Origin of the sequence: Streptomyces sp. NPDC057136 (genome assembly GCF_042670885.1) — a bacterium.
GTDB lineage: Bacteria > Actinomycetota > Actinomycetes > Streptomycetales > Streptomycetaceae > Streptomyces.
In genome coordinates, this window is the sequence record NZ_JBHUUV010000044.1 from 1 (window position 1) to 50,722 (window position 50,722).

Annotated in this window: 53 protein-coding genes and 1 pseudogene; 17 read left to right on the forward strand and 37 right to left on the reverse strand. The window is 70.0% G+C overall.

Features of this window, described 5'->3' with window-relative positions:
* Positions 1-60: 60 nt before the first annotated feature.
* From ACFT7S_RS33500 to ACFT7S_RS33515, 4 genes are all read right to left on the reverse strand, one after another.
* The gene (locus tag ACFT7S_RS33500) at positions 61-1,185 is read right to left on the reverse strand and encodes a GuaB3 family IMP dehydrogenase-related protein (protein WP_173315126.1); all 1,125 of its coding nucleotides are present in this window, start codon (positions 1,183-1,185) and stop codon (positions 61-63) included.
* A 106-nt stretch (positions 1,186-1,291) separates the two neighbouring features.
* Positions 1,292-2,794, reverse strand: coding sequence for an IMP dehydrogenase (gene guaB / locus ACFT7S_RS33505; RefSeq protein ID WP_382738566.1), 1,503 nt, complete (start codon positions 2,792-2,794; stop codon positions 1,292-1,294).
* 128 nt (positions 2,795-2,922) lie between these two features.
* Positions 2,923-3,498: a sigma-70 family RNA polymerase sigma factor gene (locus tag ACFT7S_RS33510; protein WP_056796454.1), complete on the reverse strand. Its 576-nt coding sequence runs from the start codon at positions 3,496-3,498 to the stop codon at positions 2,923-2,925.
* 287 nt (positions 3,499-3,785) lie between these two features.
* Positions 3,786-4,397 (reverse strand): response regulator transcription factor, encoded by a 612-nt coding sequence (locus ACFT7S_RS33515; protein WP_003948568.1) that lies wholly within the window; start codon positions 4,395-4,397, stop codon positions 3,786-3,788.
* A 422-nt stretch (positions 4,398-4,819) separates the two neighbouring features.
* On the opposite strand from ACFT7S_RS33515, the gene ACFT7S_RS33520 reads away from it, so the two are divergent.
* Positions 4,820-5,152, forward strand: coding sequence for a WhiB family transcriptional regulator (locus ACFT7S_RS33520; protein ID WP_382738568.1), 333 nt, complete (start codon positions 4,820-4,822; stop codon positions 5,150-5,152).
* Positions 5,153-5,251: 99 nt separating this feature from the next.
* Here ACFT7S_RS33520 and ACFT7S_RS33525 read toward each other — a convergent pair whose 3' ends face one another.
* Positions 5,252-6,142, reverse strand: coding sequence for a LysR family transcriptional regulator (locus ACFT7S_RS33525; RefSeq protein ID WP_382738571.1), 891 nt, complete (start codon positions 6,140-6,142; stop codon positions 5,252-5,254).
* A gap of 81 nt (positions 6,143-6,223) precedes the next feature.
* Here ACFT7S_RS33525 and ACFT7S_RS33530 point away from each other — a divergent pair, with 81 nt between their 5' ends.
* The 3 genes from ACFT7S_RS33530 to ACFT7S_RS33540 all read left to right on the forward strand — a co-directional run bounded on the left by ACFT7S_RS33530 (position 6,224) and on the right by ACFT7S_RS33540 (position 9,284).
* Complete coding sequence (locus ACFT7S_RS33530) at positions 6,224-6,892, forward strand: MOSC domain-containing protein (protein WP_382738574.1); 669 nt, start codon at positions 6,224-6,226, stop codon at positions 6,890-6,892.
* An 87-nt stretch (positions 6,893-6,979) separates the two neighbouring features.
* Positions 6,980-8,500, forward strand: coding sequence for a multicopper oxidase family protein (locus ACFT7S_RS33535; protein ID WP_382738577.1), 1,521 nt, complete (start codon positions 6,980-6,982; stop codon positions 8,498-8,500).
* Between the two features lie 10 nt (positions 8,501-8,510).
* Entirely contained in the window at positions 8,511-9,284 is a 774-nt protein-coding gene (locus ACFT7S_RS33540) for an SDR family NAD(P)-dependent oxidoreductase (protein WP_382738580.1), read from the forward strand.
* Positions 9,285-9,299: 15 nt separating this feature from the next.
* Here ACFT7S_RS33540 and ACFT7S_RS33545 read toward each other — a convergent pair whose 3' ends face one another.
* A complete protein-coding gene (locus ACFT7S_RS33545) occupies positions 9,300-10,829 on the reverse strand; it encodes a right-handed parallel beta-helix repeat-containing protein (RefSeq protein WP_382738582.1) in 1,530 nt (509 codons plus the stop codon).
* Between the two features lie 166 nt (positions 10,830-10,995).
* Here ACFT7S_RS33545 and ACFT7S_RS33550 point away from each other — a divergent pair, with 166 nt between their 5' ends.
* The 5 genes from ACFT7S_RS33550 to ACFT7S_RS33570 all read left to right on the forward strand — a co-directional run bounded on the left by ACFT7S_RS33550 (position 10,996) and on the right by ACFT7S_RS33570 (position 16,382).
* Positions 10,996-12,099 (forward strand): LacI family DNA-binding transcriptional regulator, encoded by a 1,104-nt coding sequence (locus ACFT7S_RS33550; protein ID WP_382738585.1) that lies wholly within the window; start codon positions 10,996-10,998, stop codon positions 12,097-12,099.
* Between the two features lie 146 nt (positions 12,100-12,245).
* Positions 12,246-13,574: an ABC transporter substrate-binding protein gene (locus tag ACFT7S_RS33555; RefSeq protein WP_382738588.1), complete on the forward strand. Its 1,329-nt coding sequence runs from the start codon at positions 12,246-12,248 to the stop codon at positions 13,572-13,574.
* Positions 13,574-14,467, forward strand: a complete 894-nt coding sequence (locus ACFT7S_RS33560) for a carbohydrate ABC transporter permease (protein WP_382738591.1) — start codon at positions 13,574-13,576, stop codon at positions 14,465-14,467. Before ACFT7S_RS33555 ends, ACFT7S_RS33560 begins: the two co-directional genes overlap by 1 nt.
* On the forward strand, positions 14,464-15,318 hold the full coding sequence (locus ACFT7S_RS33565; protein ID WP_382738594.1) for a carbohydrate ABC transporter permease: 855 nt from the start codon (positions 14,464-14,466) through the stop codon (positions 15,316-15,318). The genes ACFT7S_RS33560 and ACFT7S_RS33565 overlap by 4 nt, the downstream gene beginning before the upstream one ends.
* 35 nt (positions 15,319-15,353) lie before the next feature.
* Positions 15,354-16,382 (forward strand): hydroxyacid dehydrogenase, encoded by a 1,029-nt coding sequence (locus ACFT7S_RS33570; RefSeq protein ID WP_382738597.1) that lies wholly within the window; start codon positions 15,354-15,356, stop codon positions 16,380-16,382.
* Positions 16,383-16,505: 123 nt separating this feature from the next.
* On the opposite strand, the gene groL is transcribed toward ACFT7S_RS33570, so the two are convergent.
* From groL to ACFT7S_RS33585, 3 genes are all read right to left on the reverse strand, one after another.
* Positions 16,506-18,128 (reverse strand): chaperonin GroEL, encoded by a 1,623-nt coding sequence (gene groL / locus ACFT7S_RS33575; protein ID WP_382738598.1) that lies wholly within the window; start codon positions 18,126-18,128, stop codon positions 16,506-16,508.
* Positions 18,129-18,227: 99 nt separating this feature from the next.
* Positions 18,228-18,536: a co-chaperone GroES gene (gene groES, locus ACFT7S_RS33580; RefSeq protein ID WP_028439209.1), complete on the reverse strand. Its 309-nt coding sequence runs from the start codon at positions 18,534-18,536 to the stop codon at positions 18,228-18,230.
* Positions 18,537-18,780: 244 nt separating this feature from the next.
* Complete coding sequence (locus tag ACFT7S_RS33585) at positions 18,781-19,755, reverse strand: polysaccharide deacetylase family protein (RefSeq protein WP_382738602.1); 975 nt, start codon at positions 19,753-19,755, stop codon at positions 18,781-18,783.
* A gap of 82 nt (positions 19,756-19,837) precedes the next feature.
* Between ACFT7S_RS33585 and ACFT7S_RS33590 the strand changes: the two genes are divergently transcribed.
* On the forward strand, positions 19,838-21,061 hold the full coding sequence (locus ACFT7S_RS33590; protein WP_382738673.1) for a methyltransferase domain-containing protein: 1,224 nt from the start codon (positions 19,838-19,840) through the stop codon (positions 21,059-21,061).
* Here the strand turns inward: ACFT7S_RS33590 and ACFT7S_RS33595 are convergent.
* The gene (locus ACFT7S_RS33595; RefSeq protein WP_382738605.1) at positions 21,040-21,720 is read right to left on the reverse strand and encodes a hypothetical protein; all 681 of its coding nucleotides are present in this window, start codon (positions 21,718-21,720) and stop codon (positions 21,040-21,042) included. The genes ACFT7S_RS33590 and ACFT7S_RS33595 overlap by 22 nt on opposite strands.
* A gap of 71 nt (positions 21,721-21,791) precedes the next feature.
* On the opposite strand from ACFT7S_RS33595, the gene ACFT7S_RS33600 reads away from it, so the two are divergent.
* The gene (locus ACFT7S_RS33600) at positions 21,792-22,544 is read left to right on the forward strand and encodes a metallophosphoesterase family protein (protein WP_382738608.1); all 753 of its coding nucleotides are present in this window, start codon (positions 21,792-21,794) and stop codon (positions 22,542-22,544) included.
* Positions 22,545-22,604: 60 nt separating this feature from the next.
* Here ACFT7S_RS33600 and ACFT7S_RS33605 read toward each other — a convergent pair whose 3' ends face one another.
* The 7 genes from ACFT7S_RS33605 to tsaB all read right to left on the reverse strand — a co-directional run bounded on the left by ACFT7S_RS33605 (position 22,605) and on the right by tsaB (position 27,549).
* Complete coding sequence (locus tag ACFT7S_RS33605; protein ID WP_382738610.1) at positions 22,605-23,069, reverse strand: VOC family protein; 465 nt, start codon at positions 23,067-23,069, stop codon at positions 22,605-22,607.
* 86 nt (positions 23,070-23,155) lie between these two features.
* Complete coding sequence (locus ACFT7S_RS33610) at positions 23,156-24,397, reverse strand: RNA polymerase sigma factor (RefSeq protein ID WP_382738613.1); 1,242 nt, start codon at positions 24,395-24,397, stop codon at positions 23,156-23,158.
* A gap of 85 nt (positions 24,398-24,482) precedes the next feature.
* Positions 24,483-24,839 (reverse strand): YciI family protein, encoded by a 357-nt coding sequence (locus ACFT7S_RS33615; RefSeq protein WP_382738616.1) that lies wholly within the window; start codon positions 24,837-24,839, stop codon positions 24,483-24,485.
* A gap of 103 nt (positions 24,840-24,942) precedes the next feature.
* A complete protein-coding gene (locus tag ACFT7S_RS33620) occupies positions 24,943-25,209 on the reverse strand; it encodes a hypothetical protein (RefSeq protein ID WP_382738619.1) in 267 nt (88 codons plus the stop codon).
* On the reverse strand, positions 25,206-26,306 hold the full coding sequence (gene tsaD / locus ACFT7S_RS33625; protein WP_382738622.1) for a tRNA (adenosine(37)-N6)-threonylcarbamoyltransferase complex transferase subunit TsaD: 1,101 nt from the start codon (positions 26,304-26,306) through the stop codon (positions 25,206-25,208). The genes ACFT7S_RS33620 and tsaD overlap by 4 nt, the downstream gene beginning before the upstream one ends.
* Entirely contained in the window at positions 26,306-26,833 is a 528-nt protein-coding gene (gene rimI, locus ACFT7S_RS33630; RefSeq protein ID WP_382738676.1) for a ribosomal protein S18-alanine N-acetyltransferase, read from the reverse strand. The genes tsaD and rimI overlap by 1 nt, the downstream gene beginning before the upstream one ends.
* Positions 26,834-26,886: 53 nt before the next feature.
* Complete coding sequence (gene tsaB, locus ACFT7S_RS33635; RefSeq protein ID WP_382738625.1) at positions 26,887-27,549, reverse strand: tRNA (adenosine(37)-N6)-threonylcarbamoyltransferase complex dimerization subunit type 1 TsaB; 663 nt, start codon at positions 27,547-27,549, stop codon at positions 26,887-26,889.
* Positions 27,550-27,677: 128 nt separating this feature from the next.
* Here tsaB and ACFT7S_RS33640 point away from each other — a divergent pair, with 128 nt between their 5' ends.
* The gene (locus ACFT7S_RS33640) at positions 27,678-28,262 is read left to right on the forward strand and encodes a hypothetical protein (protein ID WP_382738678.1); all 585 of its coding nucleotides are present in this window, start codon (positions 27,678-27,680) and stop codon (positions 28,260-28,262) included.
* A 26-nt stretch (positions 28,263-28,288) separates the two neighbouring features.
* Here ACFT7S_RS33640 and ACFT7S_RS33645 read toward each other — a convergent pair whose 3' ends face one another.
* The 8 genes and pseudogenes from ACFT7S_RS33645 to glmS all read right to left on the reverse strand — a co-directional run bounded on the left by ACFT7S_RS33645 (position 28,289) and on the right by glmS (position 35,894).
* A complete protein-coding gene (locus ACFT7S_RS33645) occupies positions 28,289-28,471 on the reverse strand; it encodes a hypothetical protein (protein ID WP_382738628.1) in 183 nt (60 codons plus the stop codon).
* 220 nt (positions 28,472-28,691) lie between these two features.
* Positions 28,692-29,228, reverse strand: coding sequence for a tRNA (adenosine(37)-N6)-threonylcarbamoyltransferase complex ATPase subunit type 1 TsaE (gene tsaE / locus ACFT7S_RS33650; protein WP_382738631.1), 537 nt, complete (start codon positions 29,226-29,228; stop codon positions 28,692-28,694).
* Positions 29,197-30,457 (reverse strand): annotated as a pseudogene (locus ACFT7S_RS33655) (alpha/beta fold hydrolase); the annotation flags it as partial. The gene tsaE and the pseudogene ACFT7S_RS33655, both read right to left, overlap by 32 nt.
* A gap of 108 nt (positions 30,458-30,565) precedes the next feature.
* A complete protein-coding gene (gene alr / locus ACFT7S_RS33660; RefSeq protein WP_382738634.1) occupies positions 30,566-31,705 on the reverse strand; it encodes an alanine racemase in 1,140 nt (379 codons plus the stop codon).
* 72 nt (positions 31,706-31,777) lie between these two features.
* Entirely contained in the window at positions 31,778-32,158 is a 381-nt protein-coding gene (locus ACFT7S_RS33665; RefSeq protein WP_382738636.1) for a DUF488 domain-containing protein, read from the reverse strand.
* A 45-nt stretch (positions 32,159-32,203) separates the two neighbouring features.
* Positions 32,204-33,658, reverse strand: coding sequence for an NAD(P)H-hydrate dehydratase (locus tag ACFT7S_RS33670; protein ID WP_382738639.1), 1,455 nt, complete (start codon positions 33,656-33,658; stop codon positions 32,204-32,206).
* Positions 33,659-33,662: 4 nt separating this feature from the next.
* On the reverse strand, positions 33,663-34,031 hold the full coding sequence (locus tag ACFT7S_RS33675; RefSeq protein ID WP_382738681.1) for a holo-ACP synthase: 369 nt from the start codon (positions 34,029-34,031) through the stop codon (positions 33,663-33,665).
* A gap of 12 nt (positions 34,032-34,043) precedes the next feature.
* The gene (gene glmS, locus ACFT7S_RS33680) at positions 34,044-35,894 is read right to left on the reverse strand and encodes a glutamine--fructose-6-phosphate transaminase (isomerizing) (RefSeq protein WP_382738641.1); all 1,851 of its coding nucleotides are present in this window, start codon (positions 35,892-35,894) and stop codon (positions 34,044-34,046) included.
* Positions 35,895-36,073: 179 nt separating this feature from the next.
* On the opposite strand from glmS, the gene ACFT7S_RS33685 reads away from it, so the two are divergent.
* From ACFT7S_RS33685 to ACFT7S_RS33700, 4 genes are all read left to right on the forward strand, one after another.
* Entirely contained in the window at positions 36,074-36,721 is a 648-nt protein-coding gene (locus tag ACFT7S_RS33685; protein WP_382738644.1) for an RNA polymerase sigma factor, read from the forward strand.
* Positions 36,709-37,689 carry a CU044_5270 family protein gene (locus tag ACFT7S_RS33690; protein ID WP_382738647.1) on the forward strand — a complete coding sequence of 327 codons (981 nt, stop codon included), beginning with the start codon at positions 36,709-36,711 and terminating at the stop codon, positions 37,687-37,689. The genes ACFT7S_RS33685 and ACFT7S_RS33690 overlap by 13 nt, the downstream gene beginning before the upstream one ends.
* 161 nt (positions 37,690-37,850) lie before the next feature.
* Entirely contained in the window at positions 37,851-38,846 is a 996-nt protein-coding gene (gene coaA / locus ACFT7S_RS33695; RefSeq protein WP_382738650.1) for a type I pantothenate kinase, read from the forward strand.
* Positions 38,847-38,865: 19 nt separating this feature from the next.
* Positions 38,866-39,825 (forward strand): DUF389 domain-containing protein, encoded by a 960-nt coding sequence (locus ACFT7S_RS33700; protein WP_382738652.1) that lies wholly within the window; start codon positions 38,866-38,868, stop codon positions 39,823-39,825.
* A 13-nt stretch (positions 39,826-39,838) separates the two neighbouring features.
* Here ACFT7S_RS33700 and glmM read toward each other — a convergent pair whose 3' ends face one another.
* The 4 genes from glmM to ACFT7S_RS33720 all read right to left on the reverse strand — a co-directional run bounded on the left by glmM (position 39,839) and on the right by ACFT7S_RS33720 (position 44,279).
* Complete coding sequence (gene glmM / locus ACFT7S_RS33705) at positions 39,839-41,197, reverse strand: phosphoglucosamine mutase (protein ID WP_382738653.1); 1,359 nt, start codon at positions 41,195-41,197, stop codon at positions 39,839-39,841.
* Positions 41,198-41,413: 216 nt separating this feature from the next.
* A complete protein-coding gene (gene rpsI, locus ACFT7S_RS33710) occupies positions 41,414-41,941 on the reverse strand; it encodes a 30S ribosomal protein S9 (protein WP_382738655.1) in 528 nt (175 codons plus the stop codon).
* A 44-nt stretch (positions 41,942-41,985) separates the two neighbouring features.
* Positions 41,986-42,429: a 50S ribosomal protein L13 gene (rplM, locus tag ACFT7S_RS33715; RefSeq protein WP_179764138.1), complete on the reverse strand. Its 444-nt coding sequence runs from the start codon at positions 42,427-42,429 to the stop codon at positions 41,986-41,988.
* Positions 42,430-42,656: 227 nt separating this feature from the next.
* Positions 42,657-44,279 carry an ABC-F family ATP-binding cassette domain-containing protein gene (locus ACFT7S_RS33720; RefSeq protein ID WP_382738658.1) on the reverse strand — a complete coding sequence of 541 codons (1,623 nt, stop codon included), beginning with the start codon at positions 44,277-44,279 and terminating at the stop codon, positions 42,657-42,659.
* Positions 44,280-44,346: 67 nt separating this feature from the next.
* Between ACFT7S_RS33720 and ACFT7S_RS33725 the strand changes: the two genes are divergently transcribed.
* Complete coding sequence (locus ACFT7S_RS33725) at positions 44,347-45,201, forward strand: hypothetical protein (protein WP_382738660.1); 855 nt, start codon at positions 44,347-44,349, stop codon at positions 45,199-45,201.
* Between the two features lie 18 nt (positions 45,202-45,219).
* On the opposite strand, the gene truA is transcribed toward ACFT7S_RS33725, so the two are convergent.
* From truA to map, 8 genes are all read right to left on the reverse strand, one after another.
* A complete protein-coding gene (truA, locus tag ACFT7S_RS33730; protein WP_382738663.1) occupies positions 45,220-46,074 on the reverse strand; it encodes a tRNA pseudouridine(38-40) synthase TruA in 855 nt (284 codons plus the stop codon).
* Positions 46,075-46,152: 78 nt separating this feature from the next.
* Positions 46,153-46,656 (reverse strand): 50S ribosomal protein L17, encoded by a 504-nt coding sequence (gene rplQ, locus ACFT7S_RS33735; protein ID WP_382738666.1) that lies wholly within the window; start codon positions 46,654-46,656, stop codon positions 46,153-46,155.
* Positions 46,657-46,856: 200 nt separating this feature from the next.
* The gene (locus tag ACFT7S_RS33740) at positions 46,857-47,879 is read right to left on the reverse strand and encodes a DNA-directed RNA polymerase subunit alpha (RefSeq protein ID WP_003966937.1); all 1,023 of its coding nucleotides are present in this window, start codon (positions 47,877-47,879) and stop codon (positions 46,857-46,859) included.
* Positions 47,880-48,015: 136 nt separating this feature from the next.
* Positions 48,016-48,420, reverse strand: coding sequence for a 30S ribosomal protein S11 (gene rpsK / locus ACFT7S_RS33745; RefSeq protein WP_003956432.1), 405 nt, complete (start codon positions 48,418-48,420; stop codon positions 48,016-48,018).
* 72 nt (positions 48,421-48,492) lie between these two features.
* Positions 48,493-48,873 carry a 30S ribosomal protein S13 gene (gene rpsM, locus ACFT7S_RS33750; protein ID WP_185299079.1) on the reverse strand — a complete coding sequence of 127 codons (381 nt, stop codon included), beginning with the start codon at positions 48,871-48,873 and terminating at the stop codon, positions 48,493-48,495.
* A 198-nt stretch (positions 48,874-49,071) separates the two neighbouring features.
* Positions 49,072-49,185, reverse strand: coding sequence for a 50S ribosomal protein L36 (rpmJ, locus tag ACFT7S_RS33755; RefSeq protein WP_003956441.1), 114 nt, complete (start codon positions 49,183-49,185; stop codon positions 49,072-49,074).
* Between the two features lie 60 nt (positions 49,186-49,245).
* Positions 49,246-49,467: a translation initiation factor IF-1 gene (gene infA / locus ACFT7S_RS33760; RefSeq protein WP_014047798.1), complete on the reverse strand. Its 222-nt coding sequence runs from the start codon at positions 49,465-49,467 to the stop codon at positions 49,246-49,248.
* A 247-nt stretch (positions 49,468-49,714) separates the two neighbouring features.
* Positions 49,715-50,551: a type I methionyl aminopeptidase gene (gene map, locus ACFT7S_RS33765; protein ID WP_382738670.1), complete on the reverse strand. Its 837-nt coding sequence runs from the start codon at positions 50,549-50,551 to the stop codon at positions 49,715-49,717.
* Positions 50,552-50,722 lie beyond the last annotated feature (171 nt).

Consider the following 50,722-nt stretch of genomic DNA (forward strand, 5'->3'; position numbering starts at 1 on the left):
GGCCCGGACCACAGCTGTGGTCCGGGCCCTCCCGTCATGTCCGGATGTCCCGGGGTGGGATCAGCGGCGGTGCTGCGAGTCCGCCACCGTCACCTCGACGCGCTGGAACTCCTTGAGGTCGCTGTAGCCCGTGGTGGCCATCGCGCGGCGCAGGGCGCCGAAAATGTTCATCGAGCCGTCAGGGGTGTGCGAGGGGCCCGTGAGGACCTCCTCCGTCGTCCCGACGGAGCCCAGGTCCACCAGCTTGCCGCGCGGCACGTCCTCGTGGACGGCCTCCATACCCCAGTGCCGGCCACGGCCGGGGGCGTCCGTCGCACGGGCCAGCGGGGAGCCCATCATCACGGCGTCCGCGCCACAGGCGACGGCCTTCGGGATGTCGCCGGACCAGCCGACGCCACCGTCCGCGATCACGTGCACGTACCGGCCGCCCGACTCGTCCATGTAGTCACGACGGGCCCCGGCCACATCGGCGACCGCGGTCGCCATCGGGACCTGGATGCCGAAGACGTTGCGCGTGGTGTGCGCGGCGCCGCCGCCGAAGCCGACGAGGACACCGGCCGCGCCGGTGCGCATCAGGTGGAGTGCCGCGGTGTACGTGGCGCAGCCGCCGACGATCACCGGGACGTCCAGCTCGTAGATGAACTGCTTCAGGTTCAGCGGCTCGGCCGCGCCCGAGACGTGCTCGGCGGAGACCGTCGTACCGCGGATGACGAAGATGTCCACACCCGCGTCGACGACCGCCTTGGAGAACTGGGCGGTGCGCTGCGGGGAGAGCGCTGCGGCGGTGACGACACCGGAGTCGCGCACCTCCTTGATGCGCTGCCCGATCAGCTCCTCCTGGATGGGAGCGGAGTAGATCTCCTGGAGCCGGCGGGTCGCGGACTCGACGGGCATCTCGGCGATCTCGTCGAGGAGCGGCTGCGGGTCGGCGTGCCGGGTCCACAGCCCTTCCAGGTTGAGTACGCCCAGTCCGCCGAGCTCGCCGATCCGGATGGCGTGCTGCGGGGAAACCACGGAGTCCATGGGAGCTGCCAGGAACGGCAGCTCGAACCGGTAGGCATCGATCTGCCAGGCGATCGAGACCTCCTTCGGGTCCCGCGTACGACGGCTCGGAACGACGGCGATGTCGTCGAATGCGTACGCCCGGCGGCCGCGCTTGCCGCGCCCGATCTCGATCTCAGTCACGATGGTGTGGCCTTTCCCTCTACGTCTGCCATGCCAGTATCCCCGACACACGTCGGAGGGGCGGCCCCGGGGAACCCCCGGGGCCGCCCCTCGGGCGACGGTGCGGCTACTTCCTGCTGTAGTTCGGCGCTTCGACGGTCATCTGGATGTCGTGCGGGTGGCTCTCCTTGAGACCCGCCGAGGTGATCCGTACGAAGCGGCCGTTGTTCTGGAGCTCCGGCACCGTCCGGCCGCCGACGTAGAACATCGACTGGCGCAGACCGCCGGTGAGCTGGTGGACGACCGCGGAGAGCGGACCCCGGTAGGGGACCTGGCCCTCGATGCCCTCGGGGACCAGCTTCTCGTCGGAGGCGACGCCCTCCTGGAAGTAACGGTCCTTCGAGAACGACTTGCGTTCGCCCCTGGTCTGCATCGCGGCGAGCGAACCCATGCCGCGGTACGACTTGAACTGCTTGCCGTTGATGAAGAGCAGCTCGCCCGGCGACTCCTCGCAGCCCGCGAGCAGCGAGCCGAGCATCACGGTGTCGGCGCCGGCCACCAGGGCCTTGGCGATGTCGCCGGAGTACTGGAGGCCGCCATCACCGATGACCGGGACACCGGCCGCCTTGGCAGCGAGCGAGGCCTCGTAGATCGCGGTGACCTGCGGGACGCCGATACCGGCGACCACACGGGTGGTGCAGATGGAGCCGGGGCCGACGCCTACCTTGATGCCGTCGACGCCCGCGTCGATCAGTGCCTGGGCACCGTCACGGGTGGCGATGTTGCCGCCGATGACATCGATCGAGGAGTTCGACTTGATCTTGGCGACCATGTCGCCGACGAGCCGGGAGTGGCCGTGGGCGGTGTCGACGACGATGAAGTCGACGCCCGCCTCGACGAGCGCCTGGGCCCGCTCGTAGGCGTCGCCCGCGACACCGACGGCGGCGCCGACCAGCAGCCGGCCTTCCTTGTCCTTGGCTGCGTTCGGGTACTTCTCGGCCTTGACGAAGTCCTTGACCGTGATGAGACCCTTGAGGATTCCGTGGTCGTCGACCAGCGGAAGCTTCTCGATCTTGTGGCGGCGCAGCAGCTCCATGGCGTCCACGCCGGAGATGCCGACCTTGCCCGTGACCAGCGGCATCGGCGTCATGACCTCGCGCACCTGGCGCGTGCGGTCCGGCTCGAAGGCCATGTCACGGTTGGTGACGATGCCGAGGAGCTTGCCCGCCGGGTCGGTGACCGGGACACCGCTGATGCGGAACTTGGCACAGAGGTCGTTGGCCTCCAGCAGCGTCGCGTCCGGGTGCACCGTGATCGGGTCGGTGACCATGCCGGACTCGGAGCGCTTCACCAGGTCGACCTGGTTGGCCTGGTCGGCGATGGAGAGATTGCGGTGCAGCACGCCCGCGCCGCCCTGACGGGCCATGGCGATGGCCATGCGCGCCTCGGTGACCTTGTCCATCGCCGCGGAGAGCAGCGGGATGTTCACCCGGACGTTCTTCGAGATGTACGAGGAAGTGTCGATCTGATCGGGCGCCATGTCGGACGCGCCCGGCAGCAGCAGCACGTCGTCGTATGTCAGCCCGAGCGTCGCGAATTTCTCGGGCACTCCGTCGACGTTTGCAGTCATGACACCTTCCCCAAATGGCCTTGATCGGTGCGGATGTCCATGCTAACGGGCTTCCGGGGTGTCTCATTCCACGATCAAGATCGGTAAGCGGTTCTGTATGTTCCTACGTGATCACGGACGGGACGCGCCTACTGTCCCGCGAGGGCGCGCAGCCTGCTCAGCGCGCGGTGCTGGGCGACGCGGACGGCCCCCGGGGACATCCCCAGCATCTGACCGGTCTCCTCGGCCGTCAGTCCGACGGCGACCCGCAGGACCAGCAGCTCCCGCTGATTCTCCGGAAGGTTGGCCAGGAGCTTCTTGGCCCAGGCCGCGTCACTGCTGAGCAGGGCACGCTCTTCCGGGCCGAGCGAATCGTCGGGCCGCTCCGGCATCTCGTCGGAAGGCACGGCCGTCGACCCGGGGTGCCGCATGGCGGCGCGCTGGAGGTCGGCGACCTTGTGACCCGCGATGGCGAAGACGAAGGCTTCGAAGGGTCTGCCGGTGTCCTTGTACCGCGGCAGCGCCATCAGCACCGCGACACAGACCTCCTGCGCCAGGTCCTCCACGAAGTGACGGGCATCACCGGGCAGCCGGTTCAGCCGGGACCTGCAGTAGCGCAGCGCGAGGGGGTGGACATGGGCCAGCAGATCATGGGTGGCCTGTGCGTCGCCGTCGACGGCACGGTGCACCAGTGCACCGATCACCGTTGTCTCGTCGTCGCGCATCGAACCATGGTGCCTTGGGGCCGCCGGATCCGCGGCACCGCGTCCTGAGTTGTGCACCGAAGCGTTATGAGCGGGTGCGCCGGATGTCATGTCCTGCGCCCTCCCCTTCCGCTCGACCGAATCGTTCCCGAGGAACTCCACGTCTCAAGGATGCGGCATCGGCCGAGAAGCGTCACATATCGCTGGTCGGAGGGGTCGGATCGCGGGCCCGCCGCCCCGCCGTCCCCGTCACCCCGCCCGCCGTTGCGCGGACGGGGGTGGCTACGGCTACCGGCCGTGGCCCGGGTTCAGCGGACCAGGCCCCATCGGAAGCCGAGCGCCACGGCGTGTGCGCGGTCCGAGGCGCCGAGCTTCTTGAAGAGTCGCCTCGCGTGCGTCTTCACCGTGTCCTCGGAGAGGAACAGCTCGCGTCCGATCTCCGCGTTGGACCGGCCGTGGCTCATGCCTTCGAGCACCTGGATCTCACGCGCGGTGAGCGTCGGTGCCGCACCCATCTCGGCGGACCGCAGCCGGCGCGGGGCGAGCCGCCACGTCGGATCGGCCAGGGCCTGCGTCACGGTGGCCCGCAGCTCGGCGCGCGAGGCGTCCTTGTGCAGATAGCCGCGGGCACCGGCGGCGACCGCGAGCGCGACACCGTCCAGGTCCTCGGCGACGGTCAGCATGATGATCCGGGCCCCCGGGTCGGCGGAGAGCAGCCTCCGGACCGTCTCCACACCCCCCAGACCGGGCATGCGTACGTCCATCAGAATCAAATCCGAACGGTCGGCCCCCCAGCGGCGGAGAACTTCCTCGCCGTTGGCCGCCGTCGTCACACGCTCGACGCCGGGCACGGTGGCAACCGCGCGGCGGAGCGCTTCTCGGGCAAGCGGGGAGTCGTCGCAGACGAGGACGGATGTCATGACCGTCCTCCGCAGCTGATGCGCGTCACCTTGAGCCTCCAGGCTGATACAAGTCGTCACCTGTGCGGTTGACCCCCTCGGACATCTGCCCGAGCTCGTTCTTCGTCAACCGCCTCCGCACTCTCAACGATGGTCACTCGAAAGAGTTACGGGTTGGAAGGTCGAGTTCGGCACTCTACGTGAGGGGTCGCACACGGAGGAGAGCGGCGCAGATCATCCAGGCGTCAACAGAAACTTCACCCAAAGGTATGCCCCATTTAGCGGATTTTCTTCCCTTTTACCGGTGTCTGTGGCTAGATTCGCAATCAGTCATATTTACATCTACTAACACCGTAGATGTACGGTCGGGACTCCGGTCACCGACGATCAACAACGGTCGAGGATGCCGTTTCCGACTCAGCACGGTTTCGAGGGGACACGCAATGGCAGATTTCTCCCGCCTTCCCGGACCCAATGCAGATCTGTGGGACTGGCAGCTGCTGGCCGCCTGCCGAGGGGTCGACAGCTCACTCTTCTTCCACCCGGAGGGTGAGCGCGGGGCGGCTCGGAGCGCTCGCGAGACCTCGGCGAAAGAGGTGTGCATGCGCTGCCCGGTACGGGCCGAGTGCGCGGCGCACGCACTGGCGGTACGGGAGCCCTACGGAGTGTGGGGCGGCCTGACCGAGGACGAGCGCGAAGAGCTCATGGGCCGGGCACGCAACCGGCTGATCGCGGCGGCCCACTCGGCCGGCGCGGCCGGCGGCGGACGCGCCTGACACCCACGCCCTCCACCCAACAGAGAAACGATTCTTCGTGAGCGTTTCCCCAAACGCCCACCGAAGCGGGCAGCCCCGGCGCCGTCGGAGCTGCCCGCTTCAGCGCGTGGCGGCCCGGGCGAGCTGGTCCAGCGTGGCCGCCACCGCGGGCACCTGGGCCAGGTCCGGGAGGGTCAGTGCGACGATCTCGCGCTCGATGGCCGGTTCGACCGTGACGGTACGGGCACCCTTCGGGCGTACCGACTCGATGGCCAGCTCCGGCAGGACGGCCACCCCGAGGCCCGCTCCCACCAGTCCCATCACCGCCGGGTAGTCGTCGGTGGCGAAGTCGATACGGGGAGTGAAGCCGGACGCCTCGCAGACCTCCACGAGCTGGCGGCGACAGCGCGGACAGCCCGCGATCCACGGCTCGTCGGCCAGCTCCGCGATGCCCACGGCCGCCGCGTCCGCCAGCCGGTGCCCCTCGGGGACCAGCCCGATCAGCCGGTCGGCCAGCAGTGGGCGCACGACCAGGTCGTCCCACTCGCCGCCGGACTCCCCGTAACGGAACGCCAGCGCGATGTCGCAGTCGCCGTCCCGGAGCATCTCCACCGAGCGGGGCGGCTCCGCCTCGACGAGCGAGACCCGGGTGCCGGGGTGGGCGGCGCGCAGCGCCGCGAGCGCGCCGGGGACCAGGGTGGAACTGCCGCTGGGGAACGAGACGAGCCGGACCCGGCCCGCCCGCAGTCCGGCGATCGCGGCGACCTCCTCCTCCGCGGCGGTCAGCCCGGCGAGGATGCCGGACGCATGGCGGACCAGGGCCTCGCCTGCCTGGGTCAGCCGCATCTCGCGGCCGGTACGGATGAGCAGCGTGGTGCCCGCCGATGCCTCGAGGGCCTTCATCTGCTGGCTGACCGCAGGCTGGGTGCAGCCCAGTTCGCGCGCGGCGGCGGAGAACGAACCGGTCGTGGACACGGCGCGCAGGACTCGGAGATGACGGGCTTCGATCACCCCTCCACCATAAGCGACTCTTGGGGCAGGCGTGAATAATTGGTGTGCGGCTTTGAGTAATGACTCGCTAGCGTGTACGCCATGAAGCTGCTGACCGTGAACCTGGGCCGCCCCAGGCCGTCCGAACACACCAACGGCCCCGGTGGCGTCACCGGGATCGACAAGCACCCGGCCGACGGCCCCGTACAGGTATCGGACCCGGGCCCCAAGGGAAGCGGCGGCAGCGGTCTGGCCGGCGACGCGGTGTGCGATCTGCGGCACCACGGGGGCACGGACCAGGCGGTGTACGCCTTCGCGCGCGAGGAGCTCGACGCCTGGGAGACGGCGCTCGGCCGGGACCTGGCCAACGGTGCGTTCGGCGAGAACCTCACGACCCAGGGGGTCCATGTGAGCGGGGCCAGGATCGGGGAACGCTGGCGGATCGGCTCCGGTCTCGTCCTGGAGGTGACCACGGGCCGCATTCCGTGCCGTACGTTCGCGGGTCATCTCGGCGAGAAGGGGTGGGTCAAGCGGTTCACCGAAGAGGCCGCGCCCGGCGCGTATCTGCGGGTCCTGGAGCCGGGGACGATAAGCGCGGGCGACCCGGTCGAGATCGTCCACCGGCCGGACCACGACGTCACCGTGTCCCTGGTGTTCCGGGCCGTCACGACCGAGCGGACGCTACTGCCCCAGCTGCTCGCGGCCGGGGACGCGCTGCACCCGGAGGCACTGCGTGACGCACGGGCGTACGTGGAGAAGCACGGGGTCTGACGGCTGACGGTCCGTAGGGGGCGGCTCAGGGGACGGTCAGGGATGCGCCCGATACCCCGGCCGCCCTTGGGCGGAACCCTGGTGAGCATGGAAAAGTCCAGGGGACGGCGGCGGTTGGTACGGGCACTCATCACGCTGGGTGTGGCTGCGGGCGTGTTCGTTGCGGCCATCGGCGGCGTGTTCGCCTGGCTGTGGACCGGCGCCGATGTGAGCACGGTGGGGAAGGTCCGCTTCAGCAACCGGATGGCCGTACCCCCACTGTCCGAGTCGACCGTCGACAAGGACGGCACCCGGGTCTTCGATCTGCGGATGCAGGCGGGGGAAACGGAGTTCAAGGACGGGCGGTCCACACCGACCTGGGGTTTCAACGGAAGCTATCTGGGGCCGACGCTGCGCGCGCGCCGCGGCGAGCAGGTGAAGGTCCGGGTGAAGAACACCCTGGACGAGGCGTCGAGCGTGCACTGGCACGGGATGCACCTGCCGGCGTCGATGGACGGCGGACCGCACCAGATGGTGCGGGCGGGCGGCGACTGGGCCCCGCGCTGGAAGGTCGACCAGCCGGCCGCGACGCTCTGGTACCACCCCCATCCGCACGGCAGGACCGAGCAGCACATCCAGCGCGGACTGGCCGGGATGTTCCTGATCGACGACGAACGGTCGGAACGGCTCGCGCTGCCCAGGACGTACGGGGTGGACGATCTCCCGGTCGTCGTCCAGGACGTGACGTTCGACGGGGCGAAGCTCGACCATGGGCGCTTCTTCCTGGCCAACACCGGATTCCTCGGCGAACAGACCCTGGTGAACGGCACCCTCGACCCGTACCGGGAGGTCGGCGACGAGCTCGTACGGCTGCGTCTGCTGAACGCGTCCACGGCCCGCATCTACACCTTCGGCTTCGACGACGACCGCTCGTTCGGCCTGGTCGGGACGGACGGCGGGCTGCTGGAGAAGGCCGCCGCCATGAACCGCGTACAGCTCTCCCCGGGCGAGCGCGCCGAGATCGTCGTACGGATGCAGCCGGGTGAGCGCACGGTGCTGCGCAGCTATCCGTGGCGCGGCGGGGGCGGCTGGGAGAAGCGGTTCAACGGGGGCGACGACTCCTTCGACGTACTTGAGCTGCGGGCGTCGAAGCAGCTGCGCAAGTCGCCCGCCCTGCCCGCAGCCCTGGGTGAGCTCGAACTGCCCCGGGCGGAGGATTCGGTACGCGGACGGCACTTCGAACTGCTTCAGTCCGGGATCAACCGGCGCCCGATGGACATGAAGCGGATCGACGAGACGGTCGTCCGGGGCACGACGGAGACCTGGACCCTGCGCAACGGCGGCGACGTGACCCACAACTTCCACGTCCACGACGCGCAGTTCAGGGTCCTGAAGGTGAACGGGAAGGAACCGGAGCCCGCGCTGCGCGGCCGCAAGGACACGGTCGCGGTGCCCATGGGGGCGACGGTGACCATCGTTCTGCGGTTCGACGGGCCGGCCGACCCGGACACTCCGTACATGTACCACTGCCATCTGCTGCGCCACGAGGACGACGGGATGATGGGCCAGTTCGTGGTTGTCGACAAGGGACAGCGGGCGGGTCGACCGCCCACGCACGCCGGGCACTAACGTGCCGCCTATGACGACTGCACTGATTACGGGCGCGACGGCGGGGATCGGGGCCGCTTTCGCACGGCGGCTCGCGGGCGAGGGGCACAACCTGGTGCTGGTGGCCCGTGACACCGAGCGGCTGCGGGTCCAGGCCACCGAACTGCACGACCGGCACGGCATCGAGGCCGAGGTCCTGACCGCCGACCTCTCCGAGGACAAGGGGATCGCGGCGGTCGAGGCCCGGCTCGGGGACCGCCACCAGTCCGTCGACCTCCTGATCAACAATGCCGGATTCGGGAACAAGGGGCGCTATCTGGAGGTCCCCATGGCCGATGAGCTGACGATGCTGAAGGTGCACTGCGAGGCGGTGCTGCGGCTGACGTCCGCCGCCGCTGCCGGGATGAAGGAGCGGGGGCGCGGCGGAGTCATCAACGTGGCGTCCGTCGCGGCTTTCGTGCCGCGCGGGACGTACGGGGCGTCCAAGGCGTGGGTCGTGCAGTTCACCCAGGGCGCGGCCAAGGACCTGTCCGGGTCGGGCGTGCGGCTGATGGCGCTGTGTCCTGGGTTCGTACGGACGGAGTTCCACGAGCGGGCCGGGATGGGAACGGGCAGCATTCCGGGCTGGATGTGGCTCGACGCGGACAAGCTGGTCACGAGTGCGCTCGCGGATCTGGCGCGCGGGCGGACGGTGTCGGTGCCGGACGCCCGGTACAAGGCGCTGATGGGGCTGGTGAAGGTGACGCCTCGCGGCCTGCTCGGAGGGGTCACCTCCAGGACAGGCCGCAAGTACGGTCCTCAGTAGGGCGTTATTGCGTTGTTACGGAAGGCCGGGGCCTTCGTAGGCGCCCAGGTTCGGGGCGGTGTCCGGCAGCGGGTTGCCGAAGTAGTCCTTGCTGCCGTTGTTCCCGATGACGGCGCCCGTGCCGATCGCGGGTGAGCCGGCGCCGAGCCTCCAGTCCTCGCGCAGCAGCGGGTTCCCGGTGATGCCGCCGAGGTTGGGGCGGGTCATCGTGATGCCGTAGAACGCGTTGTGGTCGAAGGACAGGCCGGGGGTGGGGTTGGTGAAGCCGTATCCGCCGGTCCCTTCGCTGACGAAGACGTTGTTGCGGATGGACTGCTCGTGGACGGTGGCGGAGGGATTGCCGTTGTCGTCCTGCACCAGATAGGCGGGGATCTTCTCCTTGTTGTAGAAGGAGTTGTTGTAGATCTGGGTGTTGAGGATGGGGCCCCAGCAGTTCTGCAGCAGCCGGGCTCCGTCGTTGCGGCTGACGTTGTAGCGGGCGACCGTGTCGATGGTCTTGGCGCCGCTGTAGGGGCAGACCAGCAGGAAGCCGCCCTTGTTGTCGTGGCTGTAGTTGTACTGGAAGACCGTGTGGTCGGAGGCGCCATCGGCATCGAAGGACATGCCGTCGTGGGTGTTCCCGCCGCCCGAGACCTCGTTGTACTCGATGGTCGTGTCGTCGGTGTTGAACGTCCAGATGCCCGCGTTGGCCGAGGGCGAGCGCAACTGGAAGCCGTCGATACGGTTGTGGTCGACGCGGGCACCCGCGGTGGTGTCCAGCTTCATGCCGTCGCCGGCCAGCGACCTGAGGGTGTTGTGGTGGATGCGGACGCCGGTGGACGGGGTCCAGGCGCCGGGGTAGACGTTCGGGTCCTGCTGGTTGCCGACCAGCGCGCGCTTGGAGAACGTCGACTTGAAGTAGATGCCCTCCCGGTCGACGTCCTCGATGAGGTTGTGGTGGATGTCGACGCCGTCGTACCTGCTGGCCTTGGCGATGCCCTGGACAGCCACGTGGATGGCGCTGGAACCGGTGATCGTCTTGAAGTCGCCGCCGCGCACGTCGTGGATGTAGAGGTGGTCGATCTCGAATCCGCGGGCCGTGCCGTAGTCGGTCAGGCGCAGCCGTACGGCGTTGCGTTCGCTGCCGGGGTTCGAGGCGTTGGTGATCTCCAGCGCGGTCAGCCGGACGTGCTCGGTGTCGGCGAGGAGTACGACGTCGTGTGCGCCCGCGCCGTCGAGCCTGGCGCGCTGCGGGCTGTCGCCGTAGTCGGCGATGGTGAAGGGTGCATCGGCCGACCCCGCACCCTTGGGGGTGAGCGTGCCGGTACAGGTGGCGCCGCGCTTGAAGAGCAGGCGGTCGCCTGGACCGTAGGTGGCAGCGTTGGCCTCGGCGGGAGTCGTCCAGGGGTGCCGCGCGCTTCCGTCCGCACCCTGCGCGGGGGCGGAGCAGTCGACGTGGAAGGTGCGGCCCACGGGTGCGGCCTGCGCGGTGCTCTGGGCCGTTGCCGTCAGACCGGCGGCGGCCGTCAGGGCAGCGAGCACTGCTGCGGTGAGGCGATGTCTCACAATTCCTCCGTACGAAGAGTCAGAGTCGGATCGGGTCGGCATCGCCCGGAATCCTGGGGCTCGGACTGATCGAACGTCAATGGAAAGCGTTTGAATGATCGAAACTCCCGTCGTTCGATCATTGTGGTCTAGGGTCGGGGACACACACGTCGAGGGGACTGCTGTCGTGCGCGAAAGTGCTGCTGAACGTCATGACCGCCTGCTGGGGCTGGTACGGGAACGGGGCTCGGCCCGCGTCTCCGATCTCGCCTCCCAGCTGGGGGTCTCACCCGTCACGGTGCGCCGGGACGTGGAGGACCTGGCGGGCCGGGGCCTGCTCGACCGGGTGCACGGTTCGGTCTCCTGGCCGCAGGACCGTGCGGCCGCGGCGCCCGACACCGCGGGCGGTACGGGCAGGGGGCTGGTCCTCGGCATGCTCGCGCCCTCCGCGACGTACTACTTCGCCGAAGTGATCCGCGGGGCGCACGAGGCCGCGGCCCGCGCCGGGGCCCGGCTGATCCTGCGGATCTCGGACTACCGGCCGGAGGAGGACCACGCCCGCACCCAGGGCCTGCTCGCCGCCGGCGCCGAAGGAGTGCTGGTCGCGCCCGGCTGGCGGCGGCCCGGCGACCCGGCGGCGTTCGGCGACTGGATCACCTCGCTGCCCGTGCCCACGGTGCTCCTCGAACGGCAGCCTCCCGCCGGCTCACCGCTGGACACCCTGGACCGGGTCTGCTCGGACCACCGGCACGGGGTGTTGCTCGCCCTGCGCCACCTGGTGGGACTGGGCCACGGGGCGCCACTGCTGATGGCCCGCGCCGATTCGCCGACGGCCGTCGCCGTGCGGTCCGGGTACAAGGAGGCGCTCGCCGTGATGGGGCTGCGCGCCCCGCAGGGCGTGATCGGTTCCGTACCGGCGGAGCAGGAGCCGGACGCCTTCGAGGAGGCCGTGCAGGCCCTGCGTGAGGCGGTCGTCTCCGGGGTGGCGACCGCGGCCCTGATCCACAACGACGTGGACGCGATCCAGGTGGTGCAGCGCCTGGCCGAGCTCGGTGTACGGGTGCCGCAGGACCTGGCGCTCATCGCCTACGACGACGAGGTGGCGGCGCTCGCGGACACCCCGCTCACCGCCGTGGCCCCGCCCAAGCGGGAGGTGGGGCGGCACGCGACGGACCTGCTGGTGGAACGCCTCACCCAGATCGGGGGCCCCGGCGCCGGGCTGCCCCGCCGCCATGTGTCGCTGCTCCCGCAGCTCCGGGTCCGCAGCTCCTGCGGAGACCCCGTGACGTAACGCCCCCGGCGCCTCCCCGACCGCTTCCGTACATAACCGTTCTGATCTTTTTTCGATCAATCAATCTTTCGCTCTTGACTTCGGTCACAGCTGGTTCAAGGATCACGGCCAACGCCCCATGTCGCCGCCTGTTCAGGAGCCACGCCGTGAGCCGCAGTTGGAGCAGAACGTCCCACGTCATCGTCGGTGCCGCCACCGCCCTCGCCGTTCTCACGGCGTGCGGCGGCAGCGGTGACGACAACGCCGCACCCGGAAGCGACGGCAAGCCCGTCAGCATCACCTTCTGGGGCTGGGCAAAGGGATCGAAGGAAGTCGTTGACGCGTTCAACGCCTCGCACAAGGACATCAAGGTCGTCTACGAGGAGATCCCGTCCGGGAACGCGGGCGGCTACGCCAAGATCTCCAACGCGGTGAAGGCGGGCAACGCACCCGACCTCGTCAGCATCGAGTACCCGCAGCTGCCCGAGTTCGTCAGCCAGGGCTCGGTCCAGGACATCAGCCCGTACCTCACGGACGACATCAAGAAGAAGCTGCTGCCGCAGGCGGTGGAACTGACAACGCTCGGCGGCAAGAACTGGGCCGTCCCCTTCGACGCCTCGCCGCAGGCGTTCTACTACCGCAAGGACCTCTTCGAGAAGTACGGCGTCGAAGTCCCCACCACCTGGGCCGACTTCCGCAAGGCGGCCGAGAAGGTCAAGAAGGCCGACAAGAAGGCCCGCATAGGCACCTTCTTCCCCGATGACCCGACCACCTTCCAGGCGATGGCCTGGCAGGCAGGGGCCCAGTGGTACAAGGCCGAGGGCGACACCTGGAAGGTGAACACGACCGACCAGGCGACCACGAAGACCGCCGACTACTGGCAGGGCCTGCTCGACGACGACCTGATCAGGGCCAACGCCTCGTTCAGCCCGGAGTGGACCAACTCGCTCAAGAGCGGCGGAACGGTCGGCTACCTCGGGGCCGCCTGGGGCGCCGGTGTCCTGAAGGGCACGCTGCCCGAGCAGAGCGGCAAGTGGGCGGTCGCGCCGATGCCCAGCTGGGACGGCACTCCGGCGAGCGGCATGCTCGGCGGGTCCACCTTCGCCGTGTCGAAGAACAGCAAGAAGGCCGAGGCCGCCGTCGAGTTCGCCACCTGGATGTCGACCACGCCGGAGGGCATCAAGGCCCGTATCGCATCCGGCACGTCGAGCGCCTTCCCGGCCGCGGCCGAGCTGCGCCCGGTGGCGAAGGCCGCTTTCGACGCGAGCTACTTCGGCGGCGCGGACATCTACCAGGTCTTCGACAGAGCCGCGACGTCCATCCGGCCCGACTGGGCCTGGGGCCCGACGACCGGCACCTCCAACACGATCATCAAGGACCAGTTCGGCAAGGTCGCGAGCGGCGACACTACGATCGCCGAAGCGGTGAAGGCCGGCCATGACGCCACGGTCGCCGAGCTCAAGAAGCGCGGCCTGAAGGTCGAGGACGCCGGCTGATGAAGCGCGCCCGGACAACCAGAGCCGCCGCAGTCCTGCTGGGCCCGTTCTTCGCACTCTTCACCGTGGTCATGGTGGTGCCGATCGGTTACGCGGTCTGGCTCAGCCTGTTCACCGAGAAGCAGTCCGGACTGGGCTTCGGCGGCACCGAGACCGTCTTCAGCGGCCTCGACAACTACGCGGCGGCGCTGGGCGACCGGGCCTTCCGCGAGGGCTTCGTCGTCCTGCTCGGATACTGCGTCTTCTACATTCCGCTGCTGCTCGTCGGAGCCCTCGCGCTCGCTCTGCTGCTCGACTCCACACTCGCCCGCGCCCGCCGGTTCTTCCAGCTCGCGCTCTTCCTCCCGCACGCCGTGCCGGGCATCATCGCCGCGCTGATCTGGGTCTACCTCTACACACCCCAGCTCAGCCCGGTGGTCAGCGCCATGGAGTCCGGGGGAATCGGCTTCGACTTCTTCTCCTCCGAAGGCGCTCTTCCCTCCATCGTCAACATCGCGCTGTGGGAATGGCTCGGCTACAACATGGTGATCTTCTACGCCGCCCTCCAGGCCGTCGACCGTTCCGTACTCGAAGCGGCCACGGTGGACGGCGCGGGCGCCTGGCGGATCGCCTTCTCCATCAAGGTTCCGCTGATCCGCGCCTCGGTCGCGATGGTCGCACTGTTCACGATCATCGGCTCGCTCCAGCTGTTCACCGAGCCGCTGATCCTCAACAAGGGGACCGGCTCCGCCGTCTCCTCCACCTGGACGCCGAACATGTACGCGTACACCGCGGCCTTCGAACGCAACGACTACGGGCTCGCCGCCGCCGCCTCCATCCTGCTGGCCCTCACCGCCGCGCTGCTGTCCTTCGTCGTCACCCGCTTCACCGGACGCAAGGGCAGGAAGGCATGAACCCCTCAGCTCCCCCGAACCGCTGGATGTCGAAGACCGCCGTCAACGGCTTCCTGATGCTCGCCGTCGTCTACATGCTCTTCCCGCTCGTCTGGCTGGTCACCGCCGCCACCAAGGACACCGGCGACCTGCTCGCGGGCAACGCCTTCTCCCTCGACGGCTTCAACCTCGGCGAGAACCTGTCGAACCTCGCCGCCTACGGCGACGGCATCTACTTCCGCTGGTACGTCAACAGCCTTCTCTACGCGGGCGGCGGAGCGCTCGTCTGCTCCCTGATCTGCGTCGCCGCGGGCTATGCCTTCGACAAGTACGAATTCCGCGGCAAGGAGAAGCTGTTCGGCCTCGTCCTGATGGGCGTGCTGGTCCCGACCACCGCGCTCGCCCTGCCGATGTATCTCCTGGCCTCGAAGACCGGGCTGGTCAACACCTACTGGTCGGTGCTGATCCCCGTACTGGTCAACCCGTTCGGCGTGTATCTCGCGCGGGTCTTCTGTACGGGATACATCCCCGACGAGGCGCTGGAGGCCGCCCGGATCGACGGGGCAGGTGAGCTGCGCACCTTCTGGTCGATCGGTCTGCGCATGGTCATGCCGGGCTTCGTGACCGTCTTCCTCTTCCAGTTCACCGCGATCTGGAACAACTTCTTCCTCCCCCTGGTGATGCTGTCGGACCGCGAGCTCTTCCCCCTGAGCCTCGGTCTGTACTCCTGGAACACCAACACCCATGGCGAACCGAGCTTCTACCCTCTCGTCGTCACCGGTTCCCTCCTCGCCGTCATCCCCCTGATCGTCGCCTTCGTCTCGCTGCAGCGGCACTGGAAGGCGGGACTGACGGCAGGAAGTGTCAAGTGACCGTCAGGCGAGCCTTCGAGGAGTCGAGTTCCACCATGCCCCACGCCACTGACAACCGGCCCCGCGCGCTGCTCGCGATGGGCCCCGGCATCGCCGGCCGGCTGTTCGCCGAGCGCCACCGCACCCGGCTGGCCGCCCTCACCCGTACGGACCCGGGCCTCGTCGCCCACGATCTGGCCGCCCCCGGCCCGGAGGTGGCCGCCGCGCTCGCCGAGGCGGACGTGCTCCTCACCTGCTGGGGCGCCACCCCTCTGACCGCGGAGATCCTGGCCGCGGCACCCCGTCTGCGCGCCGTCGTGCACGCGGCAGGGTCCGTCAAGCACCACATCACCGACGCGTGCTGGGAACGCGGCATCGCCGTCACCTCGGCGGCCAACGCCAACGCCCTGCCCGTCGCCGAGTTCACCCTCGCCGCGATCCTCTTCGCCAACAAGCGGGTGCTGCACGCCGCCCAGCGCTTCCGCGCGCTGCGGGCCGACCACGACTGGCTCCAGGATCTCGAAGCGAGCGGCAACTACCGCCGTACGGTCGGCATCGTCGGCGCGTCCCGGATCGGCCGCCGGGTGATGGAACTGCTGCGCCCGTTCGACCTGGACGTGCTGCTGTACGACCCGTACGTCTCCGCCGCCGAGGCCGCCGCGCTCGGGGTGCGGACGGCGACACTGCCGGAGCTGTGCGCCCGCAGCTCGGTGGTCTCCGTCCACGCTCCCCAGTTGCCGGAGACGCGCCACCTCATCGGGGCGGCGCAGCTGGCGCTGATGCCGGCGGGGTCGACGCTGATCAATACGGCGCGCGGTTCGCTGGTCGACGAGGAGGCGTTGCTTCCGGAGCTGGTGAGCGGGCGGCTGCACGCGGTGCTGGATGTGACGGAGCCCGAACTGCCGGTGGCGGATTCACCGTTGTACGACCTGCCGAACGTCCTGCTCACGCCTCATATAGCGGGCTCGCTGGGCAACGAGCTGCACCGCATGGCGGATCAGGCGCTGGACGAGCTGGAACGCTTCGCCGGGGGCCGGCCGTTCGCGGACCCGGTGACACCGGAGGTGCTGGGCCACTCGGCATGACCTCTCGGGGCTCCGCTCCGGACCCCGCTCCTCAATCGCCGGAGGGGCTTGAGCCTGCCTCGCACTGAGGCCCGGTACCCCCGCGACGGGGGTACCGGGCCTCAGTGGTGTGCCGGGTGCGTACTAGTGGGAGTGACCGTGGCCGTGACCGGCCTCGGACTCGTCGTCGGCCGGCTTCTCGACGACCAGGGTCTCGGTCGTGAGCAGCAGCGACGCGATCGACGCGGCGTTCTCCAGGGCGGAGCGGGTGACCTTGACCGGGTCGATGACGCCGGCCTTCACCAGGTCGCCGTACTCGCCGGTCGCGGCGTTGAAGCCCTGGCCCTTGTCGAGCTCGGCGACCTTGGAGGTGATGACGTAACCCTCCAGGCCGGCGTTCTCGGCGATCCAGCGCAGCGGCTCGACGGCGGCGCGGCGCACGACCGCGACACCGGTGGCCTCGTCGCCGGTCTTGCCGAGGTTGCCCTCGAGGACCTTGACGGCGTGGACCAGAGCGGAGCCACCACCGGAGACGATGCCCTCCTCGACCGCGGCGCGGGTCGCGGAGATGGCGTCCTCCAGACGGTGCTTCTTCTCCTTGAGCTCCACCTCGGTGGCTGCACCGACGCGGATCACGCACACGCCGCCGGCCAGCTTCGCGAGGCGCTCCTGGAGCTTCTCGCGGTCCCAGTCGGAGTCCGTGGAGTCGATCTCGGCCTTGATCTGGTTGACCCGGCCCTTGACGTCGGCGGAGTCGCCGCCGCCGTCGACGATGGTCGTGTCGTCCTTGGAGATGGTGACGCGGCGGGCGGTGCCCAGCACGTCGAGACCGGCCTGGTCGAGCTTGAGGCCGACCTCTTCGGCGATGACGGTCGCACCGGTGAGGGTGGCGATGTCGCCGAGCATGGCCTTGCGGCGGTCACCAAAGCCCGGGGCCTTCACCGCGACGGCGTTGAAGGTGCCACGGATCTTGTTGACGACCAGGGTCGACAGGGCTTCGCCCTCGACGTCCTCGGCGATGATCAGCAGCGGCTTGGAGCCACCCGACTGGATGACCTTCTCCAGGAGCGGGAGCAGCTCCTGGATGGAGCCGATCTTGCCCTGGTGGATCAGGATGTACGGGTCGTCGAGGACGGCCTCCATACGCTCCTGGTCGGTCACCATGTACGGCGACAGGTAGCCCTTGTCGAAGGCCATGCCCTCGGTGAACTCGAGGTCCAGACCGAAGGTGTTGGACTCCTCGACGGTGATGACACCGTCCTTGCCGACCTTGTCCATCGCGTCCGCGATGAGCTCGCCGACCTGGGTGTCCTGCGCGGAGAGCGCGGCCACGGCGGCGATGTCGGACTTGTCCTCGATCGGGCGGGCGGTCGCGAGGAGCTCCTCGGACACGGCCTTGACCGCGGCGTCGATGCCCTTCTTCAGGGCGGCCGGGGAAGCGCCGGCGGCGACGTTGCGCAGGCCCTCGCGGACGAGCGCCTGGGCCAGGACGGTGGCGGTGGTGGTGCCGTCACCCGCTACGTCGTTGGTCTTGGTCGCCACCTCCTTCACCAGCTGGGCACCGAGGTTCTCGTACGGGTCGTCGAGCTCGACCTCGCGGGCGATGGTGACACCGTCGTTGGTGATGGTGGGGGCGCCGAACTTCTTGTCGATGACGACGTTGCGGCCCTTGGGGCCGATCGTCACCTTGACTGTGTCGGCAAGCTTGTTGACGCCGCGCTCAAGGGCGCGACGGGCGTCCTCGTCGAACTTCAGAATCTTCGCCATGGGCTGTTGCCTGTCCTCTCAAAACGAACTGCGCCCCTGACCACCCGGCTAGTTATCGCAGGGGGCCAGGGGCGCAGAACAGAAACAAACGTGGGTGAATTACTTCTCGATGATCGCGAGCACGTCGCGAGCCGAGAGGACGAGGTACTCCTCGCCGTTGTACTTCACCTCGGTGCCGCCGTACTTGCTGTACAGAACGACGTCGCCGGTCTTGACGTCGAGCGGAAGGCGCTCGCCGTTCTCGAAGCGGCCCGGGCCCACAGCCAGGACGACGCCCTCCTGGGGCTTCTCCTTGGCGGTGTCGGGAATGACCAGGCCGGAGGCCGTGGTCTGCTCGGCGTCGAGCGGCTGGACCACAATGCGGTCCTCGAGCGGCTTGATCGCAACCTTGGAGCTGGTGGTCGACACGATCCGGTCTCCCCCTTCGGAGATCTCACGGGGTTTAACAGTCTTTGGGGTGGCGACCAGGTCGATCCGTCGTCGCGGGTGCCGGACCTGCCCTGTCGCACGGTGGTGCTGGCACTCTCCAGTGGGGAGTGCCAGCACTGAGACTATGACCGCGATTAGCACTCGGTCAAGCGGAGTGCCAATTCACCACCCCGGCGTGGCGGACGGGCCGCCCTCCCGTGCCGGACACAGTCCTGTGGCCGTGTCAGACGTAGTCCTCCAGCCTGGCGACCGCGTAACCCTTGTCCGTGACCGTCTTCATGACCCGCCGGATCATGTCGGGCATGGAGCCCTTCCAGTCCTCGGGCCCCCGGAAATGGGTGAGGATGATGTCGCCGGGGTGCAGGTCGCGGTCCCACTCGCGCCATTCCATGTGGTCGGGGAACGCCTCCGACGACCACAGCGGCACGGCCTTGATGCCGCAGGACTTGGCGATGCGCAGGGTGTCGCGGTTGTAGTTGCCGTACGGCGGCCGGAAGAGCGTGGGCCGTTTCCCGAAGTGCTTCGCGATCTTGTCCTGCTGGCCGCAGATCTCCCGCTTCTGCTCGGCGTACGACAGACCGGGCATATAGCGGTGGTTCAGCGTGTGGTTGTTGAGGGTGACACCGCGGGCCTGCATCTTCTTGAAGTAGCCGTAGTCATCGTTCACCACGAAGTCGCTGAGGAAGGCGCTGTACGGGATGTCCAGCTCCGTCATCATCCGCAGCAGCGCGGGGTCCTTCTCGGCCCCGTCGTCCATCGTCAGGAAGACGATCCGTTCCTTGGTCGGCACGGTGGTGAAGACGGGCGGCAGCGCGTCCCCGCCAGCGACCTCGAAGCCCTTGCGGGTGGTGATGCGCGGCTTGACGGCCGGTGGTTCGGGGGCGGCCAACGGGACCTTCGCCAGTCGCCACTTCTTGGCCACCGCGACCCGCGCGGCCTGCTTCCGCTTCAGGTTCTCCGCGTACACGGACAGCGCGTCGGCCGGCGCCGCCTTCAGTTCGGGCGGCCCCTCCTGACCGGCGGCGGGCGACGCCGAGTGCTTCCCACCAGTGGCACTGTCCGCGCCTTCGGCCGCGCACCCGGAGGCGACGGCGGTGGCGAGGAGAACGATCAGGGCCTTGCGGACCGGCCCACGGACGAGGCGGCCGGGCCTGTGCCGCTTCCTGGCGGATTCTTCCTTTTGTCGTACTAGCTGCATGGCGCCGCATCCTGCCAGGGCGCGCCCGGGTGCCCGGCCCGACACCGCCGCCGGGCCCGCCCGGTCCCCCGGCTGGCTCACAATGGGCCGGGTGAACGCTCTCCCCACGCCCGACGCGCCCGACCCGCTCGCCGGCTTCCACGCCCTGCTCGCCCCCGAGGGCACCGCGCTCCTGGCCGAGCTGCGCGACCACGACCCCGCCCGGGAACTGGCCACCGCGACCCGCCTGCGCCGCAGCCACCCGGCCGACCTGGTCTCGGCGGCCCTGGGGCAGGCCCGGCTGCGGCAGCGGGCGGTGGCGAAGTTCGGCGCGGACGACGCGTACCGGATGTTCTTCACGCCCAACGGTGTCGAGCAGGCGACCCGCACCTCGGTCGCCACCTACCGGGCGCAGCGGTTCGCCGGCCTCGGGGTGCGAAGTGTGGCCGATCTGTGCTGCGGGATCGGCGGCGACGCGATCGCCCTCGCGCGTGCGGGCATCGCGGTGCTGGCCGTGGACCGCGATCCGCTGACCGCCGAGGTCGCCCGCGCCAATGCCGCGGCGCTCGGTCTGGAGGCGCTGGTCGAGGTGCGGTGCGCCGATGTCACCGAGATCGACACCGCTCCGTACGACGCGGTCTTCGTCGACCCGGCCCGGCGCGGCGGACGGGGCCGGATCTTCGACCCGGAGGCGTACTCTCCCCCGCTGTCCTGGGCGACCTCGGCCGCGCTGAAGGCCCCTCGCGCCGCGCTGAAGATCGCCCCCGGCGTCCCGCACGAGGCGATCGAGCCGCAGGCCGAGGCCGAGTGGATCTCGGACGGCGGCGATGTGAAGGAGGCGGTGCTCTGGTTCGGCGAGGGCTTCGCCCCCGGCTCGTTCCGGGCGACGCTGCTCCCGGCGGGCGCCACCCTGACGGCCCCGGCCCCGCTGCCCGCCCCGCCCGTCGGTCCCGTCGGCCGCTATCTGTACGAGCCCGACGGCGCCGTCATCCGCGCCCATCTGGTCGCCGACATCGTGGACCGGTGCGGCGGCCGGCTGGTCGACGAGACGATCGCGTACGTCACGAGCGACGAGCTGTACGTGTCCCCGTACACGACCGCGTACGAGATCACCGACGCGCTCCCCTTCAACATGAAGAAGCTCAAGGCCCTGCTGCGGGAGCGGAAGGTCGGCATCCTGACCGTCAAGAAGCGCGGCTCCGCGGTCGAACCGGAGGAACTGCGCCGCAAGATGAAACTCCAGGGCCCGAACGCGGCGACCGTGTTCCTCACCCGGGTGGCGGGGGCTCCTGCGATGCTGGTCGGTCAGCCCCTCAAGCGGCCCTGACCGGCGGTTCGGCGAGCGTCCCGACTAGGGTCTGTCCGCCGGGCAGACCCTAGGACCCGGAGCACCCAGCGGCGGTGCGCGAGCGCCTTGACGACCCCGATCAGACCGGTCAGCCAGCAGATGAGACCGAGGCCCATGAACAGGGCCACCTCCCCGTACGTCTCCTCGCCCGCCTCCGCGCCCGCGGGGACGACCACACACGTGTACAGGCCGAGGGCGCACAGCGCGAAGGACGTCAGCATCCAGAGGAGGCTGACGCCGGGAATCCGCAGCCGCAGGTCGCCCGCCGGATCGCGGCCCAGCGCGCCCCACTGGACGAGCAGCCGGCGGACCTGCCGGTCCCGGGCGAGCCCGACGGCGACGAACGCGACCGACGGCACCAGCAGGAAGGCACCGAGGGCGAAGCCGACCATGCCCAGCATCGCGGCGAACGGGTCGTTGGGCTCCTCGAACGAGACGATCGCCCCGCCCACGAACGACCAGCCGAGCGCCGCCAGCATCCCCCACAGCCACAGCATGGCGAGCCGCACGTGCCCCAGGTGCATCGTGACCAACGCGCCGAGAACCACCGCCCGGTCGGCGAACATCGCCTGCCGGTCGGGCCAGGAGCGCAGCTCCACGGGCGGCGGGGGCGGCGGCAGCGGTGAACGGCGTGACATGCCCCAGACACTACCGACCGGGCCGGCACGCGGGGGTGACGGGCCGTGAACACCGGTGCAGGGTGGACCTCATGGTGAAACGGGTCGCGGTTCTTTCGGACATCCATGGGGCACTGCCCGCCCTCGAAGCGGTACTCGCCGAGCCCGATGTGTCGGCCGCCGACCGCATCGTGCTGACCGGGGACATCACCGCGGGCCCGCAGCCCGCCGAGGTGCTCGACCTGCTGACAGGTCTCGGCGAACGGGTCGTATGGGTCAGCGGGAACGCCGACCGCGAGCTGCTCGAATACCGCCGCGCTATCCGCGCCGCCATCCCCTACCCGGTCAGCACCTGGGCGGCCGGGCAACTGCGCGAGGACCACCTCGACCTGCTCGGCCGGCTGCCGCGGACGGCCGAGCTGACGCTGCCCGGCCTCGGCCGGGTGCTGTTCTGCCACGCCACCCCGCGCGACGACGAGGAGATCGCCCTGGTCGATTCGCGCCTCGACCGCTGGGAAGAGGTCTTCACCGGCCTCGACGACGAGGTGGGCACGGTGGTGTGCGGCCATACGCACATGCCGTTCGTCCGCCTCGCCCACGGTCGGCTGGTGGTCAACCCGGGCAGCGTCGGGATGCCGTACGGGCGGCCCGGGGCGCACTGGGCACTGCTCGGCCCGGGGGTCGAACTGCGGCGTACGGAGTTCGACGTCGAGGCCGCCGTGGCGCGCGTCGGACGGGAGTCCGGCTTCGAGAGGGCCGCCGAGTGGGCCGACACCTACCTCCGGGGCCGGATCACCGACGCCGACGCGCTCGCGGCCTTCGGGCCGGGGGACGGGCGCGGCTAGAGCCTCTCGTGCGGTGAACGTATTCGGTCACGGCGCCGGCGCCGTCCCGGAGCCGATTGCTCAGGCGTCCCGGACCGCCTGGATGTCCAGCTTCCGCATGCCGAACATCGCCTTCATGGCCCGCTCCGCCCTGGCCGGGTCCGGATCGGACAGCACCTCGGGCAGGCCGCTCGGGACGATCTGCCAGGACAGGCCGTACTTGTCCTTGAGCCATCCGCACTGGCCCTCCTCGCCGCCCTCGGTGAGCGCGTCCCACAGGCGGTCCACCTCGGCCTGGTCCTCGCAGTTCACGGAGAGCGAGATGGCCTCCGTGAAGGGGAACTGCGGGCCGCCGTTGAGGGCGATGTACTCCTGGTCCGCGAGCCGGAAGCTCACGGTCATGACGGAGCCGGGCTCTCCCGGGGCCGCCGCCCCGTAGTGGGTGACTCCCAGAATCCGCGAGTCACCGCCGAAGACGGAGACGTAGTGGTTCGCCGCCTCCTCCGCCTGGCTGTCGAACCACAGGAACGTAGTGATCTTCTGCACGGTCTTCTCCTCGCCGAAAAGCGAAACGCCGAAAGCCGAAAGCCGAAAAGCCCTCTCGGAAGGTAGACCCGCCACACCCCCCGAACTCATCGCGACACCCGGTCGGCGCGCGCCAGCAGCAGCGTCTTCTCCTGCTCGTTACGGGTCAGCTCCGCCGCCCGTACGAACTCCGCCCGCGCCTCCTCCCGCCGCCCCAGCCGCTCCAGCAGATCGCCCCGCACGCTCGGCAGCAGGTGGTACGTCTTGAGCTCAGGGCCCGCCGCCAGCGCGTCCACCAGGGCGAGCCCCGCCTCGGGCCCATCGGCCATCGACACCGCCACCGCCCGGTTCAGCTCCACCACGGGGGACGGAGTGAGCGCGGCGAGGTGCCCGTACAGCGTGGCGATCGCCGTCCAGTCCGTGTCCTCGTACGTCACCGCGTGCGCGTGACAGGCGGCGATCGCGGCCTGGAGGGCGTACGGTCCCGTCGCCCCGCCCGCCGCGTTCGCCCGCGCCAGGGCCGCGAAGCCGCGCCGGATCAGCAACTGGTCCCAGCGCGCCCGGTTCTGGTCGGCGAGCAGCACCGGCGCACCATCGGGCCCGGTCCGCGCGGCGGCACGCGACGCCTGGAGCTCCAGCAGCGCGACGAGCCCGTGGACCTCGGGCTCCTTCTCCATCAGACCGGCCAGCACCCGGGCCAGCCGCAGCGCGTCCTGGCAGAGCGCCGGGCGCAGCAGATCGTCGCCCGCGGTCGCCGCGTACCCCTCGTTGAAGATCAGGTAGATCACTTCGAGTACGGAGTCGAGGCGGGCGGCGCGGTCGGGGCCGCACGGCACCTCGAAGGGGACGCCCGCCCGGCCCAGGGTCCGCTTCGCCCGCACGATGCGCTGGGCGACGGTCGCCTCGGTAGCCAGGAACGCGCGGGCGATCTCCTCGGTACTGAGGCCGCCGAGGAGGCGCAGGGTGAGGGCGATCCGGGCCTGGGTGGAGAGCACCGGGTGGCAGGAGGTGAACATCAGCCGCAGCAGATCGTCGTCGATGTGGTCGGGATCGGCGGGTTCCGGCGGCGGTACGTCCTCCAGGGCCCGGCCGACCTCCGCCAGCTTGCGCGCGTAGGTCTCCTTGCGGCGTACGAGGTCGATCGCCCGGTGCTTCGCGGTGGCCATGAGCCAGGCGCCCGGCCGGTCCGGGACCCCGGACACCGGCCACTGCTCCAGCGCGGCGAGCAGCGCGTCCTGCGCGATTTCCTCGGCGATTCCCACGTCCCGCACGATGCGGGCGGTTCCGGCGATGATCCGTGCCGATTCGATCCTGTACACGGCTTCGACGGCAGTGCGTGCTTCTGTCACGGACACCCATCAGAGCAGCCGGGGGCCGGGGCGGCAAGGACCTGCCGCCCCACCCCTGTGCCGACTGTGCCGACTGGGGGGCCCGTCAGCCTTCGGCGATCTCGCGGATCTCGGAGGTGACAGTCCAGTACGGCTCGTGGACCGCGAGGAACCGCTTGGTCCACTCCAGGATCTCGGCCTTGTCCTTGGCCTGGATGATCGCGTAGCCGCCGATGACTTCCTTCGTCTCGGTGAACGGCCCGTCGGTGACGGTGAACTCGCCGTTGGACCAGGTGACCCTGGTGCCCTGCGCGCTCGGGGTGAGCCCGGCGGTGTCCAGCAGGACACCGGCCTTGGTCATCTCCTCGATCAGTGCGCCCATGCGCTGCATCAGCTCTTCGCTGGGGCCTTCGGCCGGGGCGCTGTTCTCGTCGATACGGACCATCGTCAGATAGCGCGGCACGGTGACTCCTCGGGTCGGGGGCGGGCTGTTTCCCGCCTCACACTCATACGTCGAACGGGCACACCCCGGATCGACACCCCGGCGGAATTTATTTCGGCGAATGTCAGCCGACGGACTCGAAGCGCCAGCGGTGCACCGGCCGTGCGATCAATTCCGCGTCCGGCTCCGGGAGTTCCGGCAGCTCGTCACCGTACGCACCCTCCCACCAGGTGATGACGAGCACCCGGTCCTGCGGGGCGCGCAGCAGCTCGCGGCGGACGGGCTCGCGGGCCAGCTCCGCCGACCGGGCCCGCGCCCACTCCAGCAGCTCGGCGCCCCGGCCCTCGACGGCCCGGGCCTCCCACATCAGTGCGACGGTCGTACCGCTCATGAGTAGAGGTTGTCCTTGCTGATCTCGTGCACATGATCGTGATCGTGCGCATGGGCGCCCGGTACGTGGGTCTCCGTCACCGGCAGCGAGGAGTCCGCCGACAGTTCCAGGTCGGAGGCCGGCCGGTTGCGGGCCACCATCTCCGCACCCAGCGCGGCGACCATCGCCCCGTTGTCCGTACAGAGTCCGGGCCTGGGCACCCGCAGCCGGATACCGGCCCGCTCGCACCGCTCCTGGGCCAGGGCCCGCAGCCGCGAGTTGGCCGCGACACCGCCGCCGATCATCAGGTGGCCGACGCCCTCGTCCTTGCAGGCCCGGACCGCCTTACGGGTGAGCACGTCCACGACGGCCTCCTGGAAGGACGCCGCCACGTCCCGTACCGGCACCTCCTCGCCCGCCGCCCGCTTCGCCTCGATCCAGCGCGCCACGGACGTCTTGAGCCCGGAGAAGGAGAAGTCGTAGGCGGGGTCGCGCGAACCGCTCAGACCGCGCGGGAACGCGATGGCCTTCGGGTCGCCCTCCTTCGCCAGCCGGTCGATGACGGGGCCACCGGGGAAGCCGAGGTTCAGCACCCGGGCGATCTTGTCGAACGCCTCGCCCGCCGCGTCGTCGATGGTCGCGCCGAGCGGCCGTACGTCATTGGTGATGTCCGGCGCGAGCAGCAGCGAGGAGTGCCCGCCGCTGACCAGCAGCGCCATGGTCGGCTCGGGGAGCGGACCGTGCTCCAGCTGGTCGACGCAGATGTGCGAGGCGAGGTGGTTGACCCCGTAGAGCGGCTTGTTCAGCGCGTACGCGTACGCCTTGGCCGCGGAGACCCCGACGAGCAGCGCGCCCGCGAGCCCGGGGCCGGCCGTGACCGCGATGCCGTCGAGGTCGCGCGCGCTGATCCCGGCGTCCTTCAGGGCGCGTTCGATGGTCGGGACCATCGCTTCCAGATGGGCGCGGGAGGCGATCTCCGGCACGACACCGCCGAACCGGGCGTGCGTGTCGACGCTGGAGGCGACGGCGTCCGCGAGCAGGGTCGTGCCGCGCACGATGCCGACCCCGGTCTCGTCGCAGGAGGTCTCGATGCCGAGTACGAGCGGTTCGTCAGCCATCAGTCAGTCTCAGTTTCTTGTCCGGGCTCTTGTTCTTGTCCGGGCTCTTGTTCTTGTCCGGGCTCTTGTTCTTGTCCGGGCTCTTGTACGTGGAGGCGCATGACGAGCGCGTCGATGTTGCCCGGCTGGTAGTAGCCGCGCCGGAAGCCGATCGGCTCGAATCCGAAGCGTTCGTACAGCTTCTGCGCACGGGTGTTGTCGACCCGTACCTCCAGCAGCACGGCGGAGCACTCGAAGGCCGTGGCGTGCTTCAGCAGATCGGTGAGGAGTTCGGAGCCGAGGCCGCCGCCCCAGTGGTCGCGGGTGACGCCGATGGTCTGGACGTCACCGAGGTCACCGGCGGCGGCGAGTCCCGCGTACCCGACGATCCGGCCGGTGGCCGGTTCCTCGGCGACGACATAGCGGCGGGTGGCGCCGGGGCCACGGGCGTGGGCCAGTTCCGACCAGAACATCCCGGCCGACCAGGCGTCCTCCGGGAACAGCTCGTGTTCGAGCTCCAGCACCGGATCGATGTCCCACCAGCGCATCTCGCGCAGCACGGCGGTCACGGTCGCCGCACCTGCCCATTGGATCGCTTCGGTCACTTCGGGGTGACCACCTTGTAGTTCTTCGGAACCTGGGCATCGGGCCTGCGCAGATAGAGCGGCTGCGGCGGGAGCAGTTCCTGCCCTGCGGCGAGGCGTTCGGCCGCGAGGGCGGCCAGTGCGCCCGCCGAGACGTGTTCGGGCTCCCGGGCGTCGGGGAACGCCTCCGGGTAGAGCACCGCGCCCGCCCCGACGACGGGCAGTCCCGCGAGCTGTTCGGCGATATCGGCCGGCCGGTCCACCGCGGGGTCACCCGTGCGGGTACGGGAGTCCTCGTACCGCGCCCAGTAGACCTCCTTGCGGCGGGCGTCCGTGGCGACGGCGAACGGCCCCTGGAGGCCGACGAGCCCGGCGGCGTACGCGAGACCGTCCAGGGTGCACACGCCGTGCACGGGGACGGAGAGCGCGGAGGCGAAGGCGGCCACCGTCACCAGGCCGACGCGGAGGCCTGTGTACGGACCGGGGCCGACGCCCACGACCAGGTCCGTCACGGCGTCGAGTTTCACCCCGGCCTCGGCGAGGACCCGGTCGACGGCGGGCAGCAGCAGTTCGCCGTGCCTTCGGGCATCGACCTGGCTCGTCGCGGCGACGACGGCTGAGCCGTCGTGCAGGGCGACGGTGACGGCGGGGGTGGCGGTATCCACGGCGAGCAGGAGCACACAAACAGCCTACGGCTCCGCCGACGGGGTCACCGCGCCCGTACGTCGTCCCGGTCCGCCCCGCCCCGGCTGCTACCGTCACCCGGTATACGTGTGTACGACATAAACGCTTGTACGACATGCGCCGGATGGCAGGCGAAAGGGGAGCTCAAGTGGCAAGGGGCAGCTCGGGAATCGTGGCCGGGCTCACTGCGGCGGCTGTCGTCGTGGTCAGTTTCCTCGCCTACCAGGCATCGGCGAACGCACCGGACTCGGTGGCAGTACCCACGCCCACGGTCTCCGGCAGCGCTTCGCCCCAGCCCTCCCAGAAGCCGAAGCCGGCGAAGTCTCCGCTGGCGGTGCCCGAGCACTCCGGCACCGGGATGCGCGTCGTGTACGCGCTGAAGGACCGGCGGGTGTGGCTGGTGGACGCCAAGGGGAATGCGGGCCGGACGTTCACCGTCATGCCGAGTCCCGTCAGCCCGATGCCCGGGGCCTACCAGGTGGCTTCGCGCACCGGCAGCGTCAAGGGTTCGGACGGCGTGATGATCGAGCACGTCGTCCGCTTCACGAACGTCGACGACGTGGCCATCGGCTTCAGCGCCGCCCAGGACGGCACGATGGCGAGCCCGGACCCGACGGCGAAGACCGGCGGGGTACGGATGAAGCGGGCGGACGGCGACGCGATGTGGACCTTCGCGACGGTCGGTGCCAAGGTCGTCGTCGTTCCGTAGGCGTACGCGGCGGTCTCAGGCCGTTCTCAGGCCGCGTCGCGCCGGGCGGGCGGCCCCGGCCGCTCCTCGCGGTCGGCCTCTTCTCCGCCCTCGCGCTCGTCGCGCGGGGGCGTGGAGACCGCCGACGCGGCGGCGCAGGAGGCCAGCAGATCCTTCATGGACACCGCCTGCGGCGACTGCGGCTGCACTTCACGCTCGGGCGTCGGCATGGATGCCTCCTGGGGCTCCGGTGAAAGGCGCAGTTAGGTAGACCTAACCAAGTCTTCTCTCCATGTGAACACGCCTGCGGCCCCGCGCGCAACAATTTACCGACGGCCTGTCGGAAAGTCTCGCACGGGAACCCGCCCGGAGCCCTGGGACCGGTCCGCCAGGGCCTGCCTTTCGTTCGGATCAGGCCCCCGCGAGCCCGCATGATCCAAACGAGAGGCCCTACGTCTCCGGGGCCAGCTCCGCCCGAAGTCCGGCCCAGCGCGGCCCGATGCCCACCAGCGTCACCGTGCGCCGCTCGTCGTCCGTGTCACCGACCGCGCGGTCGATCACCACCCGCAGGCGGTCCTCCGACAGCTCCTCGACCTTGCCGTCGCCCCACTCCACGACCACCACCGAATCCGGCAGCGACACATCGAGGTCCAGGTCCTCCATCTCGTCGAGCCCACCGCCCAGGCGGTACGCGTCGACGTGGACCAGCGCGGGACCGCCGACCAGCGACGGGTGCACACGGGCGATCACGAAGGTGGGCGAGGTGACGGCGCCCCTCACCCCGAGCCCCTCGCCGAGGCCCCGGGTCAGCGTCGTCTTCCCGGCACCCAGCTCACCCGTGAGCATCACCAGGTCACCGGGGGCCAGCACACCGGCGATCCGGCGGCCCAGGTCCTGCATCTGTTCGGGTGACTCGACGGCCACACCCAGGGTGACGGTGCCCGGTACGGAGGTCTCGGCCACCGGGCTTTTCTGTACTGCTTCCATGCCGGTCAACGTTAAGGGGTCGGAGCCGTCGTCGGCACGGCCCCGATGCGTACGAGCAGGTCCGCGAGGCGCTCGTTCACCACCTCGGGGTGCTCCAGCATCACCAGATGCCCGGCGTCCGGCACGATCACCAGCTCCGCGTCCGGCAGGACCTCCGCGATGGCCTCGCTGTGCGAACTGGGCGTCACCAGGTCCTTGTCACCCGCCAGGATCAGCACCGGGATCTCACGGAACGCGGGCAGCGCCCCGCTCTTGTCGTGTTCGGTGAACGCCGGATAGAACTCGGCCACCACATCGATCGGGGTGGCCTCGATCAGCCGCTCGGCGAACCGCGCGACCCCCGGGTCCACATCCCGTGAACCGAACGAGTACCGCTTGATGAGGCTCGCGAAGAGATCCGCGGTCGCCCGCCGCCCGCGCTCCACCAGCTCCGTCTGCGAGCCGAGCGCCTTGAGCACCCCGGGCAGCACCCGCCGCACCGCGTTCACACCCGCCACAGGCAGCCCGAAGCTCACCTCGCCGAGCTTCCCGCTGGAGGTGCCGACGAACGCCACCGCGGCCACCCGGTCCCGGATCAGCGCCGGGTACTGGTCGGCGAGCGCCATCATCGTCATCCCGCCCATCGAATGCCCGACCAGCACGAGCGGGCCCTCGGGCGCCGCCGCGTCGATGACGGCCTTCAGATCGCGGCCGAGCTGGTCCACGGAGACGGGCACGCCCTCGGCCTGCGCCCTGCCTCGCTCGGACCGGCCGTGGCTGCGCTGGTCCCAGTGGACCGTACGCACCAGACCGCGCAGCGCGGCCCGCTGGAAGTGCCAGGAGTCCTGGCTGAGGCAGTAGCCGTGGCTGAAGACGACGGTCACGGGCGCGGGGGCCTTGCGGCCGAAGAGCCTGCGCCGCCGCGAACCGGGGGCAGCCGCGCCGGTGGCCGCCGCGGCACCCGTACCGCCCTCGGGCTCGACCTCGTCGACCTCGTAGTGCAGCGCGGTGCCGTCGTCCGCGACCGCCTTGCCCGCCACACCCCGCAGGGCGCCGTAGGGGCCCGCGGCGTCCAGCGCCAGCCGGGCCTTCTTGCGCATGCCCCGGCCCACGGTCACCCGCTCGACCGCGACACCGGCCGCCGCGCCCGCCGCGATCACCCCTATCGCCGCACCCGCGATGCCCGCCCGGCGCCAGCCGGCCGCGGCGGCGGCCGTCGCCACCACGTCCCCCGCGCTGCTCTCGCTCACGGTGCCGCGCTCCTCGTCCTCGTCAGTCGGATATCGGGTGGTCGGATATCAGGTGGTCGGATATCAGGTGGTCGGATATCGCGTGGTCGGGTATCGAAACGACAGGGGCTACTGGTTCAGATGGACGCGCGGCACGCGCGCCCCGATGCGGGTGACGATCTCGTACGCGATGGTGTCCGCCGCCACCGCCCAGTCCTCCGCGCTCGGCTCGCCCCGGTCCCCCGGTCCGAACAGCACCGCCTCCGCGCCCGGCTCCGGCTCGTCGCCCTCCAGGTCGACCACGAACTGGTCCATCGCGACCCGTCCCGCGATCGTGCGGCGCCTGCCCCCGACGAGGACCGGGCCCCGACCCGAGGCGTGGCGCGGAATCCCGTCCGCGTACCCGACGGGGATCAGGCCGAGGGTCGTCTCGGCGGGCGTCGTGTAGTGGTGGCCGTAACTGATGCCGTGGCCCGCGGGCACCTGCTTGACCAGGGCGACCGACGCGGCGAGCGTCATCACCGGGCGCAGCCCGAAATCGGCCGGGGTGCCCAGCTCGGGGCTGGGCGAGATGCCGTACATGGCGATCCCGGTCCGTACGAGATCGAAGTGGGACTCGGGGACCGTGAGGGTCGCCGGGGAGTTCGCGATGTGCCGCACCTCGGGCCGGACGCCCGCCTTCTCCGCGTACGCCACCAGGTCCCGGAACACGTCCAGCTGGGACGCGATCGACGGGTGGCCCGGCTCGTCCGCGCAGGCGAAGTGCGACCAGAGGCCGGTGATCCTTACCGTGCCGCCCTCCTCGGCGGCGCGGGCCGCCGAGACCAGTTCGGGCCAGTCGGCGGGCTGGCATCCGTTGCGCCCGAGGCCGGTGTCGGCCTTCAGCTGGATACGGGCCACGCCGCCCGCTCCGGCGGCCGCTTCGACGACCTCACGCAGCGCCCACATGCCGCTCACGGACACATCGATGTCCGCCTCGATCGCCTCGCGCCACGGGCCGCCGGGTGTCCACAGCCAGCACATCACCCGGCCGCCGAGCCCGGCCGCCCGCAGGGCCAGTGCCTCCTGCGGGGTGGCGGTGCCCAGCCACGTCGCGCCGGCTTCGAGCGCGGCCCTGGCGCAGGGCACCGCCCCGTGTCCGTACGCGTCGGATTTCACGACGGCCATGAGCTGCGCACCGGCCGCCCGCGCACGCAGGACACGCACATTGGCGCGCAGTGCGGCGAGGTCGATCTCTGCACGGGCTCTCATGGTCGCTGTCTCGTTCATCGCGCCCAGTGTCTCAGAGGCGTACGCCAGTACGTGTCGCGTGAGCCGCGCGGCCGGGGCACCGGGGCCGGCTCAGGGGTGCGCCAGCTCGTGCTCCAGATGGTCCACGAGCACCGGGACATGGCTGCGGGGGACGTCCTTCACGGCCGTCACCAGCGTCACCGGGCCGCCCTCGCGAAGCAGGGTCAGCAGTTCACCGACCGCCGCGGTGTGGGCCGGGTCCGCCAGCTCCGTGCGATAGCGGTCGACGAAGTCGTCGTAGCGGGACCCGGGGTCCTGGTGGTACCAGGAGCGCAGCTCGTTCGATGGGGTGACTTCCTTCAGCCACCTGTCGATCGCGGCCTTCGCCTTGCTCTCCCCGCGCGGCCAGAGCCGGTCGACGAGAACGCGCACACCGTCCTCGTCCTCCAGCGGCTCGTACACCCGCCGTACGCGTACGGAGTTGCTGCCCACAGTCCTTCTCCTTCCGCCGCCGCCCTTCCCCAGCGTGGCGCAGGCTCACGCGTCCCGCACATCGCGCCAGGCCGCCGGGATCGCGTCCGCGACGTCCTGCGCGGCCACCGGCGCACCGGCCGAGACCCGGCGGGCCGCGAGCCCGTGCAGATAGGCGCCCACCGACGCCGCGTCACGCGGGGCGAGGCCCGCGGCCAGCAGCGAGCCGGTCAGGCCGGAGAGCACATCGCCGCTGCCCGCCGTGGCCAGCCAGGAGGTGCCGGTCGGGTTGACCCGTACGGGCGTGTCCCGGGCCTCGGCGACCAGGGTCGTCGACCCCTTCAGCAGGACGGTGACGCGGTAGCGGGCGGCGAGTTCCCGTACGGCGGCGAGCCGGCCCGCATCGACCTCCTCGCGTGCCACGCCGAGCAGCGCCGCGGCCTCCCCGGCGTGCGGGGTCAGCACCGTGGCCGCGGAGCGCGACCGTACGGCTTCGCCGTCCAGCAGCCGCAGCCCGTCCGCGTCGATGAGCACCGGCACATCGGCGGCCAGCACATCGGCGACCGCCGCCGTGGCCCGGGAACCGTCGCCGAGACCCGGTCCGACGACCCATGCCTGCACCCGCCCCGCCCTGGACGGCGGCCCGGAGTGCACCAGGGTCTCGGGGAAGCGGGCGATCACCGCGTCGGCGCCCGGACCCACGTACCGCACGGCCCCCGCGCCGCCCCGCAGCGCCCCGGCGACCGCGAGCACCGCGGCACCCGGATAGCGCTCGGACCCGGCCACCACACCGACGACCCCGCGGCGGTACTTGTCGCTCTCGGCGCCCGGCACCGGCAGCAGCGCCGCCACGTCCGCGAACTGGAGCGCCTCCAGGTCCGGCGGCTCGGGCAGGTCAGGACCCAGGCCGATGTCGACGAGCCGCAGCGCGCCCGCCCGTTCGGCGGCCGGGTCGATCAGCAGCCCCGGTTTGTACGTGCCGAAGGTGACCGTCGCGTCGGCCCGCACGGCCGCGCCGTGGACCTCCCCGCTGTCCGCCTCCACCCCGCTCGGCAGATCCACGGCGAGGACAGGCGCCCCGTGCCCGTGCGCCGTGACGGCCGCCACCAGGGCCGCCGCCTCGGGGCGCAGCCCGCCGCGTCCGCCGATCCCGGTGATGCCGTCGACGACGAGGTCGACCGCGCCCAGCCCGTCCGCACTGTCCAGCACCTGGCCACCGGCCGCGAGCAGCGCCGCGAACCCGCCCGCGTGGACCTTGTCGGGCGAGGTCAGCAACGCCCGTACGCCCGCCCCGCGCTTCGCCAGCCGCGCCCCGGCGTACAGCGTGTCGCCGCCGTTGTCGCCGCTGCCGACGAGGAGGAGGACCCGGGACCCGTACACCCGGCCGTTGCGCCGCAGCAGATCGCCGCAGGCCACCGCGAGGCCCGCGGCGGCCCGCTGCATCAGGGCGCCCTCCGGCAGCCGCGCCATCAGTACCGCTTCGGCGGCCCGTACGGTCTCCACGCTGTAAGCGGTTCGCATACGGTCAACCCTCCGCGATCACCACGGCCGACGCCACCCCCGCGTCGTGGCTGAGCGACACGTGCCAGTGCCGCACCCCGAGCTCGGCGGCGCGCGCGGCGACCGTGCCCCGCACCCGCAGCCGGGGCTGCCCGCTGTCCTCGACGTACACCTCGGCGTCCGCCCAGTGCAGACCGCCGGGCGCGCCGAGCGCCTTGGCGACGGCCTCCTTGGCCGCGAACCTGGCGGCGAGCGAGGCGATACCGCGCCGCTCGCCGCTCGGCAGGGTCAACTCGCTGTCCAGGAAAAGCCGTTCGGCCATCTGGGGCGTACGCTCCAGCGCGGCGCCGAAGCGCTCGATCTCGGCCACATCGATCCCGACCCCAATGATCACGTGCTCACTCACTCACTCGACTGTCACTGACTTCGCCAGATTGCGCGGCTGGTCCACCTCGTTGCCGCGGGCCGTCGCCAGTTCGCAGGCGAAGACCTGCAACGGCACGGTGGCGACCAGTGGCTGAAGCAGCGTAGGCGTAGCGGGGATCAGGATCAGATGGTCGGCGTACGGAACGACGGCCTCGTCGCCCTCCTCGGCGATCACGATGGTGCGGGCCCCGCGGGCCCTGATCTCCTGGATGCTCGACACCATCTTGTCGTGCAGCACCGAGCGCCCACGCGGAGACGGGACGACCACGACGACCGGCAGACCCGCCTCGACCAGCGCGATGGGCCCGTGCTTGAGCTCGCCCGCGGCGAATCCCTCGGCGTGCATGTACGCGAGTTCCTTGAGCTTCAACGCGCCTTCCAGGGCCACCGGATAGCCGACGTGCCGCCCGAGGAACAGCACGGTGTCGTGGTCGGCGAGCGAGCGCGCCAGCTCGCGCACGGGCTCCATGGTCTCCAGCACCCGTTCGACGGCCCCGGCCATCTCGGAGAGCTGCTGCACGACTGTCCCGATCTCGTCCGCCCACTTCGTCCCGCGTACCTGCCCGAGATACAGGGCGACGAGATAGCAGGCGATGAGCTGCGTCAGGAACGCCTTCGTCGAGGCGACCGCGACCTCGGGACCCGCGTGCGTGTAGAGGACGGCGTCGGATTCTCTTGGGATGGTCGAGCCGTTCGTATTGCAGATGGCGAGCACCTTGGCCCCCTGTTCACGGGCGTGCCGCAGCGCCATCAGGGTGTCCATGGTCTCGCCGGACTGCGAGATCGCGATGACGAGCGTCCGCTGGTCCAGGATCGGATCGCGGTAGCGGAACTCGCTGGCCAGCTCCGTCTCACAGGGCAGCCGGGTCCAGTGCTCGATGGCGTACTTGGCGATCATTCCGGCGTGGTACGCGGTCCCGCAGGCGATGACGACGACCTTGTCGACCTCCCGGAGCACACTGGGCGAGATGCGCACCTCGTCGAGCCGCAGTGCGCCCTGTTCCCCGCCGATCCGCCCGAGAAGCGTGTCCGCGACGGCCTTCGGCTGGTCGGCGATCTCCTTGAGCATGAAGGAGGCGTAGCCGCCCTTCTCGGCCGCGGACGCGTCCCAGTCCACGTGGTACGCACGGGTGTCGGCGGGCCGTCCCGCGAAGTCGGTGACGGTCACCCCGTCCCTGGTCAGCTCCACGACCTGGTCCTGGCCCAGCTCGATCGCGGACCGGGTGTGCGCGATGAACGCGGCGACGTCGGAAGCCAGGAAGGTCTCCCCCTCCCCGATCCCCACCACGAGGGGCGAGTTCCGCCGGGCGCCGACCACCGTGTCCGGCTCGTCGGCGTGTACGGCGACGAGGGTGAAGGCCCCTTCGAGCCGCCGGCACACCTGCCGCATGGCCTCCGCCAGACCGCCACCGCCCGAGAACTCCTCGGCCAGCAGATGGGCGACGACCTCGGTGTCGGTCTCGGACGCCAGATCGTGGCCGCGCTCGGTGAGTTCGCCGCGCAGCGCGGCGAAGTTCTCGATGATCCCGTTGTGCACGACCGCGACGCGGCCGGCGTTGTCGACGTGGGGGTGGGCGTTGGCATCGGTCGGCCCCCCGTGGGTGGCCCACCGGGTGTGCCCGATCCCGACGTTCCCGGCCGGCAACGGCCGCTCCATCAGCTCCTTCTCCAGATTGACCAGCTTCCCCGCCCGCTTCGCGGCGGCGAGCCCGCCGTCCGCGAGAAGGGCGACTCCCGCCGAGTCGTAACCCCGGTACTCAAGACGCTTGAGACCCGCGACCACGACGTCCTGCGCCGACTGTCCACCGACATAACCCACGATTCCGCACATAGCGGCACCATAAGGCGGCGAGGGGCGGGTTCCCAGGGTTACGGAGAGGGTGGGCGTGGGACGGAGCGGGCGTGTCGCATCCCCGGGCCGGCACCGTCTCCCCGCGCCCGTGAACCTTTCCGGCCGCTGCGGGCAACAGGGGGTGCCAGACTCACCGACCGACCACCCCTGGAGGCGCCGTGCCCGGACGACCATCACCACCGGCCGGGCCCGACGCCGCACTCCCCGGCCCCACGCCCTCCGCGCCCGGACCCGACGACGCCGAGGTCATCGCCCAGTCCCTGGAACAGCCGGAACTGTTCGCCGGGCTGTACGACCGCCACGCCCCGGACATCCACCGGTACGCCGCCCGCCGCCTCGGGGAGGGCGCGGCGGACGACATCACCGCGGAGACGTTCCTCATCGCGTTCCGGACCCGTGGGCGCTACGACACCGCCCACCGCCTCGCGAGGCCCTGGCTGTACGGCATCGCCGCCAACCTGATCGGCAAGCACCGGCGTACCGAAGTACGGGCCCTGCGCGCCCTGGCCCGTACCGGGCACGACCCGGTCGCCGCGTCCTGGAGCGAGCGCTCCGACGACCGGATAGCCGTCCAGGCGCCGCTGGCCGGCGCGCTCGCCGGGCTCTCCCCCGGGGACCGGCACGTCCTGCTGCTCGTCGCGTGGGCGGACCTCGGTTACCAGGAGGTGGCCGAGGCCCTTCAGATCCCCCTCGGCACGGTCCGCTCCCGGCTCAACCGCGCCCGCCGCAAGGTCCGCGAGGCTCTGCGCATCGATCCCTCGTTCACCCAGGACGAACTGGAGCTGACACCGTCATGGACGAACTGACCCAGTTGCGCGAGCTGCGCGCCGACGTCCCCGCACCCGACCGCGCCGCCCTCGCCCCCGGGCGACAGCGCCTGACCGAGGCCATGGCGGGGGGCGGCCGTGCCCGCCGGACGCGGGCCGACTGGCGGATCGCGTCCCTCGGCGCCGCCGCGGCGATCACCGCGGCGGCCCTCCTCGGTACCCAGCTGCTGGACACGCCCGGCCCGCGCGGCACGGCCCCCGCCACGATCGCGAGCAACCTGGACCTGTCCGGCCCGGCCGAGACCCTGAACCGGGCCGCCGACTTCCTGGAGGGTGCGACGGCTCCCCCGGAACCCCGCGACAACCAGTGGATCTACACCAGCGTCGTGATCGGCAATCCGGCGCTGAAGGCCGGGAGCGAGCAGATGGGCGAGATCCGGTACGAACCCGACTCCTGGAGCCGCTACGGGAACGCCGCCGCGGAGAAGGACCAGTCGGACGACGACCGCTCGACCCGCGAGATCTACCGGGCCACGGCCGGCTTGCCCGAGGACCCGGCGGCGCTGCTGGCCGAGGTCCGCAGGCTCTACCCGGCGGACACGAGCGGGCAGTCACGCCCCGAGAGCAAGGAGGAGCAGACCTTCCGCGGGCTGAGCGTGCTTCTGGAGTCCTATCCGCTCCCCCCGGCGGCCGTCGCCCGTATCTACCGGGCCATGGCCACGCTCCCGGGCGTCGGGATCACCGGTCACCTCGTCAAGGACGCCGCGGGCCGCGAGGCCATCGCCGTCACTCGGGACGAGAAGGGCACCCACGAACGCCGCGAGATCCTCCTCTCCCCGTACGACTACACCTACATGGGTCTGCGCTTCGTGGTCACGGAGAACTACGAGACGAAGATGCCCGAAGGCATGCAGGGCCCCGCGCAGAAGTTCACCGCCGGTGACATCACCATCAGCGAGGCCCGCACGGCCGCGGCCGTCGTCGACGCCAAGGGCGAAAAGCCCTGAGCCGCGGGTCGCCGTTCCTCCCGGCAGGGGCCGGTGTCCACTACAGGGGTGTGGACACCGGCCCCTGCCGGGGCCTCCCGCATGGGACCGAGCCACCGTGCGGGAGCCCACGTGACCGAGCCCACCCCCCACGGAGTTAAAACTCCCGCAACAATGAACCCGTGATCACTTCGCCGCCACGGAGCACCCAGCGTCGTACCGAGCATGCGCCGACGCCCTACGTCGACCTGTCACGGGCCGAGTGGAGCGCCCTGCGCGACAAGACTCCGCTGCCGCTCTCCGCCGCCGAGGTGGAGCAGCTGCGCGGACTCGGCGATGTCATCGACCTCGACGAGGTCCGCGACGTCTACCTGCCGCTCTCCCGGCTCCTCAACCTCTATGTCCAGGCCACCTCGGGCCTGCGCGGCGCCCTCAACACGTTCCTGGGCGACGCGGGCAACGGCCACGGGGCGCAGCGCGGCACCCCGTTCGTCATAGGGGTCGCGGGCAGTGTCGCCGTCGGCAAGTCCACCAGCGCCCGCATCCTCCAGGCGCTGCTGGCCCGCTGGCCCGAGCACCCCCGGGTCGAGCTGGTGACCACGGACGGCTTCCTGCTGCCGATGAAGGAGCTCCAGGCCCGCGGCCTGATGTCGCGCAAGGGCTTCCCCGAGTCGTACGACCGCCGGGCCCTGACCCGTTTCGTCGCCGACATCAAGGCCGGCAAGGACGAGGTGACGGCACCCGTCTACTCGCACCTGATCTACGACATCGTGCCGGACGAGCGGCTGACCGTATGCCGCCCGGACATCCTGATCGTCGAGGGGCTGAACGTGCTCCAGCCCGCGATGCCCGGCAAGGACGGCCGGACCAGGGTCGGGCTCGCGGACTACTTCGACTTCAGTGTGTACGTCGACGCCCGGGCCGAGGACATCGAGACCTGGTATCTCAACCGCTTCCGCAAGCTGCGCGAGACGGCGTTCCAGAACCCGTTCTCGTACTTCCGCAAGTACACCCAGGTCTCCGAGGAGGAGGCCATGGACTACGCGCGCACGATGTGGCGGACCATCAACAAGCCCAACCTGCTGGAGAATGTCGCGCCCACCCGGGGCCGTGCCACTCTGGTGCTGCGCAAGGGACCCGACCACAAGGTCCAGCGCCTGTCGCTGCGCAAACTCTGACCTCTCCGGGAGCCCGCCCGTGCTGCATCTGCGCCTGATCGTCCCCGCCGACCGTTCGGACGAGGTGGTGCATCTCCTGGAACACACCGTCGGCTGCACCCACCTCGCCGTGCTCACCGGCGCGGCCCGCAGCCCGGCCGGCGATGTGGTGCTGTGCGATGTGGCGCGCGAGGCGGGCGACGAACTGATCGGCGCGCTGCGCAGGCTCGGCATCGACAAGTCCGGCTCGATCACCGTCGAGAACATGGATCTGACGCTCTCCGCGCACGCCGATCAGGCGGAGGAGGACGCGCCCGGTGAGGGCGCGGACGCGGTGCTGTGGTCGGAGCTGACGGAGGCGACCCACGAGGAGTCGACGCTCAGCGTCACGTACCTGGCGTTCCTCTCCGTCGCCACGATGCTCGCCGCCTGCGGTGTGATGCTCGACAACGCGATCCTGATCGTGGGTGCGATGGCGGTCGGCCCGGAGTTCGGCCCGCTGGCCGGAATCTCCACGGCGCTGGTGCAGCGCGCCCCGCGCCTGGTGTGGCGCTCCCTGTGGGCGCTGATCGGCGGCTTCGCCGTGGCGATGGTCCTGACCGCCGGCTTCGCCTGGCTGTTGGACGCCTTCGGCCTCTTCACGCGCTCGATGGTCGAGGCGGACCGGCCCAATACGGCGTTCATCTGGAAGCCGGACTGGATGTCGTTCGTGGTGGCGTTCCTCGCGGGCATCGCCGGGACGCTCTCGCTCACCTCGGCGAAGTCCGGGGCACTGATCGGCGTGGCGATCTCGGTGACGACGGTGCCGGCGGCGGCCAACGCGGCGGTGGCGTTCAGCTACACGGACTACGGCCAGATGTGGGGCTCGGCCGGTCAACTGCTGGCGAACCTCGGCGGCATCGTGCTCGCGGGCACCCTGACCCTGCTGGTCCAGAAGGGCCTGTGGGCCGCCCACCGCCGCCGGACGGCCCCGAAGACGGCCCCGTCCGACGGCATGTGACGGCAGATCGCCATCACCCCAGGGCGGACTTCACCACGTCGGCCAGCCGGCCGGCCACGCTGCGCGCCTGCTCGATGTCGGCGGCCTCGACCATGACCCGTACGAGCGGCTCGGTGCCCGACTGACGCAGCAGTACGCGCCCGGTGGAACCCAGCTCGCGCTCCGCCTCCGCGACCGCGGTGGCCAGCTCGGACGAGGTGCTCACCCGGGACTTGTCGACGTCCGGCACGTTGATGAGCACCTGCGGAAGGCGCTGCATGACACCGGCCAGATCGGCGAGCGTACGGCCGGTGGCGACGATCCGGGCCGCCAGCATCAGGCCGGTCAGCGTGCCGTCGCCGGTCGTGGCGTGGTCGAGGACGATGACGTGGCCGGACTGCTCGCCGCCCAGCGCGAAGCCCTCGGCCTTCATGGACTCCAGGACGTAACGGTCCCCGACGGCGGTCTGGACGAGCGAGATCCCCTCCCGCTCCATCGCGATCTTGAAGCCGAGGTTCGACATGACGGTGCCGACGACGGTGTCCTTGCGGAGCTGTCCGGCGTCCCGCATGGCGAGGGCGAGCACGGCCAGGATCTGGTCGCCGTCGATCTCCTCGCCCGTCGCGTCCACGGCCAGGCAGCGGTCGGCGTCGCCGTCGTGCGCGATACCGAGATGGGCGCCGTGCTCGACGACCGCGGCGCGCAGCAGGCCCAGGTGGGTGGAGCCGCAGCCGTCGTTGATGTTCAGACCATCCGGCTCGGCACCGATGGTGACAACCTCGGCACCGGCCCGCGCGAACGCCTCGGGCGAGACCCGCGCAGCCGCACCGTGCGCCTCGTCGAGGACGACCTTCAGCCCGTCGAGCCGGTTGGGGAGTACGGCGATGAGGTGGGCGACGTACCGGTCGAAGCCCTCGGCGTAGTCACTGACCCGTCCCACTCCGGCACCCGTCGGGCGCGCCCACGGCTCACCGGTGCGGTGCTGCTCGTAGACCGTCTCGATCCGGTCCTCCAGCTCGTCGGCGAGCTTGTGGCCGCCGCGTGCGAAGAACTTGACACCGTTGTCCGGCATCGCGTTGTGGCTGGCGGAGAGCATCACGCCGATGTCGGCGCCGAGTGCGCCGGTGAGATAGGCCACGGCGGGAGTGGGCAGTACGCCCACCCGCAGGACGTCCACACCCGCGCTCGCGAGGCCCGCCACGACGGCGGCCTCCAGGAACTCTCCGGACGCGCGCGGGTCACGACCCACCACGGCCGTCGGCCGATGCCCCTCGAAGGTCCCCGCCTCGGCAAGTACGTGCGCCGCCGCGACCGACAGACCGAGCGCGAGCTCGGCCGTCAGATCCGCATTGGCGACGCCGCGCACGCCGTCCGTGCCGAAGAGTCGTCCCACTGGTGTCCTCCGAGATTGCTCCGAAACCACAAACCCAAGAAATACAAAAACAGGGCCGGCCAGGGCATGCTGCCGCGAACACCGCGCGACGGGGCCCGGCCCTCGGCCCTATGAACGTCCTATGCCGTTATACGCCCGCGAGGGCCCATAAACGAACGCCCCAGCGGCACGAAGTGTGCCGCCGGGGCGAACGGGTAACGCTGATGAGCAGGCGGTTTAGCGCTTGCTGTACTGCGGGGCCTTACGGGCCTTCTTGAGACCGGCCTTCTTGCGCTCGACCGCACGGTCGTCACGGCAGAGGAAGCCGGCCTTCTTCAGCGTGGCGCGGTTGTTGTCCACGTCCGCCTCGTTCAGCGAGCGGGCCACGCCGAGGCGCAGGGCACCGGCCTGACCGGAGACGCCGCCACCCGAGATGCGGGCGATGACGTCGTAGCGGCCGTCGAGCTCGAGCACCTTGAAGGGCTCGTTGACTTCCTGCTGGTGCACCTTGTTGGGGAAGTAGTCCTCAAGGGTGCGACCGTTGATCTTCCACTTGCCGGTGCCCGGGACGATCCGGACGCGGGCGATGGCGTTCTTGCGACGACCCAGGCCGGCCGCGGGCTGCGGGTCGCCGAAGCGGCCTGCCAGCGACTCGGAGGTGTACTCGCCCTCGACGGGCACCTCGGACTCGAACGTGGTCACCTCAGCGAAAACTTCTTCGCCCTCGGTGCCCTCGACGGGGGTCTCAACAGTGGTCTCGGCCACGATTCTCCTCAGATCTTTCTGTACGTCTTAGGGGGTGGCCGGAACTACTGCGCGACCTGGGTGATCTCGAACGGGACCGGCTGCTGCGCGCCGTGCGGGTGCTGGTCACCCGCGTAGACCTTGAGCTTCGAGAGCATCTGACGGCCCAGGGTGTTCTTGGGGATCATGCCCTTGATGGCCTTCTCGACGGCCTTCTCCGGGTTCTTGGAGAGCAGCTCGTCGTAACGCACGGAGCGGAGACCGCCCGGGAAACCGGAGTGGCGGTACGCCATCTTCTGGGTCTTCTTGTTGCCGGAAAGGTGAACCTTCTCGGCGTTGATGATGATGACGAAGTCGCCCATGTCCATGTGGGGGGCGTAGATCGCCTTGTGCTTGCCGCGAAGGAGGTTCGCAGCCGTGGTGGCCAGACGGCCCAGGACGATGTCCTCGGCGTCAATGATGTGCCACTGGCGAGTGACATCGCCGGGCTTGGGGCTGTACGTACGCACTTCGTAGCCTTCGCTTCTTCAGTGGATGGGGTCCAGACACACGACACCTCTGAAGCGATCATGCAGCTGGGGCTCACAATGCCGGGAACACTGCCCGTATGCGAGCCACTGGTAACTGCTCCAGAGAACCTACGTAAGGGCCCTTCGCGTGAGAACGACGAAGCCAATACGTATAACAGTCCCCGACACTACCCGCCCCGCCCCGGACGGGTCAAAACGCGCCGGCCCTACCGCTCCCGCTCGACCCGCCGCTCGTCCCAGACCGGCTCCGTGGACTCCCGCACCACCCCGTCCGACCCGAAGACCAGATATCGGTCGAAGGACTTCGCGAACCACCGGTCGTGCGTGACCGCCATCACCGTGCCGTCGTACACCTCGAGCCCGTCCTGCAAGGCCTCGGCCGACTCCAGGTCCAGGTTGTCCGTCGGCTCGTCCAGCAGCAGCGCCGTCGTCCCCGCCAGCTCCAGCAGCAGGATCTGGAACCGCGCCTGCTGCCCTCCGGACAGCTTCTCGAAGAGCTGGTCCCCCTGCCGCTCCATCTCGTACCGCCGCAGCACGGACATCGCCCCGCCCCGGTCCTTGGCATGCTCGGTCCAGAGAATCTCGACCAGCGTGTGCCCCAGCAGCTCCGGATGCGCATGCGTCTGCGCGAAGTGCCCCGGCACGACCCGCGCCCCGAGCTTCCACTCCCCCGTGTGCGCCACCGACGTATCGCCGGCCAGCAGCCGCAGGAAGTGCGACTTCCCCGACCCGTTGGATCCGAGGACAGCAACCCGCTCCCCGTAGAAGATCTCCAGGTCGAACGGCTTCATCAGACCGGTGAGCTCCAGGTTCTTGCAGGTCACCGCCCGCACCCCGGTCCGCCCGCCGCGCAGCCGCATCTTGATGTCCTGCTCGCGCGGCGGCTCCGGCGGCGGGCCCGCGTCCTCGAACTTCTTGAAGCGGGTCTGCATCGCGTGGTAGCGGTTGGCCATGTCCGGACTGTTCGCCGCCTGCTGCCGCATCCGCAGGACGAGTGCCTTCAGCCGGGCGTACTCCTCCTCCCAGCGCCGAAGGAGCTCCTCGAAGCGCGCGAACCGCTCCTTGCGCGCCGCGTGGTACGTCGCGAATCCGCCGCCGTGCACCCAGACGTCCGACCCGGCGGGGCTCGGCTCCACGCTCACGATCTTCTCGGCGGCCCGGGACAGCAGCTCCCGGTCGTGGGAGACGAAGAGGACCGTCTTACGGGTCTCCTTCAGCTTTCCCTCCAGCCACCGCTTGCCCGGCACATCCAGATAGTTGTCCGGCTCGTCGAGCAGGAGCACCTCGTCGGGCCCGCGCAGCAGCGCCTCCAGGACCAGCCGCTTCTGCTCACCACCGCTGAGCGTGCGCAGCTCACGCCACTGCGCCTTCTCGTACGGAACACCGAGCGCGGCCATCGTGCACATGTCCCACAGGGTCTCGGCCTCGTACCCCCGCACCTCGGCCCAGTCGCTGAGCGCCTGCGCGTACGCCATCTGCGCAGCCTCGTCATCGACGGTGAGAATCAGCTGCTCGGCCGCGTCGACAGCCTTCGCCGCATCCCTGATCCTGGGCTGGGCCACGGACACCAGCAGATCCCGTACGGTCCGCTCGTCCCGCACCGACCCCACGAACTGGGCCATCACACCGAGCCCACCGCTCACCGACACCGAGCCGCCGTGCGGCTGGAGCTCACCGGCCAGCAGCCGCAGCAGCGTCGTCTTGCCCGCGCCGTTCGCCCCGACGAGAGCGACGACGGCGCCGTCCGCGACCCGGAACGAAGCATCGCCGAGCAGCACCCGCCCGTCCGGTAGGTAGTACTCCAGGTGCCCTGCTTCAAGATGTCCCATACCCAGCATTGTCACGGTCCGAGAAGCCCTGGCCCAACCAGTTTTGGCGCGGTCTAAGATTCGCCGCATGAGCTTTGGTCAAGGGGGGCCCTCCTGGGGGCCTGGGGGCACACACACGCCGGACTGGGCGGCGCTGGCCGAGGAGTCCGCCGCACGCAGCCGACGCAAGAAATGGCTGATGATCGGCGGCGGCGCGCTGGCCACCGCGGCCGTCGCCGCGATCGTGGCCACGGCCGTGATCACGGCCAACGGCAACGATGATCCGGCCCGGTCGGAGAAGAACGCGAGCGAGCTGCCCGCGCCCGCCGAGCTGCCCTCGGAGTCCGCCGCACCCGAGCCCTCGTTCTCCTCGGTCGCACCGCCGCCCCCGCCGGACCCGAAGGAGTACATCTCCGACGCCAAGAAGGACAAGGCCCCCATCAACGCCGACGCCTTCTTCCCCGGCAGGCGCCTGACCATGGGCGACCGCGTCCACACCAAGGGGGCGACGGCGCAGACCCGCAACTGTGCCGCGACCACCCAGGGCGCGCTCGGCTCGGTCCTCACCAACAACGGCTGCGAGCAGGTCATCCGCGCCACCTACCGCAAGGACGGCGTGGCGGTGACGGTCGGCCTCGCGGTCTTCAAGACCGAGGCCCGGGCCAAGAAGGCGGCCCAGCAGGCATCGGGCGGCATCGCCTCCCTCAACGGGGCGGGCGTACCCACCTTCTGTCGCGGCGGCACGGTCTGCCGCCGCACCGCCAACTCCTACGGCCGCTATGCCTACTTCACCGTGGGCGGCTTCACGAACGGCAAGAGCGTCACCAAGGCGGACAGCGCCGTGTTCGCGGTCGGCGACGATCTGACGAACTTCACGTTCCGTCAGATCCGCCACCGCGGCGAGGTCCAGGCGTCGGCAGCGGCCGGCGCACCCGTCTCCTGACCCGCACCGCCCGGGGGTTCAGCAGCAGCCGCCCCCGGGCAACGTCCGTACGTTCCGGGCCTCCACGGCCCGTGCCGCCAGCAACGCGTCGGCGGGATAGGCCACTTCCTCCAGCGTCAGCCCGTGCGGCCGCACCACATGCACCGCCGGGTCCCGCACCCGCGCCGCCAGTACCTCCGCCGGCCACCGGGCGGGCCGCCGCCCGTCCCCCACGAACAACGCCGCACCGATCAGCGCCCGCACCATGTTGTGGCAGAACGCATCCGCCTGCACGGTCGCCGTCATCACACCGGACGCCTCGTCCCGTACCCAGCTCAGCTTCTGCAGCGTACGGATGGTCGTCGCACCCTCGCGCTTCTTGCAGTACGCGGCGAAGTCGTGCTCGCCGACCATCGGCGCCGCCGCCTCGTTCATCGCGTCCACGTCCAACGGCCGGTCGTGCCACAGGACATGGCCCCGCAGCAGCGGGTCCACCCCGCCCGGCCGGTCCGCGACCCGGTACGCGTAACGCCGCCACAGCGCGGAGAACCGCGCGTTGAACCCGGCCGGTGCCTCGGCGGCCCGCCAGATCCGCACATCCTGCGGCATCCGCCCGGCCATGCGCCGCAGCAGCTTCTCCTCGTGCTCGGCCCACACCTCGGCCGGCAGATCGACGTGCGCCACCTGCCCCCGGGCATGCACCCCGGCATCGGTACGCCCGGCGACGGTCAGGTCGTACGTACGCGAGGACCGTGTCACGGTCCTCAGCGCATCCTCGATCTCACCCTGCACCGTACGCCTGCTGGTCTGCTTCGCCCAGCCGGAGAAGTCCTTCCCGTCGTACGAAAGGTCCAGCCGTACCCGTACGAAACCGGGCTCCACCTCGTCACTCACCCGCGCATCCTCTCAAAACAGAACGGACCCGCACCGCCCCGAAGGGTGATGCGGGCCCGTCCAGCGGTCTCAGAACGCTCAGGCGTCCTTGGACTCCGCGTCGGCCTCGGCCGGCGTGACGTCCTCGACGGACTCGGCCGGGGCCTCGTCCTTCTTGAGGGAGTCTTCCTTGACCGCGCGCTTCGTCGCGGCCTCGGCCTCACCGGTGGCCTGCTGAGCCACGGTCAGCGCCTCGACCAGCTCGATGACCGCCATCGGGGCGTTGTCGCCACGACGGTTGCCGATCTTGGTGATACGCGTGTAACCACCGGGGCGGTTCTCGTACCGCGGGGCGATCTCGGTGAAGAGCGTGTGCACGATGCCCTTGTCCGTGATCGACTGCAGCACCAGGCGACGGTTGTGGATGTCGCCCTTCTTCGCCTTGGTGATGAAACGCTCGGCGACGGGGCGCAGGCGGCGAGCCTTGGCCTCGGTCGTCGTGATGCGGCCGTGCTCGAACAGCGACTTCGCAAGGTTGATGAGAAGAAGCTTCTCGTGCGCAGCGCTGCCGCCCAGACGGGCGCCCTTGGCGGGCTGAGGCATGGTTTCTCTCCTTGTGTGCTGCACCGGCCGTATCAGGTACCGGTGTCAGTTCCCGCGAGGCGGCCGCCCCACGGAAGTTCTTGCTCGCCTGCGGCCTTCATCGGGCATCAGCCCAAAATCAAGCCTGTCCGGCGATTGAGGACAAAGTCCTCACCCCGGCACGGGGCGCCCAGAAACGCGGGCACCCAGCCGGAGGCGACTCAGTACTGCTCGGTCTCCACGAAACCGGCATCCGCGTCGTCATCCGCACCGAACGCGTCCGCCGCGGCGGTCGGGTCGAAGCCGGGAGGCGAGTCCTTCAGCGCGAGGCCCATACCGGCCAGCTTCGCCTTGACCTCGTCGATCGACTTCGCACCGAAGTTGCGGATGTCGAGCAGGTCGGCCTCGGAACGAGCCACGAGCTCACCCACGGAGTGGATGCCCTCGCGCTTGAGGCAGTTGTACGAACGGACCGTGAGCTCGAGCTCCTCGATCGGCAGCGCCAGATCGGCAGCGAGCGCGGCGTCCGTCGGCGACGGGCCCATGTCGATGCCCTCGGCGTCGATGTTGAGCTCGCGCGCCAGACCGAACAGCTCGACCAGGGTCTTACCGGCCGACGCCATGGCGTCACGGGGACGCATGGCCTGCTTGGTCTCGACGTCGACGATCAGCTTGTCGAAGTCGGTGCGCTGCTCGACACGGGTCGCCTCGACCTTGTACGTGACCTTGAGCACCGGGGAGTAGATGGAGTCGACCGGAATCCGGCCGATCTCCTGGCCCACCTGCTTGTTCTGGACGGCGGAGACGTAGCCGCGACCGCGCTCGACGGTCAGCTCCATCTCCAGCTTGCCCTTGCCGTTCAGCGTGGCCAGGACGAGGTCCGGGTTGTGGACCTCGACACCGGCCGGCGGGGCGATGTCAGCAGCGGTGACCAGGCCGGGACCCTGCTTGCGCAGGTACATCACGACCGGCTCGTCGTGCTCCGAGGAGACGACGAGCTGCTTGATGTTGAGGATGAGGTCGGTGACGTCTTCCTTGACGCCCGGCACGGTGGTGAACTCGTGCAGGACACCGTCGATGCGGATGGACGTGACAGCCGCACCCGGGATCGAGGAGAGAAGGGTCCGACGCAGGGAGTTGCCGAGGGTGTAACCGAAGCCCGGCTCCAGCGGCTCGATCACGAACCGGGAGCGGAACTCGTCGACGACCTCTTCGGTCAGCGACGGACGCTGAGCGATCAGCATGAGGAGAATCCTTCAGTCGTGGGCACCCACTATTTGATGCCCTACAGATAGAACAAGGGTACGGGCGGCACGCCTCCGAAGAGACATACCGCCCGGACCCGAAAGAAACGCAACAACCGTTACCGGCCGTCGTGCGTCAGACGCGACGACGCTTCGGCGGGCGGCAGCCGTTGTGCGGCGTCGGGGTGACGTCCTGGATCGAACCGACCTCGAGGCCCGTGGCCTGGAGGGAGCGGATCGCGGTCTCGCGGCCGGAGCCCGGACCCTTGACGAAGACGTCAACCTTGCGCATGCCGTGCTCCTGCGCGCGGCGGGCGGCCGACTCGGCGGCCATCTGCGCGGCGAAGGGGGTGGACTTGCGCGAGCCCTTGAAGCCGACGTGGCCGGCGGAGGCCCAGGAGATCACGTTGCCCGAGGGGTCCGTGATCGAGACGATGGTGTTGTTGAACGTGCTCTTGATGTGCGCGTGCCCATGAGCGACGTTCTTCTTTTCCTTGCGACGCACCTTCTTGGCTGCGCCCTGACGACCCTTGGGGGGCATGTCTTTACTCCAGATGGAGAGGGGAGGTGATCGGTCCTACAGCGAAGACCGCTGGATAGCGTCCGCTGAGGACTACTTCTTGCCCGGCTTCTTCTTACCGGCGATCGCGCGACGCGGGCCCTTGCGGGTACGCGCGTTGGTGCTGGTGCGCTGGCCGTGGACCGGCAGACCGCGACGGTGACGGATCCCCTGGTAGCAGCCGATCTCGATCTTGCGGCGGATGTCGCCCTGGATCTCGCGGCGAAGGTCACCCTCGGTGCGCAGGTTGGCGTCCACGTACTCGCGGATCTTGACCAGGTCCTCTTCGGCCAGGTCACGAACGCGGGTGTTCGGGTTCACGCCGGCGCTGGCGAGGATCTCCTTGGACCGGGTACGCCCGATGCCGAAGACGTAGGTGAGGGCAACCTCCACGCGCTTTTCGCGCGGGATGTCAACACCTGAAACGCGTGCCATTCAATGGCTCCAGTTGTTATGTCGGGGGTCTTCCACAGTGTCACTCCCGGCCGCCGACCTCTCGTACGAAGTACTGAGGTGGTACGTCCGGGTCCCCGGCCCCCGCCGGAGGTGTCGTCAGCCGAAGCTTGGACGGGCACTGCGTATGTACGAATTACGTGCGTCGCGCGAAGTCTGCGAGATGCAGGGGGTCGTGCTTCAGCCCTGGCGCTGCTTGTGGCGCAGGTTGTCGCAGATGACCATGACCCGACCGTGACGGCGGATCACCTTGCACTTGTCGCAGATCTTCTTGACGCTCGGCTTGACCTTCATGGGATGTCAGGTTCTCCGGGTCAGTGCCACCACCGCGCCGAAGCGCGATGCGGGCAAGATCTACTTGTATCGGTAGACGATCCGGCCACGCGTCAGGTCGTACGGAGAGAGCTCCACCACGACCCGGTCATCCGGGAGGATACGGATGTAGTGCATCCGCATCTTGCCGCTGATGTGCGCGAGGACCTTGTGACCGTTCTGGAGCTCCACCCTGAACATTGCGTTCGGGAGAGACTCGATCACGGTGCCCTCAATTTCGATGGCACCTTGCTTCTTGGCCACGCTTCGCCTTTCGAATCGGCTACCTTGATCGACTTCGGGTTCCGTATGCGGACACACGGATGCACGAGAGCCGACGAGTCAGTCTACGTCAGCGGACTCGAAAAGACGAATCCGTCAAGTTTGCCCACTACAGCTGATCCAAAAACCAGCCGGTCCGGCACTTGGCAAACCACGGGGCGCATCCAGCCCCTCCGGCGTTTGAGGAGCGGGGCCCGGGGCGGAGCCCCGAATGCGCCCCGCTCCCGGCTCAGCCCAGAGGGTCCGGCGCCACCTCGACCCCATACGGGGCCAGCCGAGACCGCCCACAGTCCGGAGCGGTCAGTACCAGCGGCCCCTGCTCCGTCAGAGCAATCGAGTGCTCCCAGTGCGAGGACCAGGTGCCGTCGGTCGTCAGGACCGTCCACTCGTCGGCGAGGACCTTCGTCTGCGCCGTACCGAGGGACACCATCGGCTCGATGGCCAGGCAGACGCCCGGGACCAGCTTGATGCCCTTGCCGCGCTTGCGGGAGACGTAGTTCAGCAGGTGCGGGTCCATGTGCATCTCGGTGCCGATGCCGTGGCCGCCGTAGTCCTCGATGATCCCGTACTTACCGGTGGCCGGGCGGGGCTGGCGGCGGATGTAGGACTCGATCGCCTTGGAGATGTCGACGAGGCGGTTGTTCACCTTCATCGCAGCGATCCCGGCCCACATCGACTCCTCGGTCACCCGGGACAGCTCCACGAGCTCCGGGGCGTGACCGGTGCCGACGAACGCGGTGTACGCGGCGTCGCCGTGCCAGCCGTCGATGATCGCGCCGGCGTCGATCGAGATGATGTCGCCGTCCTTGAGGACCGTCTTGTCGTCCGGGATGCCGTGCACGACGACCTCGTTGACCGAGGTGCAGATGGTCGCGGGGAATCCGCCGTACCCGAGGAAGTTCGACTTCGCACCGTGGTCGGCGATCACCTTGCGCGCGACCTCGTCCAGGTCCTTGGTGGTGGCGCCGGGCACGGCCGCCTCGCGGGTGGCGGCGTGAATGGCAGCGACCACCAGGCCCGCCTCGCGCATCTTCGCGATCTGCTCGGGGGTCTTGATCTGCACCATTGCTCGGCGCCTCTCTGCGTCTGTGGGATACGGGTGCGGCGTACCCCACGATACGGCGCAAACAGTCGGCCGCGGCGCCCTGAGGCGCCCCCGCCGGGGGGGTATGTTAATAGGGGGGGGGGAGGCCCGTGGGGTAATAAAAAAAAACAACCCCCCAGAAAACAGGGGTTA

What these genes read in the sequence shown, in the direction of transcription:
- ACFT7S_RS33690 (WP_382738647.1), top strand. Translation starts at nt 36,709, where the DNA reads ATGGACGAACTGACCCAGTTGCGCGAGCTGCGCGCCGACGTCCCCGCA.
- ACFT7S_RS33540 (WP_382738580.1), top strand. Translation starts at nt 8,511, where the DNA reads ATGACGACTGCACTGATTACGGGCGCGACGGCGGGGATCGGGGCCGCT.
- ACFT7S_RS33530 (WP_382738574.1), top strand. Translation starts at nt 6,224, where the DNA reads ATGAAGCTGCTGACCGTGAACCTGGGCCGCCCCAGGCCGTCCGAACAC.
- ACFT7S_RS33560 (WP_382738591.1), top strand. Translation starts at nt 13,574, where the DNA reads ATGAAGCGCGCCCGGACAACCAGAGCCGCCGCAGTCCTGCTGGGCCCG.
- alr (WP_382738634.1), bottom strand. Translation starts at nt 31,705, where the DNA reads ATGAACGAGACAGCGACCATGAGAGCCCGTGCAGAGATCGACCTCGCC.
- rplQ (WP_382738666.1), bottom strand. Translation starts at nt 46,656, where the DNA reads ATGCCTCAGCCCGCCAAGGGCGCCCGTCTGGGCGGCAGCGCTGCGCAC.
- tsaD (WP_382738622.1), bottom strand. Translation starts at nt 26,306, where the DNA reads ATGGCTGACGAACCGCTCGTACTCGGCATCGAGACCTCCTGCGACGAG.
- ACFT7S_RS33670 (WP_382738639.1), bottom strand. Translation starts at nt 33,658, where the DNA reads ATGCGAACCGCTTACAGCGTGGAGACCGTACGGGCCGCCGAAGCGGTA.
- ACFT7S_RS33585 (WP_382738602.1), bottom strand. Translation starts at nt 19,755, where the DNA reads ATGCAGCTAGTACGACAAAAGGAAGAATCCGCCAGGAAGCGGCACAGG.
- ACFT7S_RS33740 (WP_003966937.1), bottom strand. Translation starts at nt 47,879, where the DNA reads ATGCTGATCGCTCAGCGTCCGTCGCTGACCGAAGAGGTCGTCGACGAG.
- rpsM (WP_185299079.1), bottom strand. Translation starts at nt 48,873, where the DNA reads ATGGCACGCGTTTCAGGTGTTGACATCCCGCGCGAAAAGCGCGTGGAG.
- rimI (WP_382738676.1), bottom strand. Translation starts at nt 26,833, where the DNA reads ATGCGCTGGTGGGACATCGATCCGGTGCTGGAGCTCGAACACGAGCTG.
- ACFT7S_RS33535 (WP_382738577.1), top strand. Translation starts at nt 6,980, where the DNA reads ATGGAAAAGTCCAGGGGACGGCGGCGGTTGGTACGGGCACTCATCACG.
- ACFT7S_RS33645 (WP_382738628.1), bottom strand. Translation starts at nt 28,471, where the DNA reads ATGCCGACGCCCGAGCGTGAAGTGCAGCCGCAGTCGCCGCAGGCGGTG.
- map (WP_382738670.1), bottom strand. Translation starts at nt 50,551, where the DNA reads ATGGTGCAGATCAAGACCCCCGAGCAGATCGCGAAGATGCGCGAGGCG.
- ACFT7S_RS33725 (WP_382738660.1), top strand. Translation starts at nt 44,347, where the DNA reads ATGAGCTTTGGTCAAGGGGGGCCCTCCTGGGGGCCTGGGGGCACACAC.
- ACFT7S_RS33590 (WP_382738673.1), top strand. Translation starts at nt 19,838, where the DNA reads ATGGGCCGGGTGAACGCTCTCCCCACGCCCGACGCGCCCGACCCGCTC.
- groL (WP_382738598.1), bottom strand. Translation starts at nt 18,128, where the DNA reads ATGGCGAAGATTCTGAAGTTCGACGAGGACGCCCGTCGCGCCCTTGAG.
- glmS (WP_382738641.1), bottom strand. Translation starts at nt 35,894, where the DNA reads ATGTGCGGAATCGTGGGTTATGTCGGTGGACAGTCGGCGCAGGACGTC.
- guaB (WP_382738566.1), bottom strand. Translation starts at nt 2,794, where the DNA reads ATGACTGCAAACGTCGACGGAGTGCCCGAGAAATTCGCGACGCTCGGG.
- ACFT7S_RS33520 (WP_382738568.1), top strand. Translation starts at nt 4,820, where the DNA reads ATGGCAGATTTCTCCCGCCTTCCCGGACCCAATGCAGATCTGTGGGAC.
- rpmJ (WP_003956441.1), bottom strand. Translation starts at nt 49,185, where the DNA reads ATGAAGGTCAAGCCGAGCGTCAAGAAGATCTGCGACAAGTGCAAGGTG.
- ACFT7S_RS33600 (WP_382738608.1), top strand. Translation starts at nt 21,792, where the DNA reads ATGGTGAAACGGGTCGCGGTTCTTTCGGACATCCATGGGGCACTGCCC.
- ACFT7S_RS33570 (WP_382738597.1), top strand. Translation starts at nt 15,354, where the DNA reads ATGCCCCACGCCACTGACAACCGGCCCCGCGCGCTGCTCGCGATGGGC.
- ACFT7S_RS33620 (WP_382738619.1), bottom strand. Translation starts at nt 25,209, where the DNA reads ATGAGCGGTACGACCGTCGCACTGATGTGGGAGGCCCGGGCCGTCGAG.
- ACFT7S_RS33720 (WP_382738658.1), bottom strand. Translation starts at nt 44,279, where the DNA reads ATGGGACATCTTGAAGCAGGGCACCTGGAGTACTACCTACCGGACGGG.
- ACFT7S_RS33515 (WP_003948568.1), bottom strand. Translation starts at nt 4,397, where the DNA reads ATGACATCCGTCCTCGTCTGCGACGACTCCCCGCTTGCCCGAGAAGCG.
- ACFT7S_RS33565 (WP_382738594.1), top strand. Translation starts at nt 14,464, where the DNA reads ATGAACCCCTCAGCTCCCCCGAACCGCTGGATGTCGAAGACCGCCGTC.
- ACFT7S_RS33510 (WP_056796454.1), bottom strand. Translation starts at nt 3,498, where the DNA reads ATGCGCGACGACGAGACAACGGTGATCGGTGCACTGGTGCACCGTGCC.
- ACFT7S_RS33640 (WP_382738678.1), top strand. Translation starts at nt 27,678, where the DNA reads ATGGCAGGCGAAAGGGGAGCTCAAGTGGCAAGGGGCAGCTCGGGAATC.
- ACFT7S_RS33595 (WP_382738605.1), bottom strand. Translation starts at nt 21,720, where the DNA reads ATGTCACGCCGTTCACCGCTGCCGCCGCCCCCGCCGCCCGTGGAGCTG.
- rpsK (WP_003956432.1), bottom strand. Translation starts at nt 48,420, where the DNA reads ATGCCCCCCAAGGGTCGTCAGGGCGCAGCCAAGAAGGTGCGTCGCAAG.
- tsaE (WP_382738631.1), bottom strand. Translation starts at nt 29,228, where the DNA reads ATGGAAGCAGTACAGAAAAGCCCGGTGGCCGAGACCTCCGTACCGGGC.